The organism is Paraburkholderia sp. CNPSo 3274 (genome assembly GCF_024206475.1).
GTDB lineage: Bacteria > Pseudomonadota > Gammaproteobacteria > Burkholderiales > Burkholderiaceae > Paraburkholderia.
This window is the reverse complement of the sequence record NZ_JAMBPR010000010.1, coordinates 1-56,460: the sequence shown is the minus strand read 5'-3', so window position 1 is coordinate 56,460 and position 56,460 is coordinate 1. Positions and strand designations below refer to the sequence as shown.

The following is a 56,460-nucleotide window of genomic DNA, read 5'->3' as shown; positions in this document are numbered from 1 at the left end:
GGCGTTCGCGTGCGCGAGGCGGCTCCGCGCCACGTTGACTACGACCGTGGTTTGCTACACCTGCAGTTACGGATGTAATGCGCTTGCGCCGAATCGCAACCGGCCAGCAATACGCGAGACCCAAACTCCCGCCAACCCCACCTGACTGGAGCAAGCACGTGGAAACCTCTGCACTCCTGCTATCGCGGATACAGTTCGCCGCGACGGTTTCGTTTCACATCATCTTTCCGTCCTTCACCATCGGCCTCGCCGCCTGGTTGTCCGTGCTCGAAGCCATGCGGCTCGCGACCGGCAACCCGGTCTACCGGCGCGTGTTCGAGTTCTGGTTGAAGATTTTCGGCGTCGCGTTCGGCATGGGCGTCGTTTCCGGCATCGTCATGGCGTTCCAGTTCGGCACCAACTGGAGCGAGCTGTCGCGTGCAAGCGGTCCGATTCAGGGGCCACTGCTCAGCTACGAGTCTTTCACTGCGTTCGCGCTCGAAGCCACCTTTTTTGGCGTGATGCTGTTCGGACGCAACCGCGTCAAGCCTTGGTTCTATCTGATGTCGTGCATGCTCGTCGCACTCGGAACGACGCTCTCGGCGTTCTGGATCCTCGTCAATAACTCGTGGATGCAGCATCCGGTGGGCTATGTCGTGCAGAACGGGGTCTACGTGCCCACCGACTGGGCCGCCATCGTCTTCAACAGCGTCGTCTGGGTTCGCTTTCCGCATATGCTGCTCGCGGCCTATCTCACCACGGCGTTCTGCGTCGCGGCCGTCGGCGCCTGGTTCCTGCTCAAGGATACGAGCCGCGTGGAGGCCACCGTCATGTTCCGCATGGCACTTGGGCTTGCCGCCGTGCTCGTGCCGCTGCAGATCCTCTTCGGCCACCTGACGGGCGACTACATCCATGACGACCAGCCCGTGAAGTTCGCGGCCGTCGAAGGCCGCTGGGTCGACGAACAGCCGGCTGCCGAAGTGATCTTCGCGGTGCCCGACGTCAAGGCCGAACGCAATCGCTACGAATGGAAGATTCCGGTGCTGGGCAGTCTCATCGCCTCCAGCACGCTCGATTCGCGCGAAGTCGGCCTCAAGGACTTCCCCCTCGCCGATCGCCCGCCGATCCTCGTTCCCTTCTTCGCATTCCGGATCATGGTGGGTTGCGGGATGCTGATGCTGGCCCTCGCCTGGATCGGCACATATATGGCGCGGCGCGGCAAGCTGGAGGAACGCAAGTGGCTTCTGTGGCCAGTCGCCCTCAGCTTCCCGCTTGGCTTCGCCGCCGTCCTCACCGGCTGGTTCACCGCTGAAGTCGGCCGGCAACCCTGGACGGTCTGGGGCGTGCTTCGCACTGCGGACGCAATGACGCCTGGACTCTCGGCTCACTTCGCCCTCGCGTCGCTGATCATGTACGTGGCCGTCTACGGCTTCATCTTCTGCTTCGGCGTCCACTACATCCTGCGCATCATTCGCGGCGGCGTTTTCAGCGGCAAGGTGCTCACCGTCTGGAACGGGCACGTCATTCCGCAGACGTACGAGCCGCGCTTGCAGACGAGCACCGTGCACGCCTCGTCGCGCACCTCGTCGTCCAACCACTGATCAGGAGAAAATCATGCTTGACTGGTTCTGGCTGGTCGAACTCGCCTTCGCCCTCGCCGCCTACATCGTGCTCGACGGCTTCGACCTCGGCGTCGGGATTCTCAGCGGCTTCGCCGCAAGCGCCGCGCGGCGCGACCAGATGGTCGCCTCCATCTCGCCCGTCTGGGACGGCAACGGGACCTGGCTCGTGATCGCGGGCACCATTCTGTTCGGGGCGTTCCCGGCGATCTATTCGATCGCGCTCCCGGCGCTCTATGCACCGCTCTCGGCCATGCTGGCCGGCCTCATCATGCGCGGCGTTGCGATCGAATTCCGCCACAAGGCGCACGGTTCGCGCTGGGTGTGGAACCTGCTGTTGTTCGCAGGTTCGCTGCTCGCCGCGTTCGCGCAGGGCGTCGCGCTCGGCGCCTACGCCAGGGGCGTGCCTGTCGAGAACATGCACTACGCCGGCAACGGCTTCGAGTGGGCCACGGCGTTCCCGTTGTGGTGCGGTCTCGGCGCAGTGCTCTGCTATGGCCTCCTCGGGGCCGGCTGGCTGGTGCTCAAGGGCGAGAGCGACCTGCGCCAGTTTGGCTGTTCGGCTCTGAACCGCCTGACGCCGATGACGGTCCTTGTTCTCGCGGCGATGTTCGCCGCCACGCTCTTCGACCATCACGTGATCGAAGCACGCTGGCAGCTTCACCCGGCGCTTTTCGTTCTGCCGTTGCTGAGCCTTGCCACGCTGATCGGCCTGCCACTCGCCGCGCGCCGTGGCGAGGGACGCACGCCGTTCGTCCTCGCGGCGCTCAGTTGCGCGCTGCTCCTCGTGACGCTCGCGGCGTCCTATCTGCCGTACGTCGTTCCGTTCGATCTCACGATCGACCAGGCGGCCGCACCGGCCTCCAGCCAGACCTTCATGTTCTGGGGCGCCGGTCTCTTCGTCCTGCCGATCATCGTCGCCTACACCTACGTGGCCTACGCGGTATTCCGCGGCCGCGTGTCCAGCGACCATGCCTATCACTGAATCGACCATCTTGTTTGAGGAAACTGCTGCCATGAAGGTCGCCCTGTTCATTCCGTGCTTCATCGACTCATTTTTCCCCGATGTCGGCATCGCCACGCTCGAGCTGCTCGAGCGCCTCGGCTGCGACGTCGACTATCCGCTCGATCAGACCTGCTGCGGTCAGCCCATGGGCAATAGCGGCTGCGAGAAACAAGCCGCAGCCACCGAAAACCTCTTCGTGCGCAACTTCACCGGCTACGACTACATCGTCGCGCCGAGCGGCAGCTGCGTGCACCATGTCCGCGATAACCTCACGGCAGCCGATAAGACCAGCGACGCGCTAAAGGTGCGCCGCAACACCTACGAACTCGTCGAGTTCATCCACGACGTTCTGCAGGTGCGCGAATTCCCCTGGGCCGAATTTCCGCACAAGGTGGGGCTGCACAACAGCTGCGGCACGCTGCGCAGCCTGAAGACGGCAAGCATGTCGGAAATCGCGGGGCCGTTCTTCTCGAAGCCGATGACGCTCCTGAACGGCGTCAAAGGCATCGAGTTCATCAAGCCGGACCGGCCCGACGAATGCTGCGGTTTCGGCGGCACGTTCTGTGTCTCGGAGGCGCCCGTGTCGGCCCGCATGGGCGCTGACAAGGTGCGCGATCACAAGCGCAACGGCGCCGAGTACATCGTCTCGGCCGACTCCTCCTGCCTGATGCACCAGAAGGGCTGCGCAGACCGCCTCGGACTCGGCCTGAAGTTCATCCATATCGCCCAGATCCTGAACGGAGCACGAGCATGAAACGCGTCGATCATGTGGGTTTTTCGAAGAAGTTCATCGCGGACGAAAAGCACATCGAATTCCACGACAAGCGCCTGTGGGGCTTGCGCAGTGCCCGCGACATCGAAGTCCACGGTATTCCCGAGTGGGAGGAAATGCGTTCGCTCGCCTCGGCGATCAAGGAGCACACGCTCACGCATCTGCCCGACTACCTCGAGCAGTTCGAGCGCAACGCCACCGCCAATGGCGTGACGGTTCACTGGGCGAAGGATGCCGAGGAGCACAATCGCATCGTGTACGAGATCCTGAGCGGCCGTAGCGCCCGGGTTCTCGTGAAGAGCAAATCGATGCTGACCGAAGAGTGCGAGATGCGCCCGTATCTCGAGGAGCGCGGCATCACCGTCGTGGAAACCGACCTCGGAGAGCAGATCCAGCAGCTCGACGACGAAATGCCTTCGCATATCGTCGTACCGGCCGTCCATAAGCTCGCGACGGACGTCGCGAAGATCTTCGCCGACAAGCTCGGCACGGACCCGAACGAAACCGACATTCCGAAGCTCGCCGAAGCCCAGCGCAACGCCACGCGCCCGCTCTTCCTGAACGCGGACGCCGGCATGACCGGCTGCAATTTCGCCGTGGCCGAAACCGGCGGCATCACGGTCTGCACGAACGAGGGCAACGCCGACCTGAGCGCGAACGTGCCGTCGCTGCATATCGCCTCCATCGGTATCGAGAAGCTCATTCCGAAGCTGGAGCACCTGGGCCTCTTTATCCGGATGCTGTCGCGCAACGCGCTCGGCTCGCCCATCACCCAGTACACGTCGCATTTCCGCGGGCCGCGCGAGGGCGGCGAGATGCACTTCGTGCTGGTCGACAACGGCCGGTCCGAACGCCTTGCGATGGACGACTTCTGGTACTCGCTCAAGTGCATCCGGTGCGGCGCGTGCATGAACACCTGCCCGGTGTACCGGCGCAGCAGCGGCTTGAGCTACGGCGGCGTGTACTCCGGTCCGATCGGCGCCATCATCAACCCGACTTACGACCTGAAGAAGTACAGCTCGCTGCCATTCGCCTCCACCATGAACGGCAGCTGCACCAACGTCTGTCCGGTGAAGATCAACATTCACGAACAGATCTACAAGTGGCGGCAGATCATCGCCGAAAAGCACGAGCTCCCATTCGTCAAGCAGGAAGCGATGAAGGTTGCGGGCCAGGTGCTGTCGCATCCGAAGCTCTACCGCGCCGCCGTCAAAACCGCCAACAAGGCCGTTTCCACGCTGCCGCGCGTCGTTCTTTACAACCCGCTCAACGAATGGGGCAAGCAACGCGAGGTGCCCGAAGCGCCGACCGAAACCTTCCGTGACTGGTACCTGAAGAGGAACAAGAAATGAGCAGCCGTGACCTGATTCTCTCCCGTCTTCGCGAAGTGGCGCCCGCGCCGCGTCCACTGCCGGAAGTGCCGTTGTTCGACCAGCATCTGCCGCCCACGCTCGAGACGTTCAAGAAGTCGCTCGCGCGCCTTGGCGGCACCTGGTGCGATGCACCCGCCAGCGGCGATCTCGAAGCCCTGATCCGTTCGCGCTTCCCGCAGGCGCGCGTGGTCTGCTCGGCCGTGCCCGAAGTCGAGGGCACCCGCCAAATCGAGGACGTCGAGCGTCCACACGATCTCGAAGATGTGGACGTGGGCATCGTCCGTCCCGCCTTCGCAGTCGCGGAGACTGGCTCGATCTGGCTGAGCGAGCACGAGTATCGCGTCAATGCGCTCGGCTATCTCTCGCAGCATCTCGTGGCGCTCGTCGATCCGTCCGATATCGTCGACAACCTCCATCACGCCTATCACCGCCGGGAGTTCTTCGAGGCGCGCTACGCGTGCCTCATGAGCGGCCCGTCCGCGACGGCGGATATCGAGGGCGTGCTGATCCGCGGGGCGCAGGGCATCCGGTCGCTGACCGTGATTTCCGTGCCTCGTGTGAACGCGGCACGATAACCGGACGCGCAAAATGCAACTCTTCGCGAGCGCCCGCGACCAGCTGCTGCGTTTCTGGCACCACGGCCGCCACCGGCTACCCATGGCGGACGCCTTGCGGGGCGGCGTGATCTGCGTCGTGCCCGCCGTGCTGGCCGTCGTGCTGCACATGCCGCTCCTGTGCTGGTCGGCGATCGCCGCGTTCTGGACGTGCCTCGCGGATGAGCCCGGCCGCCCAGGCTTCGAACGCCATTACAAAGGACTCCTGTTCGGAGTGGCCGGCGCGCTCGCGTCGGCCTGCGCGATCGCGGCTCACGCGCTGCCCATGCTCTCGACTGCCGTGGTCGGCGCGGTTGCCTACGCGGGCGCCTGCGTGCGCGCGCGAGGCCCGGCGTCGGGAATGCGAGGCCTGCTGACGGCGACAGCCTGCTCGGTAGCCGCATGTTTCCCGGCGCATGGCCTCGACGCCGCGACGCGTTACGCCGGCTTCTATCTGATCGGAAGCGTATGGGCGACGGTCGCGGGGTGCAGCCTCTGGCAAACCAGTGGCGAGAAGCGCACGCAGCAGGCAACGCTCGCGTATCTTCATGCGATGTCTTTGCTCGTCAACCGCCTCGGACATGCAGCCCATGGCAACCGGGCGCGGCTCGAACAAGGGCGCGCCGAGCTGCGCACGAAGCTCGATGCGATGACGGCGGCCATCGCAAACTGCTGCGGCGAGGCGCCTTCGGCGTGCACGCGGTGGGTCGACGACGCGGAGCAGGCGATAGCCCTGCTCGCGGGCCTGGAAACGCTCCTCGCCGGCGGCCACGATGCCGCCCGGCGTGTAGCAGCGAGCCTCCTCGCGCCCGGCTACGTCGAGCTCGCCTTGCAGATCGACGCGAGTGCGGCACGCTTGCGCGACGGTCCTGGCGCATTGCCGGGCGTCGTCGAGCAGCGCCTGGCGCGCGTGCAACAAACCTTGCGTGCCTGCGAGCCGGCCTGGCTGTCGACCCACGGGCCCGGCGAGGGATTGACATGGCTGCGGGCCAATCTCGATCTCCTTGAGCGCCTCGCCGTTCTGCTCGCTCGCGACGTGCGCATGCATGCTGCGCGGGTAGTCGCAGCAGGCGCACGCGGGGCGCCGCCCGAGCGTCCACGCCCTGGCCGTTTGACCGCGCGGATCGCGGAACTCGCCGCCCGCAATGCGTACGCCCGGTACGCTACGCGCCTGTCCGTTGCAGCCATGCTCGCGGTTACCTTCGCACGCCTCTCGGGCCTGCAACAGGGTTACTGGCTGGCGCTCACCACGATGTTCATCCTTCAGCCCACACTTTCGCAAACGGTGAAGGTGTCCGGGCTGCGCATCGGCGGGACGCTGCTTGGCGCAGTGCTGGCCACGGCGCTGTCGTTTCTGGTTCACGACCCGCTGCTGCTCGCGCTCGTTGTGCTCCCGCTCGCCACCGGAACGTTGGCGGCGCGCGCAGTGAGCTACTTCTCATACATCCTGTTCCTGACCTCGCACTTCATCCTGGTCGCGCATCTCGGCATACCCGCCGGGGCGCCCTGGGCGCTGGCTATCGCGCGGGCCGAGCTCAGCGTGGCGGGTGTGCTCGTCGGCTTCGTCGTCAGCCTCTTCGCGTGGCCCGACCGCGAGCGCCATCGGCTCGGCAGCAGCGCGGCGCGCGCGCTGGAGGGCACAGCCGCGTATCTCGACGCGGTTGCGCGCCGTCTCGCCCAGCCCGTGCCGCACGGGGGCGAAACGCTCGGAAAACTGCGGCGACGCGCCTGCGTCGATATCGACACGTTCGAAGCCACGATCGGCGCCACGCGATTTGAGTCGCTGGTCGTGGATCAACAGGTTGCGTGCGCCAGTGTGCTGATGCAGCGTCTGAGAACGCTGGTCGGCGCGCTGTGCCCGCTCGAATATGTCGATGCGATGCTCGATGACACGGAACGCGCACGGCTCGCCGGACTCGCCCAGAGGGCGCACGCGTGGCTCACGCACGATGCCTGCTCCGGCGACCTTCTCCAGCACCCGGGCGAGGACTCGCGACCTCGGGCATCGTCATGCCACGTGCGCGAGATCGAACGCGAAGTCAGCGAAAGCGCGTGTGTCGCGCACCTGCTGCGCTCCCGCGTGCTGCGCTGAGGCTAGCGATCCTTGGCTTTCCGGCTATGCGTGCGACCCATCCGGACGCAGCCCATACCAAGACCGTTCACAGGTCCGAACCAGCTCCTGCTCGCGCTGGGCCTCGTCACAGGTTCTGAGTCCGTCTCTCTCGCCAGAAGCCAGATTTCAATTGCAACATCGCGGCGGCGGCGCGAAACAACGCAGTAATGGCGCACTCGCACAATCCGTGGCACTTCGCGGCGATTCACAGGGCAAGCCGGCACTGCGCCGGGGCCGAACGCGCCGCCAACCTCCAGCCTTCGGATACGGTTTATGAACCTCTTGCAGAACATGCGGACATTCGTGCGCGTCGTGGACACGGGCAGTTTCACGGCGGCGGCGGATTCGCTTGAGTCGAGCGCGGCGTCGACATCGAGAGCAGTCAGCGAACTGGAGCAACACCTCAAAGTCCCGCTGCTGACGCGCTCCACGCGCCGCATCGCATTGACCGATGCGGGGCGCACCTACCTCGACCACTGCCGGGAGATCGTACGCGCAGTCGACGAAGCCGAGCAGGAGGTCTCCGAGGCAGGCAGTCTCGCCCGCGGCATGTTGCGCGTCCATAGCTTCGCGAGCTTCGGACAGCACTACATCGTTCCCGCCATCCACGCGTATCGCCGCCTGTACCCCGAAGTGAGGATCGATCTGCAGCTCTCGCAAACCTTGCCCGATCTGTTCGACGGCACCTGCGACACGTCGATTCTCGCGGTCTCCGGCCTGCCGGACTCGGAAATCGTCATGCACCGGCTGGGTTCCAGCTGCAGCATCCTTTGCGCGTCGCCACGGTATCTGAACGCGCACGGCACGCCCCTGCATCCCGGCGACCTGATCGACCATGACTGCCTCGCCCTCAGCACACCCACGTTCTCGTCCCGCGAATGGGTGCTCGAAAAGGCGGCCAGCGGCAAAACCGAAAACATCGCGATCAACAGCGTATTTCGCATCAATATCGCCGAGTCGCTGGCAGCGGCAATCCGCGCGCACATGGGCATCGGCCCGTTGCCCGTCTACTCGGCCCTCGCCGGCTTGCGCGCAGGGACACTCGTGCGCGTGCTGCCCGAATACACGCTGGAGAGCAAGGACATCTGCGCGCTCTTTCCGTCGCGCCGATACGTCGACGCAAGAACGCGGACATGGTTGGACTACATGCGCGAGTATCTTCCCTCTGCGCTCGCACGCGATCAAGCAGTGCTCGCGAGCCTCAGCAACCATCGCGACTCGCAGCCGGCACGCCCAGCTTTCACGCCCGAACACGGCGCACTCGCGATGTCCTAAGCCGACCACGAGGAAGCGGCCTCTCTGACCGGCGAATGAAGCGCGCCGGGCGTGACGAAAGCCTCGCCACGGACCAGGTGCGCCGCGCTCAAATCTCCACCGCGCCGCCGTCATCCCAGGTGGCGGCCTTGCTCAGCCTTTCCACCGCGACGGAGAAAACATAGCCCGCGCCCCGTTCGGTCTTGATGTATTTGGGCCGCGACGCGTTCTCCTCGATCTTGCGGCGCAGGCGCAGAATCTGCACGTCGATCGAACGGTCGTAGACGTCGTCGTACAGCCGGCTCGCTTCGAGCAACTGTTCGCGCGTCAGCACGCGGCCCGGCGAAGCTAGAAGAGCACTGAGAAGCGAGAACTCGCCGTTGGTGAGCGGCACGTTCTCGCCCGCAGGCGAGGTGAGCTTGCGCGTGCCGAGGTTGAGCTCCCAGCCCGAGAAGCGGTATGCGCGCGCGTCGAGCTGACGCCCGCTCGCGGCAACCGCGGCTGCCGAGCGGCGCAGCAGTGCGCGCACGCGCGCGAGCAGCTCGCGGGAACTGAAAGGCTTGGTCAGGTAGTCGTCGGCGCCGAGTTCCAGCGCCATCACGCGGTCCGCTTCGTCGCGACGGCCCGACACCACGATGATGGGCAACGTGGACTGTTCGCGAATCTTGCGTGCGATTTCGATGCCATCCTCGCCCGGCAGGCGCAGGTCGAGCACCACGAGATCGATCGCATGCGCTTTCAGCGCCTCGGCCATTTGCTTGCCGTTGGCCGCGACGCTCACGCGCATTTCGTTTTCGCGCAGATAGGCGGCGATGAGATCGCGCACCGCCTCATCGTCGTCGACGACAAGTACGTGAGGAAGATTGATCTCGTTCATAACGTAACGCGCAAGTCTTCGGTTAACCGGGCAAATTATAGCGGCATCGGGACGCACGGCGACCGGCCTCCCGGCACGCAATACGTCTGATGATTGCTCCCGCTTTCGCGCAATGTCCCTATGCCTCGAGGGCAATGCGGATGATTAGTGGTTCTTATCAGGCCAGAATCCCGCTTTTCACCACGGCACCCACGCGGCACCGGGGCGACACGCAAATGACCGAGGTCCCCGCTCAGCGCGACGACTCGCGTGTCAGGGCGTTGCGAATCGCCTCGGTCAGGCCGGCGCGCAACACCGGTTTCTTGAGCACCGCGCGTACGCCGAGCGAGCGCGACTCTTCCTCGACGAGGTGGGTGCCGTAACCGCTCATGAGCAGGACCGGCAAGTCGGTGCGCACCGCGCGGATTTGCCGGATCAGGTCGATGCCGGTCATTTCCGGCATCGCATGGTCCGTCAGCACGAGATCGAAGCGCTGCGGATCGGCGAGGAACGCCTCCAGCGCCTCGCTCGGCGAAGAAAATCCGAGCGGCTCGTAGCCGAGTTCGGCCAGCAGATCCTCGCACAGCTCCACCAGCGCACGTTCGTCGTCCACCAGCAGCACCGTTTCCCCGTTTCCGCGATGCGCCTCGATGGCGGGCGCCGGTGGCGCGGCCGGCCGCTGCGCCGACACGGGCAGATAGATGTTGAATTGCGTGCCGCTCCCGAGCTCGCTGCGCACTTCGATCGCGCCGCCATACTCCTTGACGATGCCGTCCACGAGCGAAAGCCCGAGACCTGTTCCGCCTATGGTCTTGCGGGTCGTGAAGAACGGATCGAACATCCGCTCCTCGACCTCCGGGCTGATGCCCGCTCCAGAATCCGCGACCCCAATGCACACGTAGTCGCCAGGCTGGAGCGTGCCCGAATGCAGCGCGCGGGCTTCACCAATAGCGACTTCGCGCGCCGACACGGTGATCGACCCCCGCCCCTCAAGCGCGTGACGCGCGTTGCTGCACAGATTCATCACCACCTGATGGAGGTGCGTAGGATCTCCCAGCACATAGGCCTGCGGCGCATCGAGCTGGAGAACGACCTTCACCTCAGGCGGCACGCTTGCCTTGAAGAGATCCACAGTCTCGACGAGGACCGGCTGTACATGCACCGGCAGCCGCGCCGTCATGCCGCTGCGGCTGAATGCGAGAATCCGCTCCACCAGCAGGCTGGCGCGCATGCCTGCGTTGAGCACCTGCTGGGCGTCGCGCCGCAGCGGCGAGTCTGCGCCGAGCGCGCGGAAGACGCGCTCGCCGTAGCCCAGAATCGCGCTGAGGATGTTGTTGAAATCGTGTGCGATGCCGCCTGCGAACGTGCCGAGCGCCTCGAGCTTCTGCGATTGGCGCAGTTGCGCCTCCAGTCTCAGGCGTTCGGCCTCGGCCTCGCGGCGCGCACTCACGTCGTCGATCACGGCGACCAGCGTCCCGCCCAGCGCGCCGGTTTCGGACAGCCGCGAGATGGTGATTTCCGTCCAGATCACCCGGCCGTCCCTGTGGAGATAGCGCTTCTCGAACTTGACAGTGGAGCGCTCGCCGCGCTCGAGCTCCGCGACTTTCGCGCGCGTGAGCTCGATGTCGTCGGGATGCGTGATATCGGAGGGGGCCAGTTGATGCAGTTCATCCAGCGAATACCCAACCATGCGCTTGAAAGCGGGATTCGCGACCATGTAAGGCTGATGGGGCAACAGCATCACGATCCCCACCGGTGCCTCGTCGAACACGGCGCGCCAACGCTGCTCGCCGGCCCGCAGTTCGCGGTTGGCCAGTGCCTGACGGCGAACCTGACGCACCATCACATACAGCAGCACGAGAACGAATGACGAGATTGCCAGCGTGCGCGCAAGTGTCGCCCAGGTGTTGCGGCGCCACTCGCGCAGGATATCCGCGCGCGGACGGCCTACATCGATGGTCAGCGGATAGCCCGGCACCGCGGATTGCGCGGTCTCGAAGTCGTTCAACGCCTCTTGCCCAAAGGAAGCGCTCACCGCGCAGCGAAAGCCTTTTGCGGCGTCCTTGCCTGCCACCGTGATAATCAGGTGTTCGTCGCGCGCTATGCCCGCAAGCCGGGCGAGCAGCGCGGCGCAGTCGATGTTGGCCACGATCGGGACGACGCCCCGCCCGTTCTTTGCGGCGAGGCGAACGAGCAGAGGGAATGTCGCCTCGCCGACAGGCGGCGAGGCGGCGGCCTGCGCAGTCGACGGCCAGCACGAGCGTTCCCATGCGGCGCCTGCGTGCGCCTCGTCGACGATGTCGTGCTCGAACCCGCAGCCACCAGCTGCGAGCGAGCGAATTTGCGGAATGCGCGCGCGTGCCCGCTGCTCGAAGGCCGCGAACGCGTCATTGGCGGTCGAACCGGGCCTCAAGTCGGCCTCGTGCTGCAGTGTCGCCGGGATACGGTCGATCGTGCTGCCGATCTGGTCCGCCAGCAGGCGCGCGACGAGTTCCACCGTGCGCTGGCCCGCGGCAACGCTGGTTTGCCGGTCCTGGCGAACGTTGTAGAAGGCTGCCACGCAGACGAGCGCGACAAGCAGCAGGCCGCCCGCGACGGTCGTGCGGTGACGGCTGTGCATCGGCCAGCCGTCGTATGCACCGTCGGGTCCGCCGGGGTCCGGCGTGAACGGAGTTCGCGCAGCAGGCTTCACTGGACGGGTTCGCCCATGAGTTGTCTTACATTGGCGACGAGCGCGTCGCAGTCGAGCGGCTTCGCAAGCACCCGGTCGGCGCCCAGTTGCCGCGCGACGGAGGCCGCTGTGGCCGCATTGAACCTGAAACGGCCCGAGATGGCAATAATCCGCGCATCGGGATGACGCGTGCGCATGGCGCGCAGGCTTTCCGCGCCGTCGGTCTTGGGCTCGCCAAGGTCGACCACCAGCAGCCGCGCTGGCGCGCCCGCATGGGGCCCCGCGAGCGACGCCGTCGCCGCGAAGCCTGCATCGTGCAGCGTCGCGAGGATCAGATCGCGCATCACCGGATCGTCCTCGATAACAAGAATTTCGTCCGCGCTCACAGTTTTCCCTTGCCTCGCCGCCACGCGCACCTAGCGCAGGCTGGCAACACGATGCTAGATGAGCGCGGTTAGCCGCCGGTTTCGGGCCGCACACTGCAAGATTACAACTGAAACATTCTCCCGCCGAGCCTCGCGCGCAGCGGCCGCGCATGGCGACGCACCGGTGCAATGCCCAGGTGCCGCGCCATCATGCGGTACCGACTGCACGACTTCAGGCCGCTCAGCTGCCGAAGTAGATATTGCAGAACGACACGGGACCGACGCATTCGTCCTTCTTCGGGGCCTGCTGTTCCGGCGCGGCGCGGCCCGCCGACTGCGCCACCGATTGTGCGCCGTTGTTCGACGCGGCCTGGGCGCTCGCGGCGGCGGCCTGAGGCTGGTTGCCCTGAGCGTGAGCGACGGCGGCGCAGAGGGACAGTGAGAGTACGAGGTATTTCAGGGATTTCATGACTGGACTCCAGACAAGCAGCAAAACGTGCTGCAACGGGGAAAACTATAAGACGTCGCGGCGTCCTAATTAAGTGAGCACTACGGAAAGGATTCTTTCGCATGCGTCGCACATGTCGCATATGGCGTCAGCACCGGTTGCCGGCCTCACGGTGAAACGGCGCGTCCGGGTCGAGCAGCGCACTGCGCATCAGGTAGAGGTCGGCCGAAAGCTGCTGTAGCGCGGCCTGGCGCGGCCCTTGCGCGGTCGTTTGCAACTCGTCCGCCACCTCGTCCAGTGCGCGGCTCGCTGTGCGCACGGCCAGCGCGGTGCGTCGTGCATCGGGGCGTTCGAAGACGTCCGCGGCCCGCCGGCCGGCCTGTTCGACCCAAAGCAACCAGCGGGGCCGGTCCGATGGGCGCAGGGGGACCAGCGTTACGAGGTCCCTGCGCAGATCTAGCAACGCCTGCCCCACTTCGAGCGTGGCTAGAAGCCAGTGCCGGGCTTCGTCGTAGCGCCGCGTGCCCGGTGTCAGGAGCAAGCGCAACTGAGACGAGAGATCGTGAGTGCGCGAACGAAAGCGCGCATCTGCCCCGTTCAGCCGGGTTTTCCATGCGAACGCCACTTCGCGGCGCAGATCGCGCTGGATTAGGCTCACGACCCACGGCGCCTGAAACGGAAACACGATCATCGCCACGATCACGCCGACGAAGAGCGCGGCGACAGCGGCGAGCCCGTTGTTGAGCAGTGCGTCCGGCGCGTAGCCCATCAGGTTGTCCGGGCCGGCGAGGACCAGGAAGAACACGCCCAGCCCGATGCCGTAACCCGACGTGGCCGGCCGGCTCGCGAGGAATGCGCTGCCTGCGACGATCGGCAGGAGCGCCACGCAGAGCAGTGGAAAACCATCGATGGCGGGGTAGACAAAACAGACATAGACGTAGCCGACCGCCACGGCCGCCGCGGCGCCCAACGTAATCTGCAATGCAAGCTTTTCGGGGCGCGGAGCGGCCGAAGTCAGACCCGCGACGATCGCAGCCGCGATCACAGCGAATCCGCCGCTCGGCCATGCCGTGAACAGCCAGAACGCACCAGCGGCGCCCACGGTCAGCGCGTTGCGCACGAAAGTGAGCGCGACCACGTAGGAGCTGGTCCGCACAGACGTGGCGGCAGCGCGCGGCGAGGGCCCCGGGCCCGCGCCCGCGGCGCCCGCATCGAGGTAGTCGAGCAGATTGCGCAGAAGCCGGCGCAGCGCTTCGCGCGCGGTCCGCGCCTCCACGGCCGAAGAGCTCGGCCCACGACCAGCTGCGGCCGCCACTTCCTGCGCAACGGGGGCGAGCGAGGCGGCAAGACGCGCCAACGCCGTTACGGACTGCGGATCGGGTGCGTCGTCGGAAAAACCATCACGCAACCGGTCGATCAGATCCGCCGCCTGCAGCAGCGACGGCCGCACCCCCTCTATCAGCGCAGCCGCGCCCGTGCTCTCGAGTCGTTCGATCTGCTGCTGCAGCATGTGCAGCCGTGAACAGATCGCTGCATATTCGCTGTCGATCTTGGCGAGCCGCTGGCTGCGCAAGCGCAGGTTCGGGTCTTCGTATGAGGCGAACGTCCGCGCGGCTTCGAACCCCGAGATGCTGCCCGCGAGCCGCGCGAAGCGCTGCTGGAACACGGTATCGTCGCAACGGCCCGCAAGCACGTCCGCGCACAGTTCGAGAATCGCACTGCGGCGCTGGCGCTGGCCGTGCATCAGCGCGGTGCTCGCACGAACCGGGAACACGAGCGCGCTGATCGCCGCCGAACTGAGAATGCCGATGGTCACTTCCGCCGCGCGCGTGAGCGACGCGATGAACAACGCATAGGGATGCGTGACCACTGGTATGCCGACAAGCACCGCCGTATATCCGGCGAGAACGAACGCGTACCAGCGAAAATGCCGGAAGCGCACGGCGAGTGCGGTGCACGTGGCGGTCCACAGCGTCAGCACCGTCAGATACAGTTCGGGCTGCTGAGGAAACAGCGCACCGAAGACCACGGCGGCCGCCGCGCCCGCCGCTGTGCCGAGCACGCGGTAGAAACTCTTGGCGAGCACCATGCCCGTCACTGGCTGCATGAGCACGAACACAGTCACCATCGCCACGCGCGGTGCCGGCAGTTCGAGCGCCATCGCCACGCCCAACGCGATGAGCGCCGCACACGTGGTCTTGAAGAGATGCAGCCAGATCAGGCCGTCGCGGGCGGCGAAATCGGCCATGGCGCGGCGCAGACGCGTCGAAAAAAACCCGTGTGGGGCGCGGGGCGCTGATGATTCGGAGACCGGTCGGAAAGTCACGATTGCATTCAGGTGCGTCGCCTGGCGCCGGGCAAGCCGCGCGCCTCGACTCTCGATGCACCCGGTTCGCGTCGGCACAAGGGGGATAGAGCCGAACGCACGCCCCGTCTCTCACGCGGCGTGCACTGGCGACAGAGAATCGGTCGGCGCGGTTGCAGCGCGATTTCGGGGGCCGGGCGCTTTCGTTACAGCTGAAACAACGGGGAGCAATGCCTCGGTCGGCAGCGCGCCGCGGCGAACTTCGTTTCATTTGAAACGCGCCGCATGCGGCGCTGAAACGGCATCGAAACTGCAGCCCTGGAGAATCCGCACACTGACAAACTCACGATTGCACACCGTCGCATGAACACCTTCCACAACATGCAGATCCTGGTCCGTGTGCTCGATACGGGCAGCTTCACCTCCGCAGCAGCCTCGCTCGACGTGAGTCTCGGTACCGCGTCGCGGGCAGTCAGCGAACTGGAGGAGCATCTGCGCACGCGCCTGCTTCACCGATCCACGCGCCGCATCTCCCCGACGCCCGAAGGATTGGCCTACGCCGAACGTTGCCGAAGGATCCTGGCCGACGTGGTGCGGGCCGAAGACGACACCTTACGCGCCGCCGACCACCCGAGCGGACTCCTGCGCGTGCACAGCTTCGCGAGCCTCGGACATAGGCACATCATGCCTGCGCTCCAGGCCTACCGGGCACGCTATCCCAATGTGCAAGTGGAACTGAGCCTCTCGCAGACGCTGGCAAATCTCTTCGACGGCACCTGCGATACATCGGTCGTCGCCTTTTCGCCGCCACCGGACGCCAACCTCGCGTCGCACCGCCTGGGCTGGTCGCACAGCGTACTTTGCGCCTCACCTGACTACCTCACCGCGCACGGCGTGCCGCAATCGCCGGACGATCTGAGGTTGCACGACTGCCTGACGCTTCGCACCACGACTTCGTCTTCGCAACCGTGGCGACTTGAAGGCCCCGACCGGGTGCCCGTTACGCTCGCGGTCGACAGCGTGGTCAGCATCAATATTGCCGAATCGCTTGCAACGGCTGTGCGCGAGAGTATGGGTATCGCGCCGCTGCCCGCCTACGCCGCACTCGACGAGTTGCGCGACGGCACGCTCGTGCGCGTGCTGCCCCAGTACACCATCGATACGCGCGAAGTCTGCCTGCTTTATCCGTCGCGCCGGTTTGTCGATGCGCGCACACGATCGTGGATCAATTTCATTTGCCACTGGCTCCCCCCTCGTCTCGAGAAAGACGATGCGGCATTGATCGAACTCGCATCGGACATCGAAGCAACAGGCATCGCGGCCTGAACGGAACCATCGAAACCGCCCCGGTCCCTTCCCCCTCACGCAAGCAGCAACGAAGCGCCGCCCCGGTGCCGCACGCCCGCGCACTTCGCCGCATCCACGAAATCGCGCACTACCTTCGAGTGGTCGTCGTAACGGTAAGCGAGCAGTACACGGGCCGCGGGCTGCGTACCCTTGATCTCATGGTACGTCACGCCTTGGTGATGGAGATCGCGAATCGAATTCGGCACGATGGTCACGCCGAATCCCGCCGCAACCATGCTGACGGCCGACGCCACCTGCGTGGATTGCTCGCCCAGTTGCGGACTGAAACCGCAGTGCTGACACGCGGCGATCACGTCGTCGTATAGCAACGGCGCTATGGCGCGCGGGAACATGATCAGACGCTCCTGCGCAAGCGCATCGAGCGGCACGCTGTCTTCGTGCGCCAGCGCGTGCCGCGCAGGCAGAACGATCAGCATGTTCTCGTCGAGTAGGGGCTCGAGCTTCACGAGTTCCGTTGTCTGCACGGTCTGGCGAATGATGGCGACGTCGATGCGCTTCTCGGCGAGGTCTTCCATCAGCGCCGAAATATTGCTCTCCGACGGCGAAATCGACACCTGTGGGTGCGTTTGCCGGAAGGACGCCATGACATCCGGGATGACCGGATGAAATACGATCGAGCTGGCCAGGCCAACCCGTATGCACCCGCTCTGCCCTCGCGCCGCACTCAGTGCGCGGCACTTCGCCTGCTCCACGAGTTCGAGGATACGCACGGCGTCTTCGTAAAGCACGCATCCCGCGTCCGTGAGTTCGACGCCCCGCGTGAGGCGCCGAAAGAGCGGCGCACCCATTTCCCGTTCCAGCTTGTGAATCTGCTGGCTGATCGGCGGCTGCGCCATGCCGAGACGCTCTGCTGCACGCGTGAAGTGCCGCTCTTCCGCAACGGCGACGAAGTACTTCAGATGGCGAAACTCCATATCGAACTCATATCAAAAACGACTGTTCGCAATATTAGACGCCACAGCGCCTGGGAAACATACTTTCTCCATCGCAACACTCTTTCAGGAAACCGCATGATCAACCCGAATCCATGCTCGTGTGTCAGCGACATCGCACGATCATTCACACGTTTTGTGCGCGACGGCCAAACGGAAAGCGAGTTGTACCAGACCTCGCTGATGAGCGCCCTCATCGACGGCGTGTATGACGGCGACATGACGATCGAAGAACTGCTCAAGCATGGCGACTTCGGCCTCGGCACTTTCAACGAACTCGACGGCGAACTCGTCGCATTCGACAGCGAGGTGCACCAGTTGCGCGAAGACGGCAGCGCCCGCGCGGTCAGCCCCGATCAGAAAACCCCGTTCGCCGTCGTGACCCACTTCCGTCCGACGATGTTCGGCTCGCTGAACGAGCCGCGCACGAAGCACGAGGTTCAGGCGGTCATCGATGAGCTGATCGGCTCGCCCAACGTCTTTTGCGCGTTCCGCATCGACGGTCAGTTTTCGCGTGTCGAGACGCGCACGGTGCCGCGCCAAACCCTGCCGTACCGTCCGATGCTCCAGGCGATCGAGCGTCAGCCCATCTTTGCGTTCGAGGAAACCTCCGGCACGCTCGTCGGCTTCCGCTGCCCCGAATACGTCCAGGGCATCAACGTTGCCGGCTTTCACGTTCATTTCATCACCGACGACCGCAAAGGCGGCGGCCACGTGCTGGACTACCGCCTGATCGAAGGCAAGGTCGAGGTGGCGCGCATCTCGAGACTACGCATCGATTTGCCTAAGACGGACCACTTCGAGCGCGCCACGCTGCACTCCGAGGACATGGCAAGCGCCATCGAAGCAGCGGAAGGCTAAGCGCCGAACACGAGAATCGCGCATCGGCACCGGTGGCGCGACCCGATTCAACATCTGATATGGATAGCATTATGCTCAGGAAAACTAATCAAGCAAACCAGACATGGACTTGCGGCGCCGACCTCGTCGTCGCCAACCTCGAAGCCCGAGGCGTCCAGCACGTCTTCGGCATTCCCGGCGCGAAGATCGACCGCGTGTTCGACTCGCTCGTCGACTCGACGATTGAGACCGTCGTGGTCCGCCACGAAGCGAACGCTGCGTTCATGGCAGCGGCCGTCGGCCGCCTGACGGGACAGGCGGGCGTCGCGCTCGTCACCTCGGGCCCCGGCTGCTCGAACCTGGCCACGGGCCTCGCCACGGCCACCTCCGAAGGTGACGCCATGGTCGCGATCGGCGGCGGCGTGAAGCTCGACGACCGCCTGAAGCAGGTTCATCAGACCATGGACACGGTGGCGATGTTCAAGCCCATCACGCGCTACGCCGCGGAAGTGGTCACCGGCTCGACGATCTCCGAGGTGATGAGCAACGCGTTCCGCGCCGCAGAGGGGTCCCGCCCGGGCGCGTCATTCGTCAGCCTTCCGATGGACATCGTCAACGCGCCGACGCAAGGCGACGTGCTGACCGAATACGTGCCGCCGGCGCTTGGCGCCGCGGCCCCCGAAGCGCTCAGCGAGGCCGCCGGGCTGATCCGCAACGCACGCAATCCCGTGCTGCTGGTCGGTCTGCTGGCGAGCCGCCCCGAGAACGCCGAGGCGATCCGCGAGTTCGTGACCCGTACCAACATCCCGGTAGTGGGCACGTATCAGTCCGCAGGCACCATCGACGCTGAAAATTTCAGCCGCTTCGCGGGACGCGTCGGCCTCTGGAACAACCAGCCGGGCGACGTGCTGCTCGAACAGGCCGACGTGATCGTGACTGTCGGGTACAGCCCCGTCGAGTACGATCCGCCACTCTGGAACAAGGACGCGAGCCGCCCGCTCATCCATGTGGACGTGCAACCCGCCGACACCGACCGCTATTACCGGCCTGCGGTAGAGCTTATCGGCGACATCGCGAAAACGATGACGCAACTCGCCGCGGAAGTCCCGTCGCGCACGACCTCGCCGCAGTTCGAGAGTGTGCTGACGACGCTGGCCGGCGCGCGTCTCGCGCTTGCGCAAAAGGCAGCCACGCTTGGCGGCAGCCCCGTGCACCCGCTTCGCATCGTCAAGGAGCTGCAGGACGTGGTGGGCCCCGACACGACGATGTGCGTCGACATGGGCAGCTTTCATATCTGGATCGCGCGTTACCTGTATAGCTTCCGTGCCCGCCAGCTTCTCATCTCGAACGGCCAGCAGACGATGGGTGTCGCCCTGCCGTGGGCCATTGCCGCGTCACTTGTGCGCCCCGGCCAGAAGGTGATTTCGGTGTCGGGCGACGGCAGCTTCATGCAGTCGAGCATGGAGCTCGAAACGGCGGTGCGCCTGAAGAGCAACATCGTCCACGTCATCTGGGTCGACAACATGTACAACATGGTCGAGATCCAGGAAGTGAAAAAGTACAAGCGCCGCTCCGGCGTGGAGTTCGGCCCGATCGACTTCAAGGCCTATGCCGAATCGTTCGGTGCCAAGGGCTTCGCGGTCGAATCCGCCGACTCGCTTCGCGCGACGCTGCGCGCTGCCATGCAGGTGGAAGGTCCCGCCGTGGTCGCGATCCCCGTGGACTACTCAGACAACCCGAAGCTCATGGAGCCGCTGCGCACGGACTACCTGATCTGAGCGCTAACATGACGACGGCCGGCCTGCGAGAGCGCGCCGGCCGTTGCTGGATTATTCAAGTTGAAGCAGCGCTGTGAGCGCAATGAGAAGCATGAGTACACCATATGCCGCATCGCCCGCCCCTGCCGCGGTGGCAACTGCGGGTAAAACGCGTGTAGGCGTGGTCTGGCTCGGAAGCATCGGGGCGGCCATTGCCGGGAATCTTGCCAGCGCGGGATTCGCGACGGTCTTGTTCGACCGCGACCTGCGCAAGGCCGAGCGAGCCGCGCGAGGCGACGCAATCGCGACGAACGACTGGCAAGACCTCGCCGACTGCGAATTCGTCATCACGATGCTGCCTGGCGACGGCGCGGTCCTCGACGTCGCCCTCCAGCTCTCGAACGTGCTGCCAACCTACGCGGTCCATGTGTCGATGAGCACGATCGGTGGGGAAACGGCGCGTGAACTCGCCGATCTGCATCACGCGCTCGGTCAGCAATATGTGTCGGCGCCGGTGCTTGGCAATCCGCGGCTCGCGGCTTCGCGCGATCTTCTCGTGCTCGCCGCCGCCGACAGCGAAACACTCGAGCGCTGCATGCCGCTCCTCGAGTGCCTCGGCCGGCACGTCGTCGTCATCAGCGAGCACGCCGAAGAGGCAAACCGCATCCAGCTCGTCATCGATCACACTCCTGAGGTGGCCGGAGTGGAGACCGGGCACGCCATCATTTGATGACCTAAGGGGTGTCGCATTGGGCTCGCTCACTTGAACGAAGCGTCCAGTGGAACTGGTCGCTTCGTTCGGTATCGCGAGACTGGCACCACCGAGCGCGACAACCCGGACACATGAAATCCTGAATTCGCTCACTACCGCGATGAGTCGACTCCCCGACCCCCAGGAGGTAGTGGGTGACATCGAAATCGGGGTGGCTTTGCAACAGCCTGCAGGACACGCAAAGCTGAGCTCTATCGATCGCCCATGCCGAGTAAGTGCGTCGCGTGAGATCGAAGACGGCGGTGCGGTCAATACCGGATCGGCTGGCAGGGCCTCGCGTTCGATGGCGTACAGCGGCGTCGGCGACGTCAAGCCCCGCTCGATCCGGTCAAGGAAGTCATTTGAAATAACCCGGCCATTGCTTGTTGCATGCGGCAACATCCGTAGCCAGTTGTCGATCCACTGCCGATGCGGCTTTAGCTCATCAGCATCCAGTTGGAACAACTTTACCTCGCGGGACGCGAGACCACTACGAAAAGGGATCGCTGTCCGGAATGCGAAGCGAATCGACGCGACTTCGACGTGCACGCGCCGTACGCAACAGTAGCTTGTTATGCATCATGCCGCACGCCTGGACGTGCGGCACGTTCCATGACAGCTTAGAACTGGTGACGTATTCCGATACGAGCGATAAACTGGTTGGCCGTCGTAGCCGGCGAGTCTGCCCCAGTAATGAAAGCTGTATTGAGCGGCGCGGCCACTGCACTACCACCCGCCGTATGCTGGTACATGCCCTGGATGTACACGTCGGTGCGCACAGACAGATTGTAGTCAGCCATCAGGCCGATCTGATGCCACTTCGGCGTCGAATCGCCGGCGGTACTTTGGAAGTGACCGAGGGTGTAGTTATACATCGCGCCAACGAAGGCGTTTTTCACTAACTGATACTTCGCATTCACCTCGAAGTTGTCAAACTTGAGGCTGCTGGCCGTGTTAGCGAAATTGCCGACATAGGCCGAACCCGTGGCATCGTTCAGGCTCGTGTGGCTATAAACAAAACCAAGAAGCGCCGAGCCGACCGTATAGTTGATACCGGCGCCCCAAACTTGCTCGCGGTTCGCAAAGAAGGCAGTATCGTCGGTCGCGAGCGAGCCACCCGCCGTGCTACCCGGTTGATTGATCTGCATGAATGCCGCGGCAATCGTTACAGGACCGCCTACATATTGGGCGCCGAGGCTGTACGCGCGGTTGTTCGCAAAGCCGCCGGCCTGATTGCTAAAGCCATAGAGACCACCAAACGAGAACCCGCCATAGGTTTTGCTGGAATACTTGATGCTGTTATTCAGGCGAAACGAGTTGTCGGTGTTGTCGTTGTCGTAGGGGTGGGCCATCAGATAGCCGGCCCAGTTACCGTTGGCCGTAAGCGGCGCAAGATAGTCGACGACAGAGTCGTACTGTCTGCCCATCGTCAACGAACCGAGCGTTTCCGAAGCGATACCGACGTACGCCTGCCTGCCAAACATGCGGCCGCTTTGGCCCAGTGCGCCCGAGTTCACATCGAATCCATTCTCCAGTTGGAAAATAGCCTTGGTACCGCCGCCCAGATCTTCAGAACCCTTAATGCCCCAGCGGCTACCTTGCGCGAAGCCGCTCTCTAATTGTACTGCCGAATGACCGGCGGAATTGTTGGTGTAGTTCAGACCCTCATCAATCACACCGTACAAGGTCACGCTGTTTTGCGCGAGGGCTGCAACAGGGGCAATGACGAGACCAAGCGCCGTTCCGGCGGTAAGCATTCTTTTCATAGATATAGGTGTCCTCAATGTATGGAATTTCCGAACCGATTTCCCCACCTTTGTCGAGTGAAAGTCTTCGACATGGGATAGTCGGCATCGGTCCACCGCACCTTAGGACCTACAAAAATCACCGGCACAGCAATTCAGTATTGACTGGTTTCGTGTTGCATGAATCGCAACGGCATTGACGTCATGGACTTGCGTCCCTAGTTGTTTTTGCGGTAGCGATCTACAACAAAATCAATGAACCCACGTACTGCAGTAGCCATATGGAGCTGTCCCGAGTACAAAATCCAGAACGTACGCTCGTCGCCACAGAGCTCTGCGTCGTGCAGCAAAATTTCTAGCATGCCGCTATCGAGCTCCTCTTTTATCAACGAGATCGACAATCGGGCTATTCCTAAGCCGGCCAGTACTGCGCGCTTTATCAAAGCTGGGCTTTGCGTGTTTAAGGCAGGGCGAACAACTACGCGGTGCGTACTGGATGTGCTGCGAAATTCCCAGTAGCGACTTGGCGCATCCGAAGCGAGGAGAATGTCATGAGCGGCCAGGTCAGCCGGGGTATGAGGTGTTCCTCGGCGGGAGAGATAGTCAGGAGTTGCGACAATCACATCGCGAGCCTGCGCGAGCGAGCGACAGATGAGCGAAGAGTCGCGCAACCGGCGTTCCGCGCCAAAACAGACATCGAAGTCCGCGACTGTGATGTCAGTCATGTCTTCGAACACCGTCAGCTCAAAACTCGTGTGCGGTTCCCGTTGACGATAGGCGGCGAGCACTTCGGGGAGATCCGAGTTGGCGTAAGCCGATGACGCTGCAATCTTCAACAGTTTTGCAGGTTCGTTGCTTGCCGACGCGACAAATTCATCCATGACGTCGAGCAACCCGATCAATTCCACGCATCGCTTGTAGTATAGCTGGCCGGTGTCGGTAAGGGACACACGGCGGGTCGTCCGGTTGATCAGGCGTACTCCGAGGCGCTGTTCCAGTTTTGCGACGCTGCGCGTGATGACAGATGCCGACACGCCCATGTGCTTTGCCGCTTCGGCAAAGTTCAGACGCTCCGCTACTTTGGCAAAGATGCGTATCGATGCGAGTTGACTCACGATGCCGCCCCAAGATTGGGCGGGCAGTTACTGCGCAGCGGCACCTCTACAAGGCCACTATGCTGTGGATCAGTTCCACTGCGAGGAAACGTTCGGCTGCCGTTATGCTTGTTCGCCGCATGTAGGCCTTTATGTGGTGTTCGCATTGTGCAAAACCGGTAGTCCAGAAAGCCGTGCGAGGATAGCAGGCGCCCCGTTACCGCACGCGGTCCGGCTCATTACAATCTTGTTATCTCCAAGCGAGAACTACGGATACGGGACCGAGAGGCCACAACACATCGGAACGAGTCCATAGTGACGTCGAGGACGCCCTGAGGCGGCACGGATCTAATGAACTTTGCAGGGGTGAAAGAAAATGCGGATTCGTCGTGAATCGGGACATTACAACTGGTCGAAATCGGCCGAAACCATCCTCCCGAGCGTTAAGCAATTTGGATTACAAATATCTAACTCAGCGCACTCGTAAGAGAGCGCAATCTGCATCTGCCCCGGTCTACAGGCAACGAAGAGGAGCTCCGATGAAGCAACGCTCGCCACTGGAAGTCTGCCTGCCGCTTGCCTTGGCCGTTGCGGCATGCGCTGCGTCACAACCGACTCACGTCGTCGCTTTGGCATGGCTCAACGCTGGGGTCTGTTCCGTCGGCTACCGAACACTTAATGACTTCCCGATCGATCGCATTTCGTATCGATGGCTCCGCGGCCCCCGCCGCGTGGCCCTATGGGTCTACCATCTCGTCTGATGGCCGTGGTATGTGCGTCGGGAACTGCGGGCGATCGTTGTCAAAACGGAGCGTCTCTTCAGATCGAGTCAACGTCTCGCGCGTGAAGAGCGTTCAGGAGCGAACGCGCAGCGGGCGCCCCGCGATAAATCCGAATGACGCAAGCCAGCCTCTCTCTGCCGTACACGAGCAATAGCGGCAAGTCTCGCAATCCGTCATCGTCCGTGCATATCGCCGAATCGAAGTGGCGAACACGGTCGTCGCGCCAATCGACCCGCTGTCGCAAATCAGATTTGCGGCGCCGAGCCTTCCTTGCCTCGCGTGTTCCCCGCAAGATTATCCGCTGCCTCTACCGTCGTAGGGTGCGGCACGTCGAAAGGACGTTTCATCGCTCAGGAGCATTGCATGGCAACAGTCAAAAGCGAAACGAATGATAGTACCCAGCGCCCCGATTCGTCCCGGCGCAAGATGATCATGGGGGGCGGCATGGCCGCTGCGACGATGCTCTTTGCCGGGGTTGCGAAAGCCGAACCCACATCCGGTCGGAACGCAACCGTCGACGGTATTCCGGTGCCGATGCCGCCCGAGGATAAAACGGCCGGACCGATCGTCGCCGGGCGCGACACCAAACTGGCGGGCCGCGTCGCGGTCGTGACCGGTGCCGCGCGCGGCATCGGGCGTGCGATCGCTGTCGAATATGCGGCGAACGGTGCGGATGTGATCGCCATTGATATCGCGGCGCCCGTAACCTCGGCCTCGAGCGCCGTACCGGCGACGCCGGACGATCTCGCGGAAACGGTCAGGATGATCAAGGCGTACGGTGGCCGCGCGGAAGGCATTCGCGCGGACATCCGCGATATTGCAACACTCCGTGCCGTCGCGGACGGTATCAACGAGCGCTTTGGAAAGATCGACATTGTCGTTGCTAATGCCGCGGTGCAGTATTGGAAGCCACTTCTCGAGCTACAGGACTCCGAATGGCGTGATGTCATCGACAACAATTTGAACGGCACGGCGAACACGATCCGCGTATTCGCTCCGAAGATGGTGGCCCGCAACTACGGCCGCATTATCGTCATCTCCTCGATGCAAGGGCGCCACGGCTCGAAGGACGCTGCAAGCTATTCGGCTTCGAAGTGGGGAATCTTTGGCCTGATGAAGTCCGCCGCACTCGAACTTGGCCGCTACAACATCACCGTTAACGCGATCACTCCGGGGCTCGTCGGCACCGCGCTTACGTTCTACGACGCGCGGCTTTCGGAGAGCATCGGCGAAACCGGCTATCACAAGCCGAACGGTCCGTTGACGCCGCAAGAGGCCTGGGACCGTCGCGCAGCAACCATGCCGCTCGGTGTTGCATGGCTGCAGCCGGAGGACATTTCGCCGGCCGCCGTCTATCTTGCGTCAGAAGGTGCCGCCATGATCACCGGAGCAGAAATCGAGGTGACGGGCGGTGACAGCGCGAAGAGTATCTGACGCCCCGGCGCGTAGTCATCATCCACGACAGCGCTCGTTCCGCGGGAAGCGGCAAGATCCGCAAACTCGTCGTTCGTCTTCGCTCCATCGCACTCCCAATAGTGAACCTGGCCGCCCAGTAGGTGGTGGACGACACCCTTGTCATTGAGCTTAAGCACCTGCGAATGTTTCGCTCGTGCGTACGCACCGCAGATCCGCAATACAGGCTCATTTCCGGCATGGCCGCAATTAAGCGGTATTGAACAATACGTCATCTGGCTGACGGCTGCTCACCACACGGCCCGTGGCGTGCTGCATCGCCCGCTGGTTACAATAGGTTACATAGAGTGGTGGTCTTCGTAAAAGATGGTAAGTATCCGCGCTGAGGCGCCGAAAAACTCGGCCGACTTGGCTGCTATGCTCCATTCAGTCGCCCAGTTCTGCCGTGTTTTGCCCGCGTAACCCAAAAACGGACTCTGAATTCCGCTCCACAGACCCGCACGCGCGCACTCTGATTGCCTCGTGATCATGCTGTTGCAAGTCGCGAACTATGACAGTGGTGGGCGCTTCTATCCGAGTGCCGAAAGCTTGCTGCACTGTGCCGGTCCTTTTCATCGAAGCTAGTCAACGCGCGACGAACGAATGCCTCCACTCTTTACCAAGGTCGAAGTCTCTAAGACAGCCCGGGTTCAGCTTCGCCCGATCGAGATGTCCGACGCCCAAAGGATATTCGAAATCTGGTCCGATCGCGAAGTGATGCGCTTTTACGACATAGCGCCACTAAACAGCATCGAAGATGCCCGGCTGCTTGTCTCAGCTATGGTCAAAGAGCTGGCGGAAGGATTAAGTGTGCGCTGGGCCATCGTATCGAATTGCGGCATGCATTTCATTGGCTCATGCGGGTTTAGATTCGATACCAAGTTCTATTCAGCAAGTATTAGCTTCGAATTGGAACGTCACTCATGGCGTCAGGGATTAATGCGCGAAGCTCTAAACGCGGCGATCGCCCATGCATATGACCACTGGCAAATCAACCGTATCCAGGCGGTAACGAACCGCGACAATTACGCCTCGATTGGACTTCTAAGAAGCCTGGGATTTGTGGAGGAAGGTGTTATGCGGCAATGGGGCTACTGGAAAGATGCATTCCACGACGTCCATCTTTTCTCCCGGATCAGGGCCGATCAACGGGCAATGCAGACATCACTGCCTGCATGAGGGTCACATGCCGACGGTCGCGCGCAGGCTGTTCCAGTGCGATGCTCACTCTACAGGCTCAGTTCATTGCGAGAAGTGTCACACGTACTCCTGGGCTAATGGAGAATCGGAGTCCCTTCAAAGTGATTACACGTTCGTTTACCAGTGCGATCCACCGTCGAGACTTACTGCTACGCCGCCCTCAGGAAATTCTCGCGCCTATGAAAGGACAGCGACAAATAACCGATCCCGATTGACGAGGAAAGGCATATCAGTCCCTCGGCCAGTTTCGGACGTTCGCTAGCTTCAGCAGAATGGTCGACAACGTGGCCGAGACCTTTGACGCGTCAGTTGACCGATCAAGCGGCTGATGCATCCGCTTTACGCGAAGACCGGCTCATGAATCTCCTGGTTTCCGCACCCAATCAACGGCGGTCAATCCAGACCGTCTGGATGTTGGAGAATTCATGCAAGCCGAAGCTCGAGAGTTCCCGGCCAAACCCGCTCTTCTTGACCCCGCCGACAGCAACCCGGGGATCGCTTGCGACATAGCCGTTAATAAATATGCCGCCGGTTTCCAGCTGCGCGGCCATCTCGTTGGCCAGTCCCATGTCTGCGGTCCAGATCGTTGCACCCAGGCCGAATTCACTATCGTTAGCGAGCTGCAAAGCATGTTGTGCGTCGCGCGCAACGATCAGGGACGCGACTGGCCCAAAGAGCTCCTGGCTGAACGCCGTCATGCCCGGCTTGACATCTGCCAATACGGTCGGCGCGTAGTAGTTGCCTTCGCCCGCAATCTTTTCTCCACCCAGCACCAGCCGCGCGCCTTCGGCCACCGTTGCCTGCACCTGGCCATCGAGTTCGTCGCGGAGGTCGTACCGGGCCATCGGGCCGATATAGGTGTCCTCGCACAACGGATCGCCCACCTTCAACGCCTTGACGGCCGCCACGAACCCGTCTTCGAAAGCCTTCGCAACCGATTGTTCGACGATGATGCGCTTGGCGGCGAGGCACACCTGGCCGGTGTTCTGGAAACGACCGACGACGGCGGCCTTGATCGCTGCGTCAAGGTCTGCGTCGGCAAGCACGATAAACGGATCCGCACCGCCGAGTTCGAGAATGCACTTTTTCAGCGCGGCGCCGGCTTGCCGGGCGATCGCCGAACCCGCCCTGACGCTTCCCGTGACGGCAACGGCCGCGATCCGGGCATCTGCGATGACTGCGGAGACATCGTCAGGCGTGATGTTCAAGACCTCGAAGACGCCTTCCGGCAGGTCCGTCGCCGCGAACGCGTCGCGCAGCAGCCAGGCGCTGCCCATCACGTTCGGCGCATGCTTCAGCACGTATGAGTTGCCGGCGAGAATCATCCCGACGGCTCCGCGCAGCACCTGCCAGATCGGAAAATTCCATGGCATCACTGCAAGGACCGGCCCCAGCGGGCGGAACTCCTGCCGCGCCTGCCCGCGATCGACCGTCACGGTTCGCGGTGCGAGAAAGCCGGGGCCGTTTTCGGCATACCACTCGCAAAGATGGGCGCACTTTTCAATCTCGGCACGCGCCTGCGCGATCGGCTTGCCCATCTCCCGGGCCATCATGGCGGACATTGCCTCACTGCGCTGGCGCAGCGCGCTCGCCAACTGGACCAGGATATTTGCGCGTGCCGCTACCGGCACGTCACGCCACCGGCTAAACCCGGCAACGGTGCGGGCGAGCGCCCGCTCGACATCCTGTGGATCCTGGAACGGGTGACGGGCGAAGACTTCGCCGGTCGCCGGATTACGCGAGACTGCGTGGGTGATGGCTTCCGCTTGCACGTTTGCTCTCCTTGATCAATGGTGGGATGAGCGAAACGATACGGACTTTACGAGCCAGAAAAAAGTGAATAATTTTGACCAACTTATTCTCTATTTGAGAACGGTCAGGAGCGGCGATTCCGCGGCTTCGAGAGAGGTATCGACGGTGGAACCCGGGCGCGCCAGCACCTCCAGCAGTGCATTCAGACTGGGCATACGCAATCCGCCGCGGCGGATCAAATGAATCTGGACGTTTCGATACCGCTCGACGAGTTCATGAGCCTTGACGTTTTTTCTGGAGGGCATGTTTTGCAGCATGCTTCGCGGCAACAGCGCCAGTCCTGCGCCCGCGGACACGCAGGCCAGCATCCCGTGGTAGGACTCCATTTCAAATATCTTGCCCGGTGAGCTGCCGTCGTCGCGGAACCAGGCTTCGAACAGGCGACGGTAGGAGCAGTTCGAGCGGAAGGCATAAATGTTCCGCCCGTTGACGTCACGGGCTCTCTTGATCGCAGGATGATTGGCCGAGGAAACCAGCACAAGCTCCTCCTCGAAAACGGGCGTTTCCTCAAGCGATGGATGACTCACGGGGCCGTCGACGAACGCCGCAGCAAGCCGCCCAGCCAGGACGCCATCGATGAGCTCCCCCGATGCTCCCGTCGAGAGATCGAGCACGACATCCGGAAAGCGCCTGTGATACTCAGCCAGCACGGCCGGAATTCTCACAGCAGCGGTGCTCTCCAGCGATCCAAGCGCCAGGGGTCCCCTCGGCTTGCTATCCGTTACCGACTGTCGCGCTTCATCAGCCAGGTCCAGCAGGCGTCGCGCGTAATCGAGGAAGGCCCAGCCATGGGTGGACAAACGAAGCCGCTGCCTTTCTCGTATGAAGAGATCGACACCCAATTCGTCTTCGAGCTGTTTTATGCGCGCGGTGAGGTTGGAAGGCACCCTGTGCAATCGCTGCGCGGCGGCCTGGATGCTGCCTTCCTCCGCGACGGCGCGGAACATCGCCAGCTGGGAGAAGTCCATCATTCGCCTCCCGTGAACAAGTTCGTCAATATTATTCGCTTTTTACTGCGAGCAACAGGCGTTATCGTGAGTTACCTCTTTCCGGAACCAGGAAGCATATCCAGCTTTACCGCGACCATGAACGCACGCGTCAATTCGTCCATTCTCCTGCGCCCGGACCTGGGCTTTGCAACCCTTCCTTCCGGCGTTTCCATGCCGTACGTGCAGCGCGGAACGGGCGAGACGCTCCTCCTCGTACATGGATCATTGTGCGATTTTCGATACTGGGAGGCGCAACTCGGGCCCCTTTCCGCCCGTTACCGCTGTATCGCGCCAAGCCTGAGCCACTACTGGCCGGGCATCGACGCGGGTGCGTGCGATGAGTTCAGCTGGCGTGCGCACGTCAACGAACTGGCCGAATTCATCATGACATTGGATGTCGGCTCCGTTCACCTACTAGGGCACTCGCGTGGTGGATGCATCGCGTTTCACGTTGCGCGCGAGTATCCTCGCCTGGTTCGAACGCTGACGCTTGTGGATCCCGGCGGTCCGACGAGCAGCGGCACTAGCGGCAACTCGGCCCCTCCGCCGGCCATCAACGCGCTACGACAGAAGGTCGCGCTGTTGATCGAGCATGGCGCGACCGAGACGGGCCTCGAGTTGTTCGTGGACTCCGTGAGCGCACCGGGTGTGTGGAAAAGGAGCAGCGCCGCATTTCGCACGATGGCCATCGATAACGCGAGCACACTCTCCAGGCAGTTCCGTGACCCGCTGCCGCCATATACGGGAGAGTTGGCGGCCGAGGTCAAGTGCAGAACGCTCCTTATTGAAGGCGCAAAAAGTCCGCGGATGTTTCGCAGCAACGTAGACAGCCTCGGGCGGTGGATTTATCAGGCAGAGCGGCGCTGTATCGACGGCGCCTCGCACGGGATGAACATCACGAAGCCTCGCGCTTTCAACTCGCTGGTCAGCTCTTTTCTCGGCGGATGACGACCGGTTTCCCGAAACATGAATGTCAGCATCAAATCACATTTATTGCGAACTATGCCACCGCATTCGGCAATGCTATGCCGTGCTTCTTGAGCTTTGTGCAAATATCTTCTCGATCCAGGTTGAACCTATTGAAGATGAAATTGCATCGATTGCAGATGCGCCCTATCAACGCGCCTCATCCACACCGCGCGCGGTGTCCGCGTCGTGCGCGGCCGGCCCGAACAACTGGTCGACCTTCATTGAATCGTGGAGCGATTCGCCGTCCTTCACACCGTTCTTGAAGCCTTTTATGGCAAAACCAAGGTCGCTGCCGATATTGCGGAGCTTGCTCGTGCCGAATACGAGAGAAACGATGGTCAGCACGACAAGCCAATGCCAGATACTGAGGGAACCCATGACAAACAAACTCTCCCTGAAAATGTATCGAAACTGCGCTGGTCACGACTTGAAACGTTCCGCTCCTTCGCGGCCATGCAGGCGCTGGATGGATTTCACCAGCGCCCCATTACTCGACCATTGCATCTCGACCCTATCGTGATTACGATTGAAACGTTCGACAACGCAGATTCACAATTCATCGCACGAATTGCGGAAAACGCGCTGTCCAGCTGGGGTAACCGGTTTATCTGATACTCTTTTTATCAGCTTCTCCATCGGGCACCGTCGTCCAGGTCTTTATGGAATGAAGAGTCCGTCAAATGAAAAGAAGAAATCTGGCCATTCTCGTGACTGTGACAGGTGCAACACAAGCACAGAGCAGCGTGACGCTTTTTGGACTGATCGACAGGGGCATTGCCTATACCAGCAATGCACGCAGTGATCCGGCTGTACCGTCAAAAGTGGGACACTAACTGGTCACAAATCACAGGCATCGCCAATACTTCACGCTTGGGACTGCATGGCAACGAGTCGCTTGGCGACGGCCTCAGCGCCATCTTCTGGCTAGAAAGCGGCTTCGACTCGATCAATGGGGCGTTTGAGAACGGCGGTGATCTGTTCGGACGGCAAGCGTGGGTCGGCCTAACTTCCGATGGATCGGGCCGATCACTGCAAGTATGCGTGCCTCAGAAATCGGCGATGGCCGGCAGTTCAGATGCAGTCGCGATTTCGTGGCCCCGCGTGGCCTTGTTCCCCGCCCGTACAGCACGGGCGGCAGATCCAACCTTCCCGGCGCCAGTCGACGCGGCAAGAAGAAGATCCCTAGACTCTAGTCTCCTCGTCCAGTGCGCCAGGGCCTAAATGCGATGCCTGCAGAAGCGAGTCGGCCACCTCGTGGACTGGACCCGAGCGCTGCTGACATGACGCCACTCGAACGTGGTGGCGTGCGCGCTGGCCAACAAGCTGGCTTGCACCGCCTAGCCGATCGTTGCTCGTCATACCACGTTGATCCAGGACTTGCGGCAGCATCGGCTTGAACGAACGCAGGCTAGCTCTTTCTCGTTTTGCGACGACTGAAACCTGATGACGTGAACGGCACACCGGCCTATGGAACACCCCCGCAAGTAATGAGGCTCCTGAAGCCGCACAACTTTATGGGGCCGCGGGGCGCGAACTTCATCGAGGCGCGGGGAGCAATCCCCACAACGACGCCGGATAGCTTTGAGCAAGCCAACACTGCATCAAGTGCCGGGGGTTGCAAAACTGGGGCGGACCATAGATTTACCTGCGCGAGCGTCCCAGTTTCCTCCAAAGAGGGACACATGATCGGCTCATGAAGATAAGTATTCTTATCATAAGGCATCTATTTACATCTGAAAATTAGGCGAATGAAAAATCACCTGACTAAGTCCTCCGCCCCGACTCCCGCTGAGCCGGCCGGTTTTCCCAACGCCGGCCTGGCCATGCACCGACTAGCCGCCGCGCCTAACACGTTCCCAACCGTGCTTCACAGCCGTCTTGAAACGCTCCCATCCGCTTTCGGGATATCGCGACTCCCAGTTCGCGCGCGCACTCGCTTCCACGCCCTGCCAGTCGGCCCCGCGATACCGCTCGTCGCGTCCGAGCGTCGCGCCGTGTGAGTAGGCACGCCGATACTCGTCATACGAACCACCCGTGTTCGCATAATGTGCGTCGTAGTCCTTCCTAAATTCACTGTCGTACGGGTACGCGTCGCCTTGCTGGGTGCCGAGACCCGGGTCGCCCATGAAGCCTGTCCCCGATTGACGCTGGGCGTTTGACGCAGCGGACTTGCCGTCGGCTGATTGCGCGCTGTGCGCTTTGACGCCGGCGTCAGTATTCGTGCCCGCGAACCCGGCTTCAGACGCGCCTGATGCGTGCGGCTGCTTCTCCACGGGCGGGGTCGATCCGCGCCCGTCCGTGCGCGTCGATACCTGCTGCATCCCTGCGGCCGCGTTCGTATCGGCGACCGAAAATGCGGCGCCGTGCACGTCGGTTCTTGCAGCGGCAGGGGTGCCCGGGGAAGGCGCCGGCCGCACCGCTGACGCGGCCGGCGTGTCGCCTTGCCGTCCGTGCGTGGCTTCCTGCTGTCTGGCGTGTTCGCCAGTCATCGCACTGCCTGGATGCGCTGCGTGTTCCGGACCTTGCACCTTCGCAGTACCGGTACGCCACGCGTTGGCGTGCTCCTCGATGTCGGCAGCGCCCATGCGGAGCATCGTTTCAATCGCCAGATCGACTTGCGATTCAGTAACATCGGCGCTGACTACCGTGCCACCGCGACGGATGAATTCCCTGTAATCCTCCGCGTCCGTTGGATACTCTCCTCTCGTGAAGATGTGCGCGAACAACTGCTCCAGTCGATCGAAGACTTTCTTGTGGTGGTGCGTATCGACAGCACCCTGTACATAGACACGTGGCCCCTTTTCGCGGGGAGCATCAACCGATATCGAGTAGATGGCAATATCCGCTTGCGCTATCCCAGCCTCGCCCAGTGCGCGCTGCGCCGAGCGCGCATTTGCGTAGCTGTCGTACACGCCTAACACGGTTGGCCTCATGACTTTCTCCCTCCGCAATTCACGGGTGGCATCCGCACCGCCGTATCGGCGACACGCGCAACACATGTGCCCGCTTCGGTCGCGGAAAGCGTTCACGGTGGGAGTAGAGCGCCAACAATGAATCAAGCGCTTAATCGCTCCCATATCGTATGGACATGCGCGACCGCCGAAATGTTCAATATGCGGGACGCCCCGAATAGCTACGCTTCCGAGCCTTGGCCTAACATTAACTCCCCCGGTCCATATCGCAGCCATGCACACCACCGGTAATGCGCAGCCGAAAGCGAGTGCTATAGCCGGGCGAGCACGGCCGACAAGCAAGGGGCCGGCGCATTTCAGATGCAGCACCTACTCGAATTCTCAGGAGACAGGTATGCTCAGCCCCCACGAATTTGCAACATTAATGCTGGTCAAGGACTCCGCCGACCAGATTGCCGACCGAGGGGAAATTGATGCGTTGGTCGAGCGTCAATTGGTCGCCATGGATCAACTTGCCAGCGGTGTCGTGCGCCCTCGCGTGACGGAGGATGGCGATTACATCCTGCGTACCCTCACCCGAATTCACTGAAACGCCGGTACGTTCGAGCCCCCATTCGAAAGTGATCACCTCGGCGGCTGTCGAAGCTAGCTACTGTCAATATATCGACCGAACGGCAACATCATGCAATCCGCAATATGTGGATCAGCACCAGACTCATCATCGCCAACGCGAGTATCGAAAGAACCACCGCCGACGTGACGCGCGGCCCCGCCTTTGCGACGGTACGCAGATCGGTACCTAAACCCAAGGCAGCCATTGAAACGACAGTGAGCGCGTTGCCTAGCTGGCTCGCCGGCTGCAACAGCGGCATCGGAATCAGCCCCGTCGCCCGTGCCGCGCACAGGAGAACGAAGCCAACGATGAACCATGGCACCAGCTTCGTCAGACGAACCATATCGGGCCGCGTCGTCGCGTTGTCGCTCGGCTCTGGCGTTCCTGTGTTCGCATCACGCCCAGGTGCAAGCGTAGACAGGAGCAGCATCACCGGTCCGAGCATGAGCACACGCACCAGTTTGACCAGCGTGCCAATGTGCACACTGACGGTTGAAACGGGTACGGTCGCGGCAAGCACCTGTGGCACCGCATAGACGGTCATACCCGCCAATGTCCCATACTGCACGGCGTTCAGATGAAGTACCGTGGACAGCAGCGGCAAGCCAAGCACAACTGCAACGCCAAGCACCGCTGTGAAGGCGATCGACGCAGCAACATCGTCGCGGCTCGCGCCAATCACGGGCGCAACCGCTGCGATGGCCGAATTTCCACAGATTGAATTTCCGCACGCGATTAGCAGCGCCATGCGCCGTGGCAACTTCAGTGCGCGTCCGATTCCGTAGCTCACAAGGATGGCCGCGATGACGATCACAACGATGCCCGACAGCAAGTTGACGCCGGCCCCTTGCAATGCGGCGGCCGTAAACGACGCACCGAGCAGCATGACGGAGATTTCCAGCAAGGTTTTAGCGCTGAACGTAATCCCGCCTGTCCAACGCTCACCTGGCGTCCATATGATACGGACCTGCGCGCCAACGAGGATCGCTAGCACGAGTGATTCAAGCCACACATGACCGAATAGACGCGCTTGCAGCGTTTGCAGCAGCCATGCGATCAGGCACACTCCGATACATAGTGCGACGCCGGGAATCAGTCCAATAAGGTAACCAGGCTCAACGGGATTCTTGCTTCGGGATGTTGGGCGATTCGGGGAAGGAGATGACATGTCGACACCAGTCGGTTAAACGGAGCGACTAGACTATGTGTCGTTCGGCATTCTGAAAAATATGAAATAGGCATCGGCGCTCTGACTTTGAGTTATGCCCAACTCGTTTCCAGAATCTGGCAGGCCCTTTAAGGTGATCGTTTCCCGCAGGAAACAGTGTTGCTCTTGCGAGATCCTTTAATGGCAAACGAAACGCCACTACTATCGTGACCATCGCGTGCTAAACCATTGGTCATCGGATCTCGGACCATGAATCTGCCACAGCAATTTTCGCGGGCCGTCGCCAATGAATTTCACTCATCTGTTTGCGTTCTACGAAGTTGCCCGCGCCGGCAGCTTGAGCGGCGGCGCTCTGCGCCTGCGGGTGAGCCAGCCCGCCGTTAGTCGCGAGGTCAAGGAACTGGAGGAGCGTCTCGGTGTTCTGCTGTTCGACAGGCTGCCCCGAGGCGTGGCTCTCACCTATGCAGGAAAACTGTTATTCGGTTACGCGGAACGGATATTCACCCTCGCCGAGGCGGCCCGATCCGAATTGAAGGAAGTCGCCGGTCTGAGCTCAGGACACCTGACAATAGGCGCGAGCGCAACACTCGGTGTCTATCTCGTGCCGAAGATGATCGCCGAATTCACCACGCTTTATCCGAAGGTCAGCATCGAACTGACTGTGACCAACACTCACGAAGTCGTAAGCGGCCTGGGTAACGGCAACTTCACGCTCGGTTTCATCGAGGGTCCATACGACGAAGCACGCCTGTACGCGCAATATATTGGCTCCGACGAAATCGTACTCGCAGCCGCACCGGGATATCGGCAAGGCAACGGGCGACTGTTCGCGCGCGAACTTGCAGCACAGATGGTGATCCTGCGCGAACCGGGTTCGGGTACGCGAGCGGTAGTCGAATGCGCGTATCAGCGCGCCGGGCTCGAAATGATACCTTCGATGTCCGTGAGCGACACCGAGGCCATCAAGCGCATGCTGGTTGCGCAACAGACCATGGCCTACGTGTCCTCGCTCAGTATCGGTGAGGAAATTGCTCGTGGCGAACTCCGCACACTGGAGGTGGCCGACATGCGAATCGAGCGCGCGCTGCATCTGGTCTGGCTCAAGGGGCGTTCGCTTTCGCCATGCAGTCAGGCTTTCTTCGAACTCGCCCTCGAGCATACGGCGCATGCGGAAGGCCATTCCCCCGCCACGCTGAACGTCGCGCACCTGCACCGGCGCGCCGACGTTTCCCACGGCCTACTGGCGCCCGGAACGCCCGCGCATCTTCCGCAAATGCCGCAACCAGATAGTCCATGATGCGGTGCCGCTTGCGCGGTACATGACGAGCTCTGTGATAAGCCTCACATACTCGGTGCCCAGCACATCCCACCTGCCAACACGGACCACGCCGCTCCGCGACGTACCAGCACCGTCCGCGCGCTGCTCAAGTTCCAGCGCACTGCTCTCCATCTGCGTCGCGACGTCGATCAGTGCACGGGCTGCGTCTGTCGGCAAATAGCCGCGGGGCGTGCGCAGAAACAGGCCGCGGACGTCCCATTGCGGCGCCTCGGTCGTCCGGAGGAGCTCGGGGCGCTGGTCGCGTTTCTGGCGTCTCCCCGCGCGAGCTATATCAACGGTGCAACGATCCAGGTCGACGGTGGCCTCGGCAACGGCATTCCATGATCCGCGAGGGTGGCGCGCGTCGGCGCGCGGCGCCGTTTCGCCCAGCATTCCGAAAGACGAGAACCGCCCTGAAAGCGGTCTAAAATTGATTCATTGTCTCCGTACGGAAACGATTGCCATGATCGACCTCAATGATCTGTACTACTTTTCGGTCGTGGTCGAGAAACGCGGCTTTTCCGCTGCGGCCGATGCAATCGGGATTCCCAAGGGCACCCTCAGCAAGCGCCTGCAGGCATTGGAGCAGGCGCTGGGGCTGCGCCTCGCGAACCGCACGACGCGCAAATTCTCGCTCACCGAGGCCGGCGTGGACTTCCACGCGCATTGCCTGCGCGTAATGAACGAGGTACGCAATGCCGAGCAGGCCGCGCAGGCGCGCCTGACGGAGCCCGTCGGACGCGTGCGCATCACGTGTGCGGCTGGCATCGTCCGCATGGCGCTCGATAGCGTGCTGCCGCCGTTTCTCGCCGTGCATCCGAAAATCGACATCGATCTGATGACCTCCAGCCGCTATGTCGACATCGTTGAAGAAGGGTATGACATCGCGCTGCGCAGCCATACCGAGCCGCTGCAAAATTCGTCGCTGATCGCACGGCCCGTCGGGCAAACGCGCGTAGTGCTCGTCGCGAGCCCCACGCTCTTTGCGAATGGACTACCCTGCGGGCCGGCTGAGCTGGACGGCGTGGCCGGCATGCAACTGGCGCGCCGCGATACCGGCTGCACGTGGTTGCTGCATGCATCGGATGGGCGCACCGCGACCGTTTCCTACCATCCGAGGATTCGCTGCAACGACGCGCCGTTCGCGAAGTTCGCCGCCCAGGCGGGTCTAGGCGTCGCCGCCCTGCCCTCGCCGATGTGCGAGGCCGAACTCGCAGACGGGCGGCTCGTGCGTGTCCTGCCCGACTGGCATATTCCACGCGGCACGTTAAGTATCGTCTTTCCCTCGCAACGCGGCATGACGCAAGCGATGCGCGCGACCGTCGACTATCTCGCCGAAGCGTTGCCCGCCTTGATGAACGACTGACACCCTTCGCGATCAGCCTTCATACGAGCGCATGAGAAAGGGCGCAGGCCGCAATTGCGTCGCCATCCTATCGTTTCCATGCGGAAACAGTTTTACTCCTCGAGCCGTCTTTTTCATCGTTTCCCTGCTGTCTACGATGATGCTCTTCAAGGAGCAATCAGATGGCAAATACGTTGTCCCGTGCCGAGCGGCGTATCGCTCAACGTGCGCGGTCGCTGAACAGTTCGGCGATTCGCGAAATTCTCAAGCTTACCGAACGCCCCCACATGATCTCGTTTGCGGGTGGCGTTCCATCGCCCGCCTCCTTTCCGCTCGCCGCGCTGCGCGATGCGTCCGCTCGGGCGACACATGCTTCCGGTGCCGACACCTTCCAGTACAGCGCGACGGAAGGCTATGCGCCATTGCGCGAATGGATCGCGCGCGAGCACTCGACGAGCCAGCATCCTGTCGCGCCGTCAAACGTGCTGATCACGAGCGGCTCCCAGCAGGCGTTCGACCTCATCGGCAAGGTGCTCGTCGATCCGCAAAGCGCAGTGCTCGTGGAGCGTCCGACGTATCTCGGCGCGTTGCAGTCGCTGTCGTTATACGAACCCGAATTCGTGAGCGTGCAGACGGACGAACATGGCATCGTGTCGAAAGCGCTCGAAAACATCGAACCCGAACGTGCCGCGCTGTTGTTTCTGCAGCCGAATTTCCAGAACCCCACGGGCGCACGTCTGTCGTTCCAGCGTCGCAGGAAGATCGCGGAGATTGCGCGGCGCACGGGGCTCATCGTCGTCGAGGACGATCCCTATGCCGCGCTCGCGTTCGACGGCGGACAGTTGCCGTCCATCCATTCGATGGCGCCCGATAACGTTATTTACCTGGGCTCCTTTTCAAAGGCCCTCGCGCCTGGATTGCGGGTCGGCTACATGATCGTGCCGGGCGCGCTCCAGCAAAAGTTCGTGCAGGTCAAGCAGGCGGCCGATCTGCATAGCTCGACGCTTTCGCAACACATCGTCTACGAGACCGTGCGCGACGGCTTTCTCGAATCACATGCGCCGCGCCTTGCCAGCTTCTATCACAAGCAATGCGAAGCGATGCTAGCTGCGCTCGACCGGCATATGCCGGAAGGCGTGCGCTGGAATGTGCCCGAAGGCGGCATGTTCATCTGGCTCGCGCTGCCACCCGACATCGACAGCGCGGCGCTACTCCAGGACGCGCTTGCCGTCAACGTCGCATTCGTCCCCGGCGCGCCGTTCTTTGCGCGCGAGCCGCTCCACCACTTCCTGCGCCTGTCCTTCGCGACCGTATCGCCGCAGCAGATCGATTGCGGCATCGAACGGCTGGCTAAGCTCATCAATGCGTACTCCCGTGCGTTCACCCCCCTTCTCGAACTGGATCTCGACCGATGACAACCCGGCTGACTCTTCTGTTGCTTGCCTCGCCAATCGTCGCCGCACTCTGCGTGCCCTTCTACAACCGCGTCACGCCAACGCTCGATGGCTGGCCATTCTTCTACTGGTGGCAAACGGGCTGCGTCGTCGCGGGCGCGCTGCTGACGGGCGCGGCTGGCCTGCTCGACGCGCGCGCCGTGCGCAAGGCCGCCGCGCGATCGCAAGAAGGTGCCGCATGAACGTAATGTCCATAGGTATCTTTGTTGCACTCTTTGCGCTGGTGAGCGCGCTCGGCATGGCGGCGGCACGCTGGCGGCGCGGCGATCTCAGCGCCATTCACGAATGGGGACTCGCCGGTCGGCGCTTCGGCACCGTGATGAGCTGGTTCCTGATCGGCGGAGACCTTTACACCGCGTATACCTTCGTCGCCGTGCCGGCGCTCGTCTTCGCTGCGGGCGCGACGGGCTTCTTTGCGGTCCCGTACATCATCATCACGTTTCCGCTCGGCTTTCTCGTCTTGCCGCGCCTGTGGCGCGTTGCGCGCAAGCATGGTCACGTGACCCTCGCCGACTACATCGAACAGCGCTTTGGCAGCCGCCCACTTGCGCTCGCGATAGCATTGACAGGCATTCTCGCGACCATGCCGTATATCGCGTTGCAACTGGTCGGCATTCGGGTCACGCTCGGCGCGCTCGGTTTGCCGACGCATGGCTGGCTCGGCGAAGCGCCGCTTTTCGTCGCGTTCGGCGTGCTCGCGGTCTATACGTGGTCGAGCGGATTACGCGCGCCCGCGATGATCGCTGTCGTCAAGGACTTGCTGATCTACGCGACGATCATCGGGGCACTGATCGTGATCCCGGCGCGGCTTGGCGGCTTCGGTCACATGTTTGCGGCGTTGCCGCCAGCGAAGCTGCTGCTGAAAGCGCCGGACGCCACGAGCCTCAACGCCTACTCGTCGTATGCGACACTCGCGCTCGGCTCGGCACTTGCGTTGCTGCTTTATCCGCATTCGATGACGGCAACACTCTCCGCCTCATCCGACCGCGTGATCAGCCGCAACATGGCCTTGCTCCCCGCATATTCGCTGCTGCTCGCCTTCGTCGCACTGCTTGGTGTGATGGCGCTCGCTGCGGGTGTCGGCGCGATGCCCGAGTACGCGGATCAGTTCCGGCAGTACGGCCCGAACTTCGCGGTGTTCGCACTTTTCCTGCACTACTTCCCTTCGTGGTTCGTCGGCATCGCGTTCGCCGCGATCGGCATCGGCGCGCTGGTGCCCGCCGCGATCATGTCGATTGCCGCGGCCAATCTGTTCACGCGCAACGTGTGGCGGCCGTATTTCGCGCCGTATTGCAGCGCAGCGCGCGAGACCCGGGTGGCAAAGCAGGTCTCGCTGTTCGTCAAGTTCGGGGCGCTGGGTTTCGTGCTGTTCGTGCCCGTGCAGTTCGCGATTCAGTTGCAGTTACTCGGGGGCGTGTGGATTACGCAGACCTTGCCTGCCGTCGTGCTAGGTCTCTTCGTGCCCGCCGTGCGCGCACGCAGTCTGATGGCAGGCTGGATAGCCGGGCTGGGCACAGGAACGTGGATGATTGCCGGGAACGGCTTCAAGACCGCGATTTACACGATTCATGTCGGCGCGCTCGCGATGCCTGTTTATGCCGCTGTGATCGCGTTGCTTGCCAACTTCGTCGTCGTCCTCGCGTCGTCGTTCCTTTTCATGAAACCGCAGGAAAAGGGAGTAGAAGGTGACCTCCAGAGCTGATAACACCAACGATACGCTCGCGGGCATCGACATCGATACCCTGATGTCGCACCTCGCGTGTCCTAAGGCCGAGACCGGCCTCGCGGTTGGCGACATGATGGAGCGCGTCAACGCCGCGTTGATCGACGCAGCCTTCACCAGGCTCGATCTGCGAGCGGACGAACGCATCGTCGAGATCGGGCCAGGCAACGGCGGCCATATCGAATCCGTGCTGACGCGTGCACCGCGGCTCACGCTCGTCGGCATTGACATATCACCGACGATGACAACCGCAGCTCGTGAACGCAACGTCATGTTGCTCGCAAGCGGACGCATCGCGCTCACGACGGCGGACGTCGCCAGCATTCCCTACGGGAACGCCTCGTTCGACAAGGCCATCGCGATCAACAGCGTCTACTTCTGGCCGGACCTGCTGGCGGCCCTTCGGGAAATCCGCCGGGTGCTGCGCGACGAAGGGCAACTGGTGATCGCAGCGATGACACCCGAAGCGGCGCTGTCGATCCCGTTCAGCCGCCACGGCTTTCGCGTCTACGGACCCACCGCTTTTCGCGAAGCCTGCTTCGAAGCCGGCTTCGATCACGTGCAGATCGAACGCTATGTCGATCACGGGTCAGCGGCGCCCGCCCCCGCCGCGCAACGCACGTTCTTTCTCGTGCGCGCTTCGTGCATGTAGAAAATCACGTTTCAGGAGTGTTATGTTTCCCCACGTTCAATCCTTTCATGATGCAGTCACGGGCACTGTCAGTCACATCGTTTATGCGGGCGCTGGTTCGACCTGTGCGGTGATCGACCCAGTACTGGACTACGATGCGGCCTCGGGGCGCGCATCGACTGCGTCGCTCGATCACATCCTCGCGTTTATCGGTGCCCAGCAACTGGTCGTCGGATGGATTCTCGAAACGCATACACATGCGGATCATCTATCGGGCGCAGTTGAACTGAAACGGCGCATGGGCGGCGCCATCGCTACGAGCGCGCGTATCGCCGACGTGCGCTCGCTGTTCTCGACGACGTTCGATCTCGCCGATGACCACGGCTTTGATTGTCTATTCGGCCCCGAGGAAGAATTCACGATCGGCACAATGACGGCGCGTGCAATTCCGACACCTGGACACACGCCCGCAGACACGGCCTATTTGGTTGGCGATGCGCTGTTCGTCGGCGATACGCTGTTCATGCCCGACTTGGGCACGGCACGCTGCGATTTCCCGGGTGGCGATGCGCAAACGCTCTACGCGTCGATCCGGCGGCTCCTGGCACTGCCCGAATCGACTCGCGTATTTGTCTGTCACGACTACCCGCCTGCGGGGCGCGACGTCCGCTTCTCGACGACGATTGCCGAACAACGGCAACACAATATTCATGTGCGCGACGGCATTGGCGAAAGCGAATTCGTTGCAATGCGAACCACGCGCGATCTCACGTTGAAGGTGCCCGCGCTGCTGTTTCCCGCGATGCAGGTCAATCTGCGCGGCGGACGGCTGCCGGCTTCCGACCGAAATGGCCGCCGCTATATGCGGATTCCGATCGACGAGGCGCATTTCGTCGAGGATCTTTCGTGATCGCCGCGCTGAGCCGGTTGCTTCGGCGCGCTGCCGCTGACTGCGGCAACGCGTCTTGCACCGCCCTGGAAGCGCCGAACTGCACAGCCATCGGCGCAGATGCGCCCCCGCCATCGACGGACGACAGCGCCAACCCGACCGCGCTGGTCGACGAAGAAATCGAACTCATGCGCTATCTGCTGCTGTCGATGGCTGCTGCCTACTGAACACGGCATCGCTGTTCGTTGCCGTGAACCTTCACCGCTGTGACGTGAAACCCCGCCGCCTCACTGCGGTGGGTGCATCGTCGTCGGGCACCACTTTGAAGGCCTTCGAAATGAGAAAACGAGCAGGATTCAATGCGACACCCAGTTCGCGCAAGCGCGATGCTGGATCAATCGCCATACGCTATCTGCCTGCGATCCTGTTTCTATTGCTTTTGGCCGTGAATGCGTTCGTCCTTGGCATCGTGGGATAGGCGCACACCTTTTCCAGCACGACTGCCTTTGAGCAACATGAAAATCGACTGGGTCGACTACCGCCTGATGTGGTCGGCTGTAGCCGGCGGCGGATTCAACCGGTCGATGCAACGATTTGGTTAAATCGCTCAGCTGGCGAACTGTCGGGAAATCGCGTCCACTACAATCCGCACACGCGCGGTGCGATGAAGATCACCATGTGTACCGATCCAGACGTCGTAAGCCGCCGTGAGGTCCGGCAGCACGCGCACGAGACCCGCCGCCGCGTCGCCGATATAGGTGGGTAACTCACCGATGCCGGCCCCCGCCTGCAACGCCGAAACGAGCGCAAGAATCGAATTCACCTGCAGGCCGGGCGCACGCATTTTCGCCCGTGCCGGATAGAGCGGTGGGAACCAGCGAATCTTGCCGCCCCCCACGAGCGTGACAAGCTCGTGCGCGAGCACGTCGCTCATATCGGCGAGTGGCGGATGTTCTGCCAGATAGCCTTCGCTCGCATAGAGCGCGGTTGTCAGCCCCGGCAGGCGGCGCACGATCGTCGCGGACTCCACGGGCCGCACGTTGCGCACGACAATATCGCTCTCACGCTGCGACAGGTTTGAAAACGCTGACGCGATATCCACTTCGATCCGGATAGCCGGATATGCTCGCCGTACCGATGCGACCGCCGGCAGCACATAGCCGGTGCCAAGCGCATCGGATGTGCCGATGCGCACTATCCCGCTCAACGAAGCGTCCGCGCCACCCGCGTGACGCTCGATCTCAAGCGCACAAGCCTCCATGCGCGTGGCAAGCTCGAGCAGTCCGTCTGCGACTTCCGTGGGTACGTAACCGCGTGGCGTTCGCAGAAACAGTTTTGCCTTGAGGTCGTGTTCGAGCGCCGCGATCTGGCGACTCACCGTCGGCGAATTGCTGGCGAGCTCGCGCGACGCACCCGCCAGGGTGCGATGCCGGTACACGGCAAGAAAAAATCGCAGTTGATTCCAGTCCATACAAACTCGCCAGGTCTTGTGGTTCCCGACAGCTTATCCTGATCGTTTCATATTTGTAATGGACGATTACAGCATCCTTCATTTATGTTCCGCAGGCTCATACCTAGACTTTGTCCCTGTCAACCTTGCAGGAGACGTGTCATGAACCTCAATCTGACTGGAAAAACCGCGCTCGTGCTCGGCGCGTCGCGTGGTCTGGGCCTCGCGAGTGCGATCGAACTTGGACGCGAAGGCGCGAACGTGATGATCGGTTCGCCTGGTAACGAGCGTCGTGAGCAGGCGCTGTACCAACTGCGCGAAGCAGGCGTGACGAACGCTGAGGCACTGACTATCGACGTTCGCAACGCCGCTCACGCGCAGCGTGCAATCGACGACACCGTCGCCCGCTTCGCGTCTCTCGATATCCTCGTGAACAATGCCGGCGGCCCCCCGTTCGGAGCGTTCGACGCATTCGACGACGACGCATGGCAAAACGCCTTCGAACTGAGCTTTCTTTCCGTCGCGCGCTTTACCCGGCTTGCGCTGCCGCATCTGCGCCGCACCGGTGAAGGGCGTGTGATCAACATCATCAGCTATTCGGTGCGTCATGCCATTCAAGGCTCGATTCTCTCGACGAGCATGCGCATGGGCGTTGTCGGTCTGGCGAAATTGCTCTCACGCGAGGCAGGCGATTACGGCATCACGGTCAACAACGTCGCGTCCGGAATGATCCTGACGGACCGGGTTCGCGAATCGGCCCTGAAAAACAAGCTCGCCGAGGGAAAAAGCGAGCAGCAAGGCCTCGCCGAACTGGCTGACGAAGTGCCGCTCAAGCGCCTCGGGCGACCGGAAGAACTTGGCGCGCTGGTCGCGTTTCTGGCCTCCGGACGTGCCAGCTATATCAACGGCACGACCGTTCAGGTGGACGGCGGCCTCGGGCGGGCGCTGCTCTGATGGCAGGCACGGAACCCAACCCTCTCAGCCGAACGGCTTGCTTTGTCCAGCATCTTTGATTGAGGTATCAGATGGCATTTCATACGTGGCTTATCTTTCTCCTGACTTCGGTCGGCATGTCTCTGTCACCGGGTCCGAACGGGCTTCTCGCGATGACGCATGGCGCGATGTACGGGACCCGAAAAACCTTGTTCACCATCGCGGGCGCGCTGTTGGGCTTTGCCGCTGTTATTGCACTGTGCATGTTCGGCATTGGAGCGCTGGTGAGGGCTTCGGTGCTCTGGCTCACAGTGCTCAAGCTGATTGGCGGAGCCTATCTGATCTGGCTCGGCGTGCGCGTGTGGCGCTCCCCGCCGACAACGGTTGAAATGAGCGAAGTACCGGCAGTCGGCAGCGGCTGGTCGCTGTTTCGACTCGGCCTTCTGTCGTCTGCGACCAATCCCAAGGGTTTGCTGTTCTTCAGCGCACTGCTGCCGCAATTTATTGACCCGCACCACAATCTCGTTTCTCAGTATGCGGCAGTGGCCCTGACCTTCATGGCGACGGAGTTCATTACGGAATATGCACTGGCGAGCGCTGCGAACCGGATTCGACCTTGGCTCGGTCGCGTTGGACGACCTTTCAATCGGGTATGCGGGAGTCTCTTCGTCGCGATTGGCACCGTGTTGCCGATGCATTTTTGAAGCCACCTTATTGGCGGAATCTTCGGTGTCGAGTCAAAACACGCTGTCTGATACCCGCAACGTAGACGCCATTGCAAGCCGCAAACCCGCCACGCTGCGCTGCTTCGGCGCGATGTTGTTACTCGCGGTCATCCGTGGCCTGTCGGCCTGACCGGAAGGCCCGTCCGTCGCGTGCGAGCGCGCGCGACGAGCGGGCGCTTCGGCGCCTTCAGCGCGGCGCCGGCTCGTCCAGATAGACGCCTGCCGACAGCCCGGCCTTCACCTGCCGCGTGAACTCGTCGGTAGACACTTCCTCCGCCCCGGCCTCGATCGCGTCGTATGCCTGACGCACGACGTCGGCCGGCGTCGCCTTCGGCACTTCCAGCCCGCGCGTCAGATCCGTATCGATAAAACCGGCATGCAGCCCGACAACCTGCGTGTGCTGCTCGCGCAGCGAATGACGCAGGCCGTTGGTCAGCCCCCACGCGGCCGATTTCGACACGCCGTAACCGGCGAGGATCGGCCGGTTCACCCAGCTCGCAACCGACAGCACGTTCAGGATCGCGCCGCCGCCGTGGCCGGCGAGGTTGCCCGCGAACGCCCGCGACATCGCCAGCATCCCGAACACGTTCGTTTCGAAGTGATCGCGCAGCGCGTCGAGCGCGCCGTCGTCCATCAGGCTGCCGAGCCGCGCGATGCCCGCGTTGTTGATCAGAAGCGTGACGTCGCGCGCCGCTTCGGCGGCAGCGGCCACGGCGACCGGATCGGTCACGTCGAGCTTCACGGGCACGACGCCCGGCAGCGTCACGCTGGCCGGATCGCGCGCGCCTGCATAGACCTTGCGCGCCCCTCTTTCGAGCGCCTGTTTCGCGAACTCGAGGCCAAGCCCGCGGTTCGCGCCCGTCACGAAAACAACAGCACCTTCGATCTTCATATCCCATCCTTTCGCATGATGAATCGCATGTGCGCCGGTTCGCCGCGCGCGTGAGATCCGGTGAAAACAAACCTGCCATTGCGTACCGAACAGTTGCACCGCCGAACGGCGCCAACCTCCGCCGCCCGCCGGCATCAAAGACCGCGATGGACCTGGACCGCCACCCGTGCCGCGCCCGCGTTGCTTCGCGTTGTGGGCGAAACTCGGCTACACTCATGTCAATGTCGATCACCATCGTCTTATGGCGCATTGTGTCGGCGTCACTCGAGTATGTCAATGGTGATCGACATTGTGTTTTTCAATCGACGCGATCGCCGGGATAAGGGAGGGATCGATGGGGGTGTCACGACAGCAGGCCGCCGAGAACCGGAATGCGATTGTCGCGGCCGCCGAGCGGCTGTTCCGGGCGCGCGGAGTCGACGCCGTGGGGTTGGCGGAGCTGATGAAGGAAGCCGGCTTCACGCAGGGCGGCTTCTACAACCACTTCAAGTCGAAGGACGCGCTGGTCGCCGCGGTAATGGAAAAGGCGATGGAAGACTATGCGGATTCGCCGAACGCCGGCAGCCTGGTGAAGCAGGCGGCGCGCTACCTGTCGACCCCGCACCGCGACAACATCGAGGCCGGGTGCCCGCTGTCCGGCTTCGCGGGCGACGCTCCCCGGATGACCGACGCGGCGCGTGCGTCCTATACGCGCGGCCTCGCCGCGTATCTCGACCGGCTGGCTGGCATGATCGCCACGGACGGCGCGACGGCGGAACAAACCCGTCGCGATGCGATTGCAGCGTTTAATCAGATGGTGGGAGCACTCGTGCTGTCGCGTGCGATTGCAGGCACAGATCCGGCCTTCGCCGACGAAATCCTCGACGCGGGGCGGCGGACGCTCGTCGACGCGCTCGACGCCCCGGTCACGCCGGACAGCGCGCGCCGCAGTATTTCGGATGACTGAGACGCCGCCTGCCACCCTGGAAGCCCTGGGTGCGAATGCGTCCATCGGCGGGTGTAGCACGAATTGCTCGCAGAGGCTCAGCCCTTCGGCGCGCCAGTGAGCGGCGGCTCTGCGTTATCGTCGCCCGCCGGCCCTGGCGAAGGCAGGTATCTGCCGAAATTCATTTCGAAGTCGCTCGGAACGCCGTAGGCGAGGCTACGCAGCTTGGCGCGGCGCGCCTGCCCACTCGGCGAGGCCAGAGCCGGGAAGAATAGGTCAATGCTCGACTGGAGTTCGGCAGCCGTCGGCATCCCGAAACGATTGATCTGGGCTTTCGCCGCACCGAGCGTTTCACGGTCAAATGAGGCCAGACGTCGGACAAGCGTATCGACAAAGGCGTCGAGGTCGTCATCGTCCAGCGTGCGGTTCACCCAGCCATAGCGTTCGGCGACGTCGGCATCGAAATCGTCGGCGCTGAGGACAATCTCAAGCGCCCGCGAACGGCCGACCAGGCGCGGGAGCCATTCCAGCGCTCCGCCGGCCGGTACCAGGCCGACGCCGACCTCCGGGTTGCCGAATATTGCACTCTGCCGGCTGGCGAAGCGCATGTCGCAGGCCAGCACGAACTCGTTACCGATGCCGCGCGTGCGGCCGCGAATCTTGGCGATGCTCACGACTGGCGCGGACGAGAGGCGCAGCACAAAGTCGCGCCAGAGGCCCAGTACCTCCGGCCGTTCTGCTGCCCTGGCTACGTCGAGATGGGCAACAAAAAAATCGGGATTCGCCGACTGGAACAGTACGACCTTTACGGACGGGTCCGCCTCGAGGCCGGTCATTAGCCGCTGAAATTCGTCGATTGTTGCAGGCACGAACATGTTGATCGGCGGGTTGCTGAAGGTGACCGTCCACCGGCCCGGATTGGTTCGGTCGATGTCGAGTTGCGAAGAATCGGGCATGGTGGTTCTCCTTACGCGATGGGTAGACCAGCGCTGCGTTCAAGCGGTCTCGGGTCGCGCCAGCTTGCAAGTCAGGGACCTCTACTGCGCAGAAGAGCCGGTTGAAGAATCAGAGGCGCCAGCTCACAAAGGCAAGTCCTTGCCTGCCTGCTCACTTGCCATGTACTCGGCATACCAGTCCGGCCAATTCTCGTCGCGTTGCCCGCCGGTCCGCTTCTCGTGCTCGCCGTGCGCCGCCTCCGCCCGCCGGAGCGCCGCCGCGAGATCCGCTGTAGAGGTGAAGGTCGTGACATCTGCGTCCAGGCGACCGGGCGCTCGGTGCGTGAGTTCCTGGAACAGCCAGCCATTGCCGTCCGGATCGCTAAACGAGGCGAACGAGCGATAACTGCGTTGCTCGGGGTCCCGACCGCTAATGCGGATCCGCCCGAACAGATAAGGATCATCCGGGCCGGCGTACGCGCCGCCGGCATCGTGAAACACTTCACTCATCTCGACCCCACGTCCCAGCAGCTCCTTGCGAGCTGCCTCGACGTCGGAGACGATCAGGTACAGCCCCCGTGCGGAGCCGGGGGTGGCCGCTGTACAACCATTCCAGGAACGAGATAGGCGGCATGTTGATGGACGCGGGTGAGGAAGGAACCCGCGAAAATTACGGCGAGTATCCATACGCCCACGAGATGCAGCTTTTTCCAGTTGGCCGGACCGATGAGACGCGCCGGCATGGCGAACGATGTGACCGTAAGCAGCAGAATCATTAAATAGCCGATGGAACCCGGTATGTTTGTCGCAGGCGTACGCCCCATCCAGAATGCGTCGGGCGCTATCCTGATGTAGGTAATGAGCGCTATCGCGTGCAAAATTTGCGAAGCGGCGAACGACAATCCGATGTAGCGCCCCGTTCGGCGCTATTGCGGAGGCCGTCAGGGCAAATAGCGCGACGATTAACGTTAGTAGACCAAAAAGATTCCAGCGGGTCATATAGATGATTCCAGCATAGTTAGTCAACTTGACGACATGATGTGACAGTCGCCATCTCCACCGATTGGCCAGCCCGTACCGGCGTGAGAGTTCCAGTGGCTCAGAGACTACGCGGACCAAACCCCGAATACGAACGCAATTGGCTGATCTGGGGTTGCGCGAGGTAGCCAGCCTTGACTAGCGGGAGTTCGTTCAGGAGTTGCCTCAGGTCGTCTTCGTCATCTGCTTCCGAAATCATGCAGGCTCCCCCTTCTGCTCTCAGCCATATCTGCCGGACTATGCCGACGGCGTAAAGGCGGCGGACAACCTCAGCCTCCGCCTCGACTTCTTCCTTTTGAAGGGACATGGAAGATGCGTCTTCGGAACGGGAAATCATCACGAGGTATTGCATGTTGCTCTCCTGGATATGGCACTGCGATCAGGTGGGTGACTTCGTACGAACAATACGAACAACGGCATGTTCGCTGCCTTGAGTCTATACACTATGTTTTTCATAGCCAAAGGATTATTCATCGCATGCAGCAAAACCATCCTGCTCCACGTAGAAGCAGAATAAATCCGCAATCCAAGTGTGGTATTCACGCCCAACTTGACACTATGTTTTTCATATCTACAATGCCGGAACAGAGAGGTTTCACGTCTAGCTGATCCGCTGCTGCAAGTCGCACGTGTATCCGGATGAGGGGCGAGCCGTCTCAAGTCAGCGTTTTGGTGTGAGCCACTTCCGGAGAAATGCAATGAGCCGCTTCGTCTACGAGACCAGGTCAACCGCACTGCTGTTTGTCGACCCCTATAACGACTTCCTCTCGGAAGGAGGCAAAGTCTGGCCTGTCGTCAAGGACGTCGCTGATGAAGTCGGACTGCTAGAAAATCTGCGACTCATTAACGGAGCCGTCCGCAATGCCGGTATCCAGGTCGTCTACGTACCGCACCGCCGGTGGCAGCCGGGCGACTATCAGTGCTGGTGTCATCCGAGCCCGAGCCAGCGCAAGATCATGGACGGTCATCACTTCGCCAAGGGCGAGTGGGGCGGCGAGTGGCACCCTGATTTCACACCGCAACGAGGTGACATCGTGGCGCTCGAACACTGGGGCTCCAGTGGATTTGCCAATACGGATCTCGACTTCCAGCTTAAGCAGCATCGCATCACGCACGTGGTGATAGTCGGCCTGCTGGCCAACACCTGCATAGAGGCTAGGGCGCGATATGCAACGGAGCTTGGTTACCACGTGACGCTCGTGAAGGACGCAACGGCCGCTCTGAAGCGGGAATCGATGCACGCAGCGCATGAGCTGAACGGGCCAACCTACGCGCACAGTATCGTGAGCACCCGCGAGTTCCTCGACGCGTTGCCCAGATCATGGGCACGCGTTGCCCTCTAAGTCGTTCGTGTGCATGGTGGGTATCGACTTCCCTGCCAGCTAGTCCTTCGGGACTTCGACGATACCGCGAGTTCCGCGCAATGCCGCCCCCCTAATTTAGCGAAGGCACCCATGAGCTCCCCGCGCCAAGTCTTTCTGATGGCACTTTGCTGCGCACTCGCGGTTTCGCCCATTTACTACCACCAGCCGCTGCTGCCGCAAATCGCATCGACGTTTGCTGTGCCGTCGGCGCGCGGGAGCCTCATCGCCACGCTCACCCAACTGGGCTATGCGATAGGACTGCTGCTCTTTGTCCCGCTCGCCGACGGTGTCCAACCACGCAAACTGGCTACGCGAGCGATCATCGCGAACGCCGTGGCGCTGCTCGCCTGCGCAGCGGCACCGTCCTTCGCCGCGCTGGTCCTATGCAGCTTCCTCGTTGGAATGACATCAATCTCAGCGCAAATCATCATCCCAGCGGTCTCGGGAATGGCTACGCCCGAGACGCGCGGACGCGTGGTCGGTTCCCTGCTGGGTGGGCTATCTTCTGGCGTCCTGCTGGCACGCACGCTGAGTGGCATCGTCGGCGCGCTTTGGGGCTGGCGTTCGATATTCGTGATCGCTTCCGCCATCGACATTGGCCTGCTCTTTGTCATCAGGGAACTGCCCGTGTCGAATTCACTCGCGGCAATCCGCTATCGCGAGTTGATGCACTCGCTCGCTGACCTCGTCCGCAAAGAAGGGCTACTACGCCTCTCCGCAACGATGGGGTTTCTTGTGTTCGCCGCCTTTAGCGCACTCTGGGCGACACTCGCGGTGCTACTCGCACGATCGCCCTACCATTACGGCCCCGCCACCATCGGGGCGTTTGGCCTGATCGGCGTTGCCGGCCTTTCGGTATCGCCACAACTGGGTGCGATCGTCGACCGCGTCGGCGCGCGCCGCGTTGCGACCGCGGGCGCCCTCACGGTCGCCATCTCGTTCGCGTTTGTCGCAGCGGGCGGACGCAGCCTGGCATGGCTGATCGTCGGGATGGTGTTGCTGGATCTGGGCAATCGCGCCAGCTTCATTGCCAACCAGGCGCGGATCTATGCACTGCGTCCCGAAGCCCGCAGCCGCCTGAATACCGTTTTCATGGTTTCGTATTTTCTTGGCGGCGCATTCGGTGCGGCACTCGGCGGCGCGGGGGCCCTGCGCGCTGCATGGCTCGGCCTCGCCGCGATCGGCGCCTTGCTCTCGCTCGCCGCCGTTGTGGTCAATACGCTTGCATACGCACGATCCCGTTCAGCCGTTGCTGACGGGCACGCATGACCCAGGCACCCGAAAGAATCACTCCCCGATTGGCAACTGTTAAATAGCCCAAGCCATCGGGAAACAATTTGCTCAGGAGAATCGAATGACCTTCAAAGCACTGCTCGCCACGAAACCACGTGACGCGATCTCGACTCGCATCGTGAATATGCGTGAGCAAGACCTCATGCCCGGAGACGTTACCATCGCGGTCGAATATCCGACTGTGAACTTCAAGGACGCACTCGCCATCTCCGGACGCGCGGAGATCATCCGCGAGTTTCCGTTGATCGCGGGCATCGACCTCGCCGGCACCGTCGAGGCATCCACGTATCCCGGCATCTGCGCCGGCGACCGCGTCGTCCTCAACGGTTGGGAGCTCAGTCAGAACCATCACGGCGGATTCGCGCAAAAGGCACGCGTGAAGGGCGAGTGGCTCGTCAAGCTGCCAGAAGTCCTTTCCACGCACGACGCGATGCCAACGGAGGCGTCGGGCTCGATCGCAATAGCAGTCCTGTCGGGCCTCGGGTATCGCGTCGTCGCATCGACCGGACGCCCCGCGGAAGCCGACTATCTGCACAGTCTCGGCGCCGCGGAAGTCATCGACCGACGAACGCTCTCGGAACCAGGTACGCCGCTCGCCCGCGAACGTTGGGCGGGTGCCGTGGATTCCGTCGGGCATCACACGCTGGCAAACGTGTTGGCCCAGATGCAGTACCGCGGCGTGGTCGCCGCCTGCGGCCTCGCACAGGGCTCAGGCCTCCCTGGTTCGGTCATGCCTTTTTCTCCCCGCAACACCCCTGAATTCCGGAGTTTGCAATGTCTGCAGTTCCTTCCACGTCCCACGAGCGCGAAGCATCATCGCTCGATGCACGCGCGCTTTTCGCGGCGTTCGCCGGGCTTTGCGGCAGTCTGGTCGCCATCGGTCTCGCGCGCTTCGCCTACACGCCGCTCATTCCCTCGATGATCCAGGCGCACTGGTTCAGCTCCTCGCAGACTGTCACGCTCGGAGCGGCAAATTTCGCCGGCTATCTGATTGGTGCGATGGCAGGACGGCCGCTCGTTGCGAAGCTGTCGAACCGGTCCGCCTTGCGACTCCTGATGGCCGCAGTAACGATCGCGTTCTTCGCGTGCGCCTGGCCCGTTTCGGTCTCGTGGTTTTTCTTCTGGCGTCTGCTGTCGGGCTTTTCCGGTGGCGCGATCGTGGTACTCGTCGCGACGTCGATCCTCCCGCATATTCCTGCGCCGCGCCGGGGCTTCGCGAGCGGGATGATCAGCCGTGCAACCACGGCTTTCGCCCTCTTTCAGGCACTCGGCGGCTACGGATACTCGTATCTGTTTTCTCGCCTTCACAACGACTACGCACTCGTATTCCTGTGCGGCGCGGGCGCACTCGCGCTAGCCATCGTCGCGGATGTCCTGGTGCGCACGCGGCGCACGGAGCAGTCTGGACGCGAGCCCGCTGTGCGCTGATTGAATTATTCAGATCTGGCCTTCGCGGCCCGATATGTCTCGCGCCTTTTCTCGCGCTCTTTCGCAAACGAAGCACTCAAGGTTGCATCGAGGTCGCGACGCTCCACGTATTCTCCGCACGACGGACAGATATAGTCGAGGCCAACCTCGTGCCCGCACACGCGATGCGTAAACCGCACAGCGACTTCCTCGCCTTTGCTCTTGCACCAGGTCTCACCCCAGGTGCGTAGCGCCTGGATCACCGGATAGTACGCCCGGCCTTTCTCCGTGAGACAGTACTCGTAGCGCAACGGCCTGTCCTGATACGGATGGCGCTCGACCATCCCGTCCGCTTCGAGTGACTTCAGGCGCGTCGCCAGCATCTGGGGCGTCGCCTCCGTCTGAATCTGGATTTCCTCAAATCGGGTCGCGCCCATGTACAGCTCGCGCAGCACAAGCGTCGTCCACTTGTCACCGACAACTTCGGTCGATCGCGCCACCGGGCACACTGTACTCACCCCCTTCTCTCTGCGCTTCATTTTGCCTCCATCGTAACTACGTTTTTCATAGTAGCACGGATTTCGTCGCGGCGATGGCATCAGCATTCGGGGTGAATATGCATTCGATACCCGCGCAACGAGTATGGTATTGATGTTCCCGTTTACACTATGAAATTCATATATATACTCTGTCCGTGAGGCATCGAAGTGCTCGACGTTGCGCAGAAGTTCCGCGCAACGGGTGTCGGTTGTGCCGTGCCCCATCCCGAATCGCTTTGCGGAGAACATCATGTCAGACCCCGTCTATCACGCCGAACACACCGGTCTTTTGCTGGTGGACCCGTACAATGACTTCCTGTCGCATGGCGGCAAGATCTTTCCGATGATCGAGGCAGTCGCCAACGACGTTCGGCTCCTCGACAATTTGCGCACAGCGGTGGGCGCCGCACGCAAAGCTGGCATCCAGGTGTTCTATGTGCCGCATCGCCGCTGGCAGCCTGGCGATTACGAAGACTGGGACCATCCGAATCCGACGCAACTGATCGTGCAAAAGCGTCAGTCCTTCGCAAAGGGGACGTGGGGCGGCGAATGGCACCCCGATTTTGTTCCCCAGGAAAACGACATCATCATCCACGAGCATTGGGCGCAAAGCGGCTTCGCCAACACGGACCTCGATTTCCAGCTCAAGCAGCACAGAATCTCGCACGTCATTGCCGTTGGCCTGCTCGCGAACACCTGCATTGAATCCACCGCGCGATTCGCGATGGAACTCGGCTATCACGTGACGCTCGTGCGCGACGCGACCGCCGCCTTCTCCCCGGAAATGATGCGAGCCGCCCACGAACTGAACGGACCCACATTTGCCCACTCGATCGTCACGACGGTCGAATTGCTGACAGCACTGCCGGCATAGGCGTTAGCCGACGATGACGGACTCAAGCGATCGATCCACTAACAACAAACCGTAAAGGACTCACGCATGATTACCATCTGGGGACGTGCCAATTCGGTCAACGTCCAGAAGGTCTTGTGGCTTTGTGAGGAGATCTCCCTACGCTATAACCGGATAGACGCCGGTCTGCAGTTCGGGCACAACACCGAACCCGACTACCTCGCGATGAATCCGATGGGCAAGGTCCCTACCCTCGTCGACGGTGATTTCGTGCTTTGGGAATCGAACTCGATTCTGCGGTATATCGTGACGCAGTACGGTGGTCCGAGCGCGCTCTATCCTGCCGACGCAAAGGCGCGGGCCAGCATCGACCGGTGGCTCGACTGGTCGCTGTCGACTTTGCAGCCGGCCGAGCGGCCCGTGTTCTGGGGAATCGTGCGCACGCCCGAAGCCGAGCGAGACATCAAGAAAATCGCCACCGATGTCGTCAAGGTCGCGGAAGTCTGGAACGTGCTCGACGCACAGTTGAACGGTCGCGACTTCATTGAAGGCGAGTCGCTCACGATTGCGGATATCGTGCTCGGTGCGTTCGCGAAACGATGGTTTGGATTGCCGGGCATAGAACGTGCCCGAGTGCCCAATCTCGAACGCTGGTACGCGTTGCTCGCCACGCGTTCGGGTTTCAAAAAGCATGTCGATGTCGAATTGAGCTGAATCCATGAAGACCGAACCGATCACACTCTACGCATGGAACACGCCTAACAGGTTGCGGAAATACATCCCCGGCGGAAGCGGTGCGCCTCGATGTACGCGCCCGCCAGTCGCAAACTTTCGCATTGTGCAATCTCAACGCGAATTCAACGTTCTTTCGGCGGCTTGAGGCCGACTTCTGACCTCCTTGCCACGCTTTCCGCCACTTATAAGCGGATTTGTGCCAGTGATCGCATGCGCACGAGGTTGTATGCCGCCATGTTCAACACGAACATCTGGTCCACCTTCTTCAAGCCA

The 56,460-nt window shown here is 62.2% G+C and carries 52 protein-coding genes and 4 pseudogenes; 37 read left to right on the top strand and 19 right to left on the bottom strand.

All coding sequences use genetic code 11. From position 1 onward, the window contains the following. Positions 1-158 precede the first annotated feature (158 nt). The 7 genes from M3I54_RS08930 to M3I54_RS08900 all read left to right on the top strand — a co-directional run bounded on the left by M3I54_RS08930 (position 159) and on the right by M3I54_RS08900 (position 8,730). The gene (locus tag M3I54_RS08930) at positions 159-1,580 is read left to right on the top strand and encodes a cytochrome ubiquinol oxidase subunit I (RefSeq protein WP_254334870.1); all 1,422 of its coding nucleotides are present in this window, start codon (positions 159-161) and stop codon (positions 1,578-1,580) included. A 13-nt stretch (positions 1,581-1,593) separates the two neighbouring features. Beyond that, positions 1,594-2,583, top strand: coding sequence for a cytochrome d ubiquinol oxidase subunit II (gene cydB / locus M3I54_RS08925; RefSeq protein ID WP_254334868.1), 990 nt, complete (start codon positions 1,594-1,596; stop codon positions 2,581-2,583). Between the two features lie 31 nt (positions 2,584-2,614). After that, positions 2,615-3,358: a (Fe-S)-binding protein gene (locus M3I54_RS08920; protein WP_254334866.1), complete on the top strand. Its 744-nt coding sequence runs from the start codon at positions 2,615-2,617 to the stop codon at positions 3,356-3,358. Then, entirely contained in the window at positions 3,355-4,728 is a 1,374-nt protein-coding gene (locus M3I54_RS08915; RefSeq protein WP_254334864.1) for a lactate utilization protein B, read from the top strand. The genes M3I54_RS08920 and M3I54_RS08915 overlap by 4 nt, the downstream gene beginning before the upstream one ends. Then, complete coding sequence (locus M3I54_RS08910; RefSeq protein WP_254334862.1) at positions 4,725-5,324, top strand: LUD domain-containing protein; 600 nt, start codon at positions 4,725-4,727, stop codon at positions 5,322-5,324. Before M3I54_RS08915 ends, M3I54_RS08910 begins: the two co-directional genes overlap by 4 nt. Before the next feature lie 13 nt (positions 5,325-5,337). Then, positions 5,338-7,434: an FUSC family protein gene (locus M3I54_RS08905; RefSeq protein WP_254334860.1), complete on the top strand. Its 2,097-nt coding sequence runs from the start codon at positions 5,338-5,340 to the stop codon at positions 7,432-7,434. Between the two features lie 294 nt (positions 7,435-7,728). Beyond that, positions 7,729-8,730 (top strand): LysR family transcriptional regulator, encoded by a 1,002-nt coding sequence (locus M3I54_RS08900; RefSeq protein ID WP_254334858.1) that lies wholly within the window; start codon positions 7,729-7,731, stop codon positions 8,728-8,730. A gap of 88 nt (positions 8,731-8,818) precedes the next feature. On the opposite strand, the gene M3I54_RS08895 is transcribed toward M3I54_RS08900, so the two are convergent. The 5 genes from M3I54_RS08895 to M3I54_RS08875 form a co-directional block, all read right to left on the bottom strand. Beyond that, positions 8,819-9,586 carry a response regulator gene (locus M3I54_RS08895; protein ID WP_254334856.1) on the bottom strand — a complete coding sequence of 256 codons (768 nt, stop codon included), beginning with the start codon at positions 9,584-9,586 and terminating at the stop codon, positions 8,819-8,821. A 232-nt stretch (positions 9,587-9,818) separates the two neighbouring features. Continuing rightward, positions 9,819-12,257, bottom strand: coding sequence for a PAS domain-containing sensor histidine kinase (locus M3I54_RS08890; RefSeq protein ID WP_254334854.1), 2,439 nt, complete (start codon positions 12,255-12,257; stop codon positions 9,819-9,821). Beyond that, entirely contained in the window at positions 12,254-12,622 is a 369-nt protein-coding gene (locus M3I54_RS08885; RefSeq protein ID WP_309249591.1) for a response regulator, read from the bottom strand. Before M3I54_RS08885 ends, M3I54_RS08890 begins: the two co-directional genes overlap by 4 nt. A 220-nt stretch (positions 12,623-12,842) precedes the next feature. Beyond that, complete coding sequence (locus M3I54_RS08880; RefSeq protein ID WP_254317440.1) at positions 12,843-13,070, bottom strand: hypothetical protein; 228 nt, start codon at positions 13,068-13,070, stop codon at positions 12,843-12,845. Positions 13,071-13,197: 127 nt separating this feature from the next. Further along, a complete protein-coding gene (locus tag M3I54_RS08875; protein ID WP_254334852.1) occupies positions 13,198-15,297 on the bottom strand; it encodes an FUSC family protein in 2,100 nt (699 codons plus the stop codon). Between the two features lie 420 nt (positions 15,298-15,717). Between M3I54_RS08875 and M3I54_RS08870 the strand changes: the two genes are divergently transcribed. Then, positions 15,718-16,680: a LysR family transcriptional regulator gene (locus tag M3I54_RS08870; RefSeq protein ID WP_254334851.1), complete on the top strand. Its 963-nt coding sequence runs from the start codon at positions 15,718-15,720 to the stop codon at positions 16,678-16,680. A 35-nt stretch (positions 16,681-16,715) separates the two neighbouring features. On the opposite strand, the gene M3I54_RS08865 is transcribed toward M3I54_RS08870, so the two are convergent. Next, positions 16,716-17,636, bottom strand: a complete 921-nt coding sequence (locus M3I54_RS08865; protein WP_254334850.1) for a LysR family transcriptional regulator — start codon at positions 17,634-17,636, stop codon at positions 16,716-16,718. Positions 17,637-17,732: 96 nt separating this feature from the next. On the opposite strand from M3I54_RS08865, the gene budA reads away from it, so the two are divergent. From budA to M3I54_RS08850, 3 genes are all read left to right on the top strand, one after another. Next, positions 17,733-18,515 carry an acetolactate decarboxylase gene (gene budA / locus M3I54_RS08860; RefSeq protein ID WP_254334849.1) on the top strand — a complete coding sequence of 261 codons (783 nt, stop codon included), beginning with the start codon at positions 17,733-17,735 and terminating at the stop codon, positions 18,513-18,515. Between the two features lie 71 nt (positions 18,516-18,586). After that, positions 18,587-20,272, top strand: coding sequence for an acetolactate synthase AlsS (alsS, locus tag M3I54_RS08855; protein ID WP_254334847.1), 1,686 nt, complete (start codon positions 18,587-18,589; stop codon positions 20,270-20,272). Between the two features lie 91 nt (positions 20,273-20,363). Then, positions 20,364-20,981, top strand: coding sequence for an NAD(P)-dependent oxidoreductase (locus tag M3I54_RS08850; protein ID WP_254334843.1), 618 nt, complete (start codon positions 20,364-20,366; stop codon positions 20,979-20,981). A 641-nt stretch (positions 20,982-21,622) separates the two neighbouring features. Here M3I54_RS08850 and M3I54_RS08845 read toward each other — a convergent pair. Continuing rightward, the gene (locus tag M3I54_RS08845) at positions 21,623-22,768 is read right to left on the bottom strand and encodes a porin (protein ID WP_254334842.1); all 1,146 of its coding nucleotides are present in this window, start codon (positions 22,766-22,768) and stop codon (positions 21,623-21,625) included. A gap of 197 nt (positions 22,769-22,965) precedes the next feature. Continuing rightward, complete coding sequence (locus tag M3I54_RS08840; protein ID WP_254334841.1) at positions 22,966-23,862, bottom strand: LysR family transcriptional regulator; 897 nt, start codon at positions 23,860-23,862, stop codon at positions 22,966-22,968. A 1,205-nt stretch (positions 23,863-25,067) separates the two neighbouring features. Here M3I54_RS08840 and M3I54_RS08835 point away from each other — a divergent pair. Further along, complete coding sequence (locus M3I54_RS08835) at positions 25,068-26,057, top strand: SDR family NAD(P)-dependent oxidoreductase (RefSeq protein ID WP_254334840.1); 990 nt, start codon at positions 25,068-25,070, stop codon at positions 26,055-26,057. A gap of 621 nt (positions 26,058-26,678) precedes the next feature. Further along, positions 26,679-27,254 carry a GNAT family N-acetyltransferase gene (locus tag M3I54_RS08830; RefSeq protein ID WP_254317457.1) on the top strand — a complete coding sequence of 192 codons (576 nt, stop codon included), beginning with the start codon at positions 26,679-26,681 and terminating at the stop codon, positions 27,252-27,254. A gap of 404 nt (positions 27,255-27,658) precedes the next feature. On the opposite strand, the gene M3I54_RS08825 is transcribed toward M3I54_RS08830, so the two are convergent. Beyond that, positions 27,659-29,047, bottom strand: coding sequence for an aldehyde dehydrogenase family protein (locus M3I54_RS08825; RefSeq protein ID WP_254334839.1), 1,389 nt, complete (start codon positions 29,045-29,047; stop codon positions 27,659-27,661). Between the two features lie 90 nt (positions 29,048-29,137). Further along, positions 29,138-30,058 (bottom strand): LysR family transcriptional regulator, encoded by a 921-nt coding sequence (locus tag M3I54_RS08820; protein WP_254334837.1) that lies wholly within the window; start codon positions 30,056-30,058, stop codon positions 29,138-29,140. Between the two features lie 114 nt (positions 30,059-30,172). On the opposite strand from M3I54_RS08820, the gene M3I54_RS08815 reads away from it, so the two are divergent. Continuing rightward, entirely contained in the window at positions 30,173-31,024 is an 852-nt protein-coding gene (locus tag M3I54_RS08815) for an alpha/beta fold hydrolase (protein ID WP_254335036.1), read from the top strand. A gap of 168 nt (positions 31,025-31,192) precedes the next feature. Here the strand turns inward: M3I54_RS08815 and tatA are convergent, their stop codons facing one another. Continuing rightward, positions 31,193-31,423 (bottom strand): Sec-independent protein translocase subunit TatA, encoded by a 231-nt coding sequence (gene tatA / locus M3I54_RS08810; protein ID WP_254334835.1) that lies wholly within the window; start codon positions 31,421-31,423, stop codon positions 31,193-31,195. Here tatA and M3I54_RS08805 point away from each other — a divergent pair. The 4 genes and pseudogenes from M3I54_RS08805 to M3I54_RS08795 all read left to right on the top strand — a co-directional run. Further along, positions 31,400-31,657: a hypothetical protein gene (locus M3I54_RS08805; protein WP_254334834.1), complete on the top strand. Its 258-nt coding sequence runs from the start codon at positions 31,400-31,402 to the stop codon at positions 31,655-31,657. The two genes, tatA and M3I54_RS08805, sit on opposite strands and share 24 nt — an antisense overlap. 68 nt (positions 31,658-31,725) lie before the next feature. Further along, on the top strand, positions 31,726-31,878 hold the full coding sequence (locus M3I54_RS08800) for a porin (RefSeq protein ID WP_254334833.1): 153 nt from the start codon (positions 31,726-31,728) through the stop codon (positions 31,876-31,878). Next, positions 31,835-32,002: pseudogene (locus M3I54_RS45330) on the top strand (hypothetical protein); the annotation flags it as partial. The gene M3I54_RS08800 and the pseudogene M3I54_RS45330, both read left to right, overlap by 44 nt. Before the next feature lie 59 nt (positions 32,003-32,061). Continuing rightward, positions 32,062-32,326, top strand: a pseudogene (locus M3I54_RS08795) (transposase); the annotation flags it as partial. A 551-nt stretch (positions 32,327-32,877) separates the two neighbouring features. On the opposite strand, the gene M3I54_RS08790 reads toward M3I54_RS08795, so the two are convergent. Next, entirely contained in the window at positions 32,878-33,978 is a 1,101-nt protein-coding gene (locus M3I54_RS08790) for a hypothetical protein (protein WP_254334832.1), read from the bottom strand. Positions 33,979-34,351: 373 nt separating this feature from the next. Here M3I54_RS08790 and M3I54_RS08785 point away from each other — a divergent pair, with 373 nt between their 5' ends. Continuing rightward, on the top strand, positions 34,352-34,546 hold the full coding sequence (locus M3I54_RS08785) for a hypothetical protein (protein WP_254334831.1): 195 nt from the start codon (positions 34,352-34,354) through the stop codon (positions 34,544-34,546). A 91-nt stretch (positions 34,547-34,637) separates the two neighbouring features. Here the strand turns inward: M3I54_RS08785 and M3I54_RS08780 are convergent, their stop codons facing one another. Continuing rightward, positions 34,638-35,663: a putative sulfate exporter family transporter gene (locus M3I54_RS08780; protein ID WP_309249594.1), complete on the bottom strand. Its 1,026-nt coding sequence runs from the start codon at positions 35,661-35,663 to the stop codon at positions 34,638-34,640. 361 nt (positions 35,664-36,024) lie between these two features. On the opposite strand from M3I54_RS08780, the gene M3I54_RS08775 reads away from it, so the two are divergent. From M3I54_RS08775 to M3I54_RS08735, 9 genes and pseudogenes are all read left to right on the top strand, one after another. Continuing rightward, entirely contained in the window at positions 36,025-37,035 is a 1,011-nt protein-coding gene (locus tag M3I54_RS08775) for a LysR substrate-binding domain-containing protein (RefSeq protein WP_254334823.1), read from the top strand. A gap of 219 nt (positions 37,036-37,254) precedes the next feature. Next, positions 37,255-37,401 (top strand): annotated as a pseudogene (locus tag M3I54_RS44795) (SDR family oxidoreductase); the annotation flags it as partial. A 118-nt stretch (positions 37,402-37,519) separates the two neighbouring features. Then, positions 37,520-38,422 (top strand): LysR substrate-binding domain-containing protein, encoded by a 903-nt coding sequence (locus M3I54_RS08765; RefSeq protein ID WP_254334821.1) that lies wholly within the window; start codon positions 37,520-37,522, stop codon positions 38,420-38,422. Positions 38,423-38,583: 161 nt separating this feature from the next. Beyond that, positions 38,584-39,816, top strand: a complete 1,233-nt coding sequence (locus M3I54_RS08760; RefSeq protein ID WP_254334818.1) for a PLP-dependent aminotransferase family protein — start codon at positions 38,584-38,586, stop codon at positions 39,814-39,816. Then, positions 39,813-40,037, top strand: a complete 225-nt coding sequence (locus M3I54_RS08755; RefSeq protein ID WP_254334817.1) for a DUF3311 domain-containing protein — start codon at positions 39,813-39,815, stop codon at positions 40,035-40,037. Before M3I54_RS08760 ends, M3I54_RS08755 begins: the two co-directional genes overlap by 4 nt. Further along, positions 40,034-41,557: a monocarboxylate uptake permease MctP gene (gene mctP / locus M3I54_RS08750; RefSeq protein ID WP_254334814.1), complete on the top strand. Its 1,524-nt coding sequence runs from the start codon at positions 40,034-40,036 to the stop codon at positions 41,555-41,557. The genes M3I54_RS08755 and mctP overlap by 4 nt, the downstream gene beginning before the upstream one ends. Next, the gene (locus tag M3I54_RS08745) at positions 41,541-42,230 is read left to right on the top strand and encodes a class I SAM-dependent methyltransferase (RefSeq protein ID WP_254334812.1); all 690 of its coding nucleotides are present in this window, start codon (positions 41,541-41,543) and stop codon (positions 42,228-42,230) included. The genes mctP and M3I54_RS08745 overlap by 17 nt, the downstream gene beginning before the upstream one ends. Positions 42,231-42,252: 22 nt before the next feature. After that, the gene (locus M3I54_RS08740) at positions 42,253-43,119 is read left to right on the top strand and encodes an MBL fold metallo-hydrolase (protein WP_254334810.1); all 867 of its coding nucleotides are present in this window, start codon (positions 42,253-42,255) and stop codon (positions 43,117-43,119) included. Then, positions 43,116-43,325: a hypothetical protein gene (locus M3I54_RS08735; RefSeq protein ID WP_254334808.1), complete on the top strand. Its 210-nt coding sequence runs from the start codon at positions 43,116-43,118 to the stop codon at positions 43,323-43,325. The genes M3I54_RS08740 and M3I54_RS08735 overlap by 4 nt, the downstream gene beginning before the upstream one ends. A 380-nt stretch (positions 43,326-43,705) precedes the next feature. Here M3I54_RS08735 and M3I54_RS08730 read toward each other — a convergent pair whose 3' ends face one another. Then, entirely contained in the window at positions 43,706-44,569 is an 864-nt protein-coding gene (locus tag M3I54_RS08730) for a LysR family transcriptional regulator (protein ID WP_254334806.1), read from the bottom strand. Positions 44,570-44,710: 141 nt separating this feature from the next. Between M3I54_RS08730 and M3I54_RS08725 the strand changes: the two genes are divergently transcribed. After that, positions 44,711-45,502, top strand: a complete 792-nt coding sequence (locus tag M3I54_RS08725) for an SDR family oxidoreductase (protein ID WP_254334804.1) — start codon at positions 44,711-44,713, stop codon at positions 45,500-45,502. 71 nt (positions 45,503-45,573) lie between these two features. After that, positions 45,574-46,185: a LysE family translocator gene (locus M3I54_RS08720; protein ID WP_254334802.1), complete on the top strand. Its 612-nt coding sequence runs from the start codon at positions 45,574-45,576 to the stop codon at positions 46,183-46,185. 208 nt (positions 46,186-46,393) lie between these two features. Here M3I54_RS08720 and M3I54_RS08715 read toward each other — a convergent pair whose 3' ends face one another. Next, positions 46,394-47,098, bottom strand: a complete 705-nt coding sequence (locus tag M3I54_RS08715) for an SDR family oxidoreductase (RefSeq protein WP_254334801.1) — start codon at positions 47,096-47,098, stop codon at positions 46,394-46,396. A gap of 334 nt (positions 47,099-47,432) precedes the next feature. Between M3I54_RS08715 and M3I54_RS08710 the strand changes: the two genes are divergently transcribed. Further along, positions 47,433-48,044: a TetR/AcrR family transcriptional regulator gene (locus M3I54_RS08710; RefSeq protein WP_254334799.1), complete on the top strand. Its 612-nt coding sequence runs from the start codon at positions 47,433-47,435 to the stop codon at positions 48,042-48,044. 77 nt (positions 48,045-48,121) lie between these two features. Here M3I54_RS08710 and M3I54_RS08705 read toward each other — a convergent pair whose 3' ends face one another. The 3 genes from M3I54_RS08705 to M3I54_RS08695 all read right to left on the bottom strand — a co-directional run bounded on the left by M3I54_RS08705 (position 48,122) and on the right by M3I54_RS08695 (position 50,348). After that, a complete protein-coding gene (locus M3I54_RS08705; RefSeq protein WP_254334798.1) occupies positions 48,122-48,979 on the bottom strand; it encodes an enoyl-CoA hydratase/isomerase family protein in 858 nt (285 codons plus the stop codon). 123 nt (positions 48,980-49,102) lie between these two features. Further along, positions 49,103-49,957: a VOC family protein gene (locus tag M3I54_RS08700; protein WP_254334797.1), complete on the bottom strand. Its 855-nt coding sequence runs from the start codon at positions 49,955-49,957 to the stop codon at positions 49,103-49,105. A gap of 100 nt (positions 49,958-50,057) precedes the next feature. Further along, complete coding sequence (locus tag M3I54_RS08695) at positions 50,058-50,348, bottom strand: muconolactone Delta-isomerase family protein (RefSeq protein ID WP_254334796.1); 291 nt, start codon at positions 50,346-50,348, stop codon at positions 50,058-50,060. 346 nt (positions 50,349-50,694) lie between these two features. Here M3I54_RS08695 and M3I54_RS08690 point away from each other — a divergent pair, with 346 nt between their 5' ends. The 4 genes and pseudogenes from M3I54_RS08690 (at position 50,695) to M3I54_RS08675 (ending at position 54,081) form a co-directional block, all read left to right on the top strand. Next, positions 50,695-51,339, top strand: coding sequence for an isochorismatase family cysteine hydrolase (locus tag M3I54_RS08690; protein ID WP_254334795.1), 645 nt, complete (start codon positions 50,695-50,697; stop codon positions 51,337-51,339). 111 nt (positions 51,340-51,450) lie between these two features. Then, positions 51,451-52,629, top strand: a complete 1,179-nt coding sequence (locus M3I54_RS08685) for an MFS transporter (protein ID WP_254334794.1) — start codon at positions 51,451-51,453, stop codon at positions 52,627-52,629. A gap of 85 nt (positions 52,630-52,714) precedes the next feature. After that, positions 52,715-53,404 (top strand): annotated as a pseudogene (locus M3I54_RS08680) (alcohol dehydrogenase catalytic domain-containing protein); the annotation flags it as partial. A gap of 23 nt (positions 53,405-53,427) precedes the next feature. After that, positions 53,428-54,081: a YbfB/YjiJ family MFS transporter gene (locus M3I54_RS08675; RefSeq protein WP_375542118.1), complete on the top strand. Its 654-nt coding sequence runs from the start codon at positions 53,428-53,430 to the stop codon at positions 54,079-54,081. Between the two features lie 5 nt (positions 54,082-54,086). On the opposite strand, the gene M3I54_RS08670 is transcribed toward M3I54_RS08675, so the two are convergent. Beyond that, the gene (locus M3I54_RS08670; protein ID WP_254334788.1) at positions 54,087-54,599 is read right to left on the bottom strand and encodes a helix-turn-helix domain-containing protein; all 513 of its coding nucleotides are present in this window, start codon (positions 54,597-54,599) and stop codon (positions 54,087-54,089) included. Positions 54,600-54,849: 250 nt separating this feature from the next. Here M3I54_RS08670 and M3I54_RS08665 point away from each other — a divergent pair, with 250 nt between their 5' ends. Then, positions 54,850-55,473 carry an isochorismatase family cysteine hydrolase gene (locus M3I54_RS08665; RefSeq protein ID WP_254334786.1) on the top strand — a complete coding sequence of 208 codons (624 nt, stop codon included), beginning with the start codon at positions 54,850-54,852 and terminating at the stop codon, positions 55,471-55,473. Positions 55,474-55,539: 66 nt separating this feature from the next. After that, entirely contained in the window at positions 55,540-56,166 is a 627-nt protein-coding gene (locus M3I54_RS08660; RefSeq protein ID WP_254334784.1) for a glutathione S-transferase family protein, read from the top strand. Positions 56,167-56,460 lie beyond the last annotated feature (294 nt).

What these genes read in the sequence shown, in the direction of transcription:
- M3I54_RS08710 (WP_254334799.1), top strand. Translation starts at nt 47,433, where the DNA reads ATGGGGGTGTCACGACAGCAGGCCGCCGAGAACCGGAATGCGATTGTC.
- M3I54_RS08665 (WP_254334786.1), top strand. Translation starts at nt 54,850, where the DNA reads ATGTCAGACCCCGTCTATCACGCCGAACACACCGGTCTTTTGCTGGTG.
- M3I54_RS08725 (WP_254334804.1), top strand. Translation starts at nt 44,711, where the DNA reads ATGAACCTCAATCTGACTGGAAAAACCGCGCTCGTGCTCGGCGCGTCG.
- M3I54_RS08905 (WP_254334860.1), top strand. Translation starts at nt 5,338, where the DNA reads ATGCAACTCTTCGCGAGCGCCCGCGACCAGCTGCTGCGTTTCTGGCAC.
- M3I54_RS08880 (WP_254317440.1), bottom strand. Translation starts at nt 13,070, where the DNA reads ATGAAATCCCTGAAATACCTCGTACTCTCACTGTCCCTCTGCGCCGCC.
- mctP (WP_254334814.1), top strand. Translation starts at nt 40,034, where the DNA reads ATGAACGTAATGTCCATAGGTATCTTTGTTGCACTCTTTGCGCTGGTG.
- M3I54_RS08705 (WP_254334798.1), bottom strand. Translation starts at nt 48,979, where the DNA reads ATGCCCGATTCTTCGCAACTCGACATCGACCGAACCAATCCGGGCCGG.
- M3I54_RS08790 (WP_254334832.1), bottom strand. Translation starts at nt 33,978, where the DNA reads ATGAGGCCAACCGTGTTAGGCGTGTACGACAGCTACGCAAATGCGCGC.
- M3I54_RS08850 (WP_254334843.1), top strand. Translation starts at nt 20,364, where the DNA reads ATGAGTACACCATATGCCGCATCGCCCGCCCCTGCCGCGGTGGCAACT.
- M3I54_RS08785 (WP_254334831.1), top strand. Translation starts at nt 34,352, where the DNA reads ATGCTCAGCCCCCACGAATTTGCAACATTAATGCTGGTCAAGGACTCC.
- M3I54_RS08920 (WP_254334866.1), top strand. Translation starts at nt 2,615, where the DNA reads ATGAAGGTCGCCCTGTTCATTCCGTGCTTCATCGACTCATTTTTCCCC.
- M3I54_RS08800 (WP_254334833.1), top strand. Translation starts at nt 31,726, where the DNA reads ATGAAAAGAAGAAATCTGGCCATTCTCGTGACTGTGACAGGTGCAACA.
- budA (WP_254334849.1), top strand. Translation starts at nt 17,733, where the DNA reads ATGATCAACCCGAATCCATGCTCGTGTGTCAGCGACATCGCACGATCA.
- M3I54_RS08875 (WP_254334852.1), bottom strand. Translation starts at nt 15,297, where the DNA reads ATGGCCGATTTCGCCGCCCGCGACGGCCTGATCTGGCTGCATCTCTTC.
- M3I54_RS08670 (WP_254334788.1), bottom strand. Translation starts at nt 54,599, where the DNA reads ATGAAGCGCAGAGAGAAGGGGGTGAGTACAGTGTGCCCGGTGGCGCGA.
- M3I54_RS08740 (WP_254334810.1), top strand. Translation starts at nt 42,253, where the DNA reads ATGTTTCCCCACGTTCAATCCTTTCATGATGCAGTCACGGGCACTGTC.
- tatA (WP_254334835.1), bottom strand. Translation starts at nt 31,423, where the DNA reads ATGGGTTCCCTCAGTATCTGGCATTGGCTTGTCGTGCTGACCATCGTT.
- M3I54_RS08915 (WP_254334864.1), top strand. Translation starts at nt 3,355, where the DNA reads ATGAAACGCGTCGATCATGTGGGTTTTTCGAAGAAGTTCATCGCGGAC.
- M3I54_RS08685 (WP_254334794.1), top strand. Translation starts at nt 51,451, where the DNA reads ATGAGCTCCCCGCGCCAAGTCTTTCTGATGGCACTTTGCTGCGCACTC.
- M3I54_RS08820 (WP_254334837.1), bottom strand. Translation starts at nt 30,058, where the DNA reads ATGATGGACTTCTCCCAGCTGGCGATGTTCCGCGCCGTCGCGGAGGAA.
- M3I54_RS08845 (WP_254334842.1), bottom strand. Translation starts at nt 22,768, where the DNA reads ATGAAAAGAATGCTTACCGCCGGAACGGCGCTTGGTCTCGTCATTGCC.
- M3I54_RS08775 (WP_254334823.1), top strand. Translation starts at nt 36,025, where the DNA reads ATGAATTTCACTCATCTGTTTGCGTTCTACGAAGTTGCCCGCGCCGGC.
- cydB (WP_254334868.1), top strand. Translation starts at nt 1,594, where the DNA reads ATGCTTGACTGGTTCTGGCTGGTCGAACTCGCCTTCGCCCTCGCCGCC.
- M3I54_RS08870 (WP_254334851.1), top strand. Translation starts at nt 15,718, where the DNA reads ATGAACACCTTCCACAACATGCAGATCCTGGTCCGTGTGCTCGATACG.
- M3I54_RS08865 (WP_254334850.1), bottom strand. Translation starts at nt 17,636, where the DNA reads ATGGAGTTTCGCCATCTGAAGTACTTCGTCGCCGTTGCGGAAGAGCGG.
- M3I54_RS08675 (WP_375542118.1), top strand. Translation starts at nt 53,428, where the DNA reads ATGTCTGCAGTTCCTTCCACGTCCCACGAGCGCGAAGCATCATCGCTC.
- M3I54_RS08730 (WP_254334806.1), bottom strand. Translation starts at nt 44,569, where the DNA reads ATGGACTGGAATCAACTGCGATTTTTTCTTGCCGTGTACCGGCATCGC.
- M3I54_RS08660 (WP_254334784.1), top strand. Translation starts at nt 55,540, where the DNA reads ATGATTACCATCTGGGGACGTGCCAATTCGGTCAACGTCCAGAAGGTC.
- M3I54_RS08715 (WP_254334801.1), bottom strand. Translation starts at nt 47,098, where the DNA reads ATGAAGATCGAAGGTGCTGTTGTTTTCGTGACGGGCGCGAACCGCGGG.
- M3I54_RS08895 (WP_254334856.1), bottom strand. Translation starts at nt 9,586, where the DNA reads ATGAACGAGATCAATCTTCCTCACGTACTTGTCGTCGACGACGATGAG.
- alsS (WP_254334847.1), top strand. Translation starts at nt 18,587, where the DNA reads ATGCTCAGGAAAACTAATCAAGCAAACCAGACATGGACTTGCGGCGCC.
- M3I54_RS08690 (WP_254334795.1), top strand. Translation starts at nt 50,695, where the DNA reads ATGAGCCGCTTCGTCTACGAGACCAGGTCAACCGCACTGCTGTTTGTC.
- M3I54_RS08700 (WP_254334797.1), bottom strand. Translation starts at nt 49,957, where the DNA reads ATGACCCGCTGGAATCTTTTTGGTCTACTAACGTTAATCGTCGCGCTA.
- M3I54_RS08805 (WP_254334834.1), top strand. Translation starts at nt 31,400, where the DNA reads ATGCCAGATACTGAGGGAACCCATGACAAACAAACTCTCCCTGAAAAT.
- M3I54_RS08760 (WP_254334818.1), top strand. Translation starts at nt 38,584, where the DNA reads ATGGCAAATACGTTGTCCCGTGCCGAGCGGCGTATCGCTCAACGTGCG.
- M3I54_RS08695 (WP_254334796.1), bottom strand. Translation starts at nt 50,348, where the DNA reads ATGCAATACCTCGTGATGATTTCCCGTTCCGAAGACGCATCTTCCATG.
- M3I54_RS08830 (WP_254317457.1), top strand. Translation starts at nt 26,679, where the DNA reads ATGCCTCCACTCTTTACCAAGGTCGAAGTCTCTAAGACAGCCCGGGTT.
- M3I54_RS08765 (WP_254334821.1), top strand. Translation starts at nt 37,520, where the DNA reads ATGATCGACCTCAATGATCTGTACTACTTTTCGGTCGTGGTCGAGAAA.
- M3I54_RS08815 (WP_254335036.1), top strand. Translation starts at nt 30,173, where the DNA reads ATGAACGCACGCGTCAATTCGTCCATTCTCCTGCGCCCGGACCTGGGC.
- M3I54_RS08910 (WP_254334862.1), top strand. Translation starts at nt 4,725, where the DNA reads ATGAGCAGCCGTGACCTGATTCTCTCCCGTCTTCGCGAAGTGGCGCCC.
- M3I54_RS08900 (WP_254334858.1), top strand. Translation starts at nt 7,729, where the DNA reads ATGAACCTCTTGCAGAACATGCGGACATTCGTGCGCGTCGTGGACACG.
- M3I54_RS08755 (WP_254334817.1), top strand. Translation starts at nt 39,813, where the DNA reads ATGACAACCCGGCTGACTCTTCTGTTGCTTGCCTCGCCAATCGTCGCC.
- M3I54_RS08835 (WP_254334840.1), top strand. Translation starts at nt 25,068, where the DNA reads ATGGCCGCTGCGACGATGCTCTTTGCCGGGGTTGCGAAAGCCGAACCC.
- M3I54_RS08720 (WP_254334802.1), top strand. Translation starts at nt 45,574, where the DNA reads ATGGCATTTCATACGTGGCTTATCTTTCTCCTGACTTCGGTCGGCATG.